The organism is Kitasatospora sp. NPDC002227 (assembly GCF_040296285.1).
Lineage (GTDB): Bacteria > Actinomycetota > Actinomycetes > Streptomycetales > Streptomycetaceae > Kitasatospora.
Genome location: NZ_JBEOWY010000023.1, coordinates 56,887 through 112,587, shown reverse-complemented (window position 1 = coordinate 112,587; position 55,701 = coordinate 56,887). Strand labels below are relative to the sequence as shown.

Here is a 55,701-nt window from a genome sequence, read left to right as displayed (position 1 = left end):
GTCGTCGTAGTCCACCACGACGGGCAGCATGTCGGGGTACGTGCTGCGCTTCATCGCGTACGGGTCGAGGCGGGAGAGCTTGGCTCCCGGGGGCAGCTGGTCGTGCAGGATCTTCAGCATGGCCTGCCAGGTGATGTCCCGGTCCGGCTCGGCCGTGGCCGAAGGCGCGACCGAAGCGGTGGCCGAGGGCGTGGCCGAGGGCGTGACCGACGCCGAGGGCCGGACCGATGCGGTGCCCGTCGTGGCCGGCCCGGCGCTCTGCGCGGTGCCGTGTCCCGTGTTCACCAGCGAAGCGGCCGCCACCACGGCGGCCACCGCGAGGGTGGCCCCCACCACCTGCCGGCCCCGGCGCAGGCGCCGCTTGCGGACGCCCGCCCGGCCGCCCTCGGCGACCAGGCCCTCGACCGAGGGGTGGAGCTCCTCGGCGCTCGCCTCGAGCATCCGACTCAGCTTGTTCTCGAAATCGTCCATTCTGGCCACCTCGTCAGTCCCGGAGCAGGAGCTCGCTGTCGGCCCCCAGCAGTTCGCGCAGCCTGGTCAGCGAGCGAAGGCTGAGGCTTCTGACGGCGTTCGGAGTGGCACCCAGCGCCTCGGCCGTGGCCTCGACGCTCCAGTCCTCCAGGTACCGCATGACCACCACCGCCCGGCCCCGCGCCGGCAGTTGCCGCAGCGCCGCCACCAGGGTCAGCCGTAGGTCGCTGGCCCCGGGGCCGGTGGCCTGCTCTGGCAGCTGTCCCATCGCCACCTCGCCGGAGCGGCGCAGGCGGCGGTGGGACAGGTAGGTACGCAGCAGTGCCTTGCGGGCGTAGGCGTCCAGGTCGCCGATCTGGCCCTGGCGGGAGAGCCGGGGCCAGACGGCGTACAGGTTGCCGAAGGTGGTCTGCACGAGGTCGTGGGCCTGGTGCCAGTCCCCGCAGGTCAGGTACGCGACCTGGAAGAGCTTTCTGGCCCGCGAGGAGGCGAACTCCTCGAAGGTCGGCGCCTCTGACATTTGGCCCCCTGGTGTCCGGTCAGCTGTTCCGATCAGCCGTCAAACATCAGGACGCGCCGTGGCCCGACGATGTGTCACACCGAGTCGGCGAGAGCCTTCCGGCGCCGGTCGACCACCCAGGAGGCGGCCAGCGCCACCGCGGCGGCGGCCAGCGAGAGGATCATCTGCTCCCGGCCGTCGTGGTCGGTGCACATGTAGACCATCACGAAGGCGATCATCCCGATGGTGGCCCAGGTCAGGTACGGGTAGAGCCACATCCGTACGGTCAGCCGCTCGGGGCTCTCCCGCTCCAGGATCTTGCGCAGGCGCAGCTGCGAGCAGCAGATGACCAGCCAGACGAAGAGCGCGATCGCGCCGGAGGAGTTCAGCAGGAACTGGAAGACGGTGTCCGGCCACTCGTAGTTGAAGAAGACCGCGACGAAGCCGAAGGCGACGGAGGAGAGGATCGCGACCCGCGGCACGCCGCGCTCGGTGACGGTGGCGAAGGCCTTGGGCGCGTCGCCGCGGCGGCCGAGCGAGAAGGCCATCCGGGAGGCGGTGTACATCCCGGAGTTGAGGCAGGAGAGCACGGCCGTGAGCACGATGACGTCCATCACCGGGGCGGCGCCGGGGATGCCGATGTGCTTGAGCACGGCCACGTACGGGCTGGCCTTGACGTCGGCGGAGTCCCACGGGAGGAGGGTGACGACCAGCAGGATCGAGCCGAGGTAGAAGACTCCGATCCGCCAGATCACGCTGTTGGTGGCCTTGCTGACGGCCCGCTCCGGGTCCTCGGACTCGCCGGCGGCCAGGGTGACGATCTCGCTGCCCATGAAGGCGAAGACGACGGTCAGCATGCCGGTGAAGACGGCGCCGACGCCGTGCGGGAGGAAGCCGCCGTGGCCGGTGAGGTTGCTGGTGCCCACCGCGTGGGTGCCGGGCAGCAGGCCGAAGACGGCGAGCGCGCCGATCACCAGGAAGGCGGCGATGGCCACCACCTTGATGCCGGCGAACCAGAACTCGAACTCGCCGTAGGAGGCGACCGAGAACAGGTTGGTCGCGGTGAGCAGCGCCATCACCAGCAGGGCGAAGGCCCACTGCGGCACGCCGGGCAGCCAGCCGTGCAGGATCTTGGCCCCGGCGGTGGCCTCGACCGCGAGCACCACGACCCAGAAGAACCAGTACAGCCACCCGATGGTGAATCCGGCCCAGCGGCCGAACGCCCGGTCGGCGTAGGCCGAGAAGGAGCCGGACTGCGGGTCGGCGGCGGCCATCTCGCCGAGCATCCGCATCACCATCACGACCAGCACCCCGGCCAGCGCGTAGGAGAGCAGGATGCCCGGGCCGGTGGAGGCGATTCCGGCGCCGGAGCCGACGAACAGGCCGGCGCCGATCACCCCGCCGATGGCGATCATGGAGAGGTGGCGGTTCTTCAGCCCGGCCTGCAGCTGGGCCTGGCCCGGCGGGGAGGCCGGGATGGTGGTGGGTGCGGTTTTCATGCTCATGCGGAGCAGACAACCCGGATTTCCACCGAAAAGTAACCCTACGGCCGATTTCAAGAGCTTCTTTTGAGGGTTACCGGTGAGTATGTGAAGAGGTGACAGCCCCGGACTCTCGCCGTGAGCCCGGGGCTGCCCTCCGCCCTCGGGAGGAGAGGCGGAGTCCGGGTGGCGCGTCGTCCCTGACGCGGCCCGGAGTCTTCAGGTGCGGGTCAGCCGCGGGCGGCCAGCTCCTTGGCGGCCTTGGCACAGGCCTGGGCGATCCGGTCCTCGTTCACGGTGGTCAGCAGGCCCTTCTCGACCACCGGGTTGCCGTTGACCAGCAGCAGGGCCAGCGGCGGCAGGGCGCCGAGGGTGAGCGCGGCCACCGGGTCGGCGATCGAGGAGTGCATGATGCCGTCGATCTTCCAGAGCGCCAGGTCGGCGAGCTTGCCGACCTCGATCGAGCCGATCTCGTTCTGCCGGCCGAGGACGCGGGCGCCGCCCATGGTGCCCAGGCGGAGCGAGGAGCGGGCGGTCAGCGCGTCCGGGCGGCCGTGCAGACGGTTGATCAGCAGCGCGTTGCGCAGCTCGGTGCCCAGCTCGCCGGACTCGTTGGAGGCGGTGCCGTCCACGCCGAGGCCGACCGGCACGCCCGCCTTGAGCATGTCGGGCACCCGGGCGATGCCGGCCGCCAGGCGCGCGTTGGAGGACGGGCAGTGGGCCACGCCGGTGCCGGTCTCGGCGAACTTGGCGATGTCGGAGTCGTTCATGTGGACGCAGTGCGCCATCCAGACGTCCTCGCCCAGCCAGCCGGTCGACTCGAAGTAGTCGGTCGGGCCCATGCCGAACAGCTCCTTGCAGAACTGCTCCTCCTCGGCCGTCTCCGAGCCGTGGGTGTGCAGGCGCACGCCCTTGCGGCGGGCGAGCAGGGCGGCCTCGCGCATCAGCTCGGTGGAGACCGAGAAGGGGGAGCAGGGCGCGATGGCGATCTGCAGCATCGAGTCGAAGGAGGCGTCGTGGTACTTGTCCACGGCGGCCTCGGAGGCGATCAGGATGTCCTCGGTCTTCTCCACCGCGTGGTCCGGCGGCAGGCCGCCGTCCTTCTTGCTGCGGTCCATCGAGCCGCGCAGCGCGGTGAAGCGCATGCCGAGCTCCTGGACGGCCTCGATCTCGGCACCGAGGATGTCGCCGCCGTCCTTCGGGAAGACGTAGTGGTGGTCGGAGGCCGTCGTACAGCCGGACTTGAGCAGCGCGGCGGTGGAGCCCTGGGCGGCGGCGTGCACGAGCTTGTCGTCGATCCGGGCCCAGGTCGGGTAGAGGGCGACCAGCCAGTCGAAGAGGATGTTGTCCTGGGCCAGGCCCCGGGTGATCCACTGGTAGAAGTGGTGGTGGGTGTTGACCAGGCCGGGGGTGACGAGATGGCCCTCGCCGTTCACCCGGCGCACCACGTTGTCCAGCCACTGCGGAGCCGGGCCGTTGCCGACCGACTCGATCTTGTTGCCGAGGACTACCACGTGGCCGCGGGCGTACTCGGTGTCGTTGGCGTCGACCGTGGCGATGGCGACGTTCTCGATCACGATCCGCTGGTCGGCGGGCGGGGGCTGGACTGCCATGGTGTGTCTCCTATGGGGGGAGGGTCCGGGGGCGCGCCGATTCGGGCGGTGCACCCCCGGACCTGTCAGGACGGTGTCGCCGTTGGCACCGTCGCGCCGGGAGCCTCCCCGGTGGGGGACCGGCGGGCGGCTCCGACGTGGTGGAAGAGCAGGTTGAGCAGGACCGCCATCACGCAGCCCGCCGAGATCCCCGAGTGCATCAGGGTCCGGACGGCCTCCGGGAAGGCGTTGTAGAAGTCGGGCGCGGCGATCGGGACGATGCCGACCCCGAGCGAGACCGAGACCAGGATGGTGTTGCCGCTGGACTCCATCCCCGCCTCCGCGAGGGTGCGGATGCCGCTGGCCGCCACCGTGCCGAAGAGCACGATCCCGGCTCCGCCGAGGACGGGCTGCGGCACCAGCGAGACCATCGACCCGAGGACGGGGAAGAGGCCCAGCAGGATCAGGATGCCGCCACCGGCCGCGACCACGTAGCGACTGCGGATCTTCGTCAGCGCGACCAGCCCGATGTTCTGGGCGAAGGCGCTGCAGGCGAAGCCGTTGAACACCGGGCTGAGCGCGCTGGCCAGCCCGTCGGCCCGCAGACCGGCCGTCAGGATCCGCTCGTCCGCCTCGCGTCCGACGATCTTGCCGAGCGCCAGCATGTCGGCGGTGGACTCGGTCATCGAGACCACCATGACGATGCAGAAGGAGGCGATCGCCGCGGCGTCGAACTGCGGGCCGCCGAAGTGGAACGGGGAGGGGAGCGCGAAGACCTCCGCGTCCCGTACCGCGCCGAAGTCGGCGAGACCCAGCGGGAAGGCGAGCAGGGTGCCGGCCGCCAGCCCGACGAGCAGCGAGAGCTGCTGCCAGAAGCCGCGGAGCAGCTTGTTGCACAGGACCACCGCGACGAGGGTGAACGCGGCGAGTCCGATGGCGCGGACCGAGCCGAACCCGGGTGCGGTGGGTGAACCACCGCGGGCCCAGTTGACCGCGACCGGCAGCAGGGACACCCCGATGAGGGTGATCACGGTGCCCTGCACGACGGGCGGGAAGTACCGGACGAGCTTGGAGAAGTACGGTGCCGCGAGGAGACACAGGATCCCCGCGACGATCACGGCGCCGAAGATCACCGGGAGGGCGTCCTTCGGTCCGTGCTCCTTCGCGATCGCGAGCATCGGGGCGACCCCGGCGAACGACACCCCGTTGACGAAGGGGAGCCGGGCGCCGATCCGCCAGACGCCCAGGGTCTGGAGCAGGGTGGCCAGGCCCGCGGTGAACAGGCTGGCCGAGATCAGCAGGGCGAGCTCGGTGGGGGAGAGCCCCACACCGGCGCCGACGATGAGCGGGGGTGCGACCACGCCCGCGTACATCGCCGCCACGTGCTGCAGGCCGGTGGTGATGAGCTTCACCGGCGGCAGCAGCTCGTCCACAGGATGGGTCTCACAGCCGGAGGCCGGCTGTGAGGGCCCGTCAGGGGTGGAACCGCCGTCGTTTCTACGGGTGGTGCGGAGTGCCATGTCGAGCCCCTCTTGTGCTTCATGGCTCCCGGCGCGCCCGTGGCGCTGGAGATCCCGGAGGCGGGGACGGCGGTGCAGAGGTCCCCCGGGTGGTGTTCTCCAGCTCCCCGGGCCGGCCGCCGCGAGGCGAGCACGATCTCCGGTGGGTGGGGGTGGAGAAACTGGTACTGCTGTGGGTGGATCAGGCGACCGGGATGACCGGTACGACGCCCTCGCGGTGCACGGTGCCCTCGATCAGGCCGTACATGCGGTCCGCGGCGTAGTACACCTCGTTGTCGTTCTCCAGCCCGAAGGGGGAGAGGTCCACGAGGAAGTGGTGCTTGTTCGGCAGCTCCAGGCGGACTTCGTCCACCTCGGCGCGGTTGTTCAGCACCCGGGTGCCCATCGCGTGCAGGGTCTGCTGCAGCGAGTAGGAGTAGGTCTCCGCGAAGGCCTCCAGCATGTGGCGCTTCACGTGCTGGTAGGAGCGGTTCCAGTTCGGCTGGGCCTCGCCCTCCTGACCGCTGTAGCCGTACTTCCAGCGAGCAGTCACCTGGGTCGCCAGGATGCGGTCGTACGCCTCCTGGAGAGTCGTGTACTTGTCCTTGATGTAGCCCCAGAACTCCGAGTTGGTGGAGTTCATGACGACCAGGTCCTTCAGGCCCGAGACGACCTGCACGCTGGTGCCGTCGTAGACGATCTCGCTGGTGCGGGTCTCCTGGCCGGTGCGGACGAAGGAGTGGCCGACCTCCTCGGAACCGATGAAGCGGGCGCTGCTGTCCGGCGTCTTGATCCGGTCCCAGGAGTACTCCTCGATCCGGATCCGGGCGCTGTGCACCACACCGCGCTCGGTGTTGTCCACGAAGTGGCGGGCCAGCAGGATGCCGAAGGCCTCCGCCGACTCGATGCCGTACTCCTTCGCGAAGGCGTACACGGTGTTCTTGGTGGTGTCGGTGGGCAGGCAGTTGGCGTTGGAACCGGTGAGGTGGACGTCCTCGAACTCACCCTGGAGGGAGACCGAGACGTTCAGGTCCTTGATCTCGTGACGGGTGGAGTCACGGTAGACCCGGACGATGCGGTTCTCCGCCTTGCCGTACTGGTTCTGACCGAGCACGTGGGCCATGGCTGGCTCCTAAAGCTTCTCAGCGGTCTAGCTTCCGCGGTAGACCGAGTATCCGAACGGGTTGAGCAGCAACGGCACGTGGTAGTGGTGCTGCGCAGGCGCGACCGTGAAGACGATCGAGACCTCGGGGAAGAACGGCGTCTCCTCGGACTTGGCCGCGTAGTAGGCGGCGGTGTCGAAGAGCAGCCGGACGACCGAGCCCGCCTCCACGGCCGGCAGGTCCTTGGCCCGGCCGTCGGAGTCCGTGGCGGAGGTGCCGAGCACCTGCCAGCCACCCTCGGTGTGCAGTGCGAGCTCGACCGGGACGCCCTCGGCCGGGCGGCCGAGGCTGGTGTCGAGCACGTGCGTGGAGATGCCAGTCATGGGTGAAGTGACCTTACTGATGGCAGAAGTGACGTACCGTCAGAAGCCTAGGCTTCATCGAGCAGACGATTGATGCGGATGTCGTTGATCTTGCGCAGCTCGCCCCGGACGATCTCCGCCTCGGTGGCGGCGTCGTTCGGGTAGCGCTCGCGGAGCGAGGCCAGCATGGTCTCGGCCGTGCGGCCGGTCGCGCAGATCAGGAAGACGTGGCCGAACTTCGCCTCGTAGGCGGCGTTCGCCTCGGCCAGGTCGTCGAGGAGAGCGGAGTCCACTCCCTTGATGCCGGCCTGCTCGCGCTCGGAGGTGGCGTCGCCCGCCTTGGGCTTGCCGATCCGGGCGTGCCCGGCCATCGCGTCCGCCAGGTCGGCGGTGGTGAGCGTGGCCATGGCGGCGGCGTTCGCCGCGAGCAGGGCCGAGCGGTCGGCCCAGGGGCCGGATGCGGCCACGGCCTTCGCCCAGTTGGGGCTGGAGCAGATCTCCAGCAGGGTCTCCGTCAGCTCGGCAGTGGGAGTCGCCGCCAGGGCCTCGAGGCCTGCCTCGGGAGAGAGTTGGGGGTGGTTGGTCACGGGGTGGACCTCCTGAAGAGTGGTGCCACCCGCAAAAGCTAGATCGACCACCCCCGGCCGTCAACACTTTGTTGAACGGTTGGTGGTTACGTTTTGGGCCGACCCCGCTGACCGGCCGTTTTCGTGTGCGATTCGCCAAATGTGCCCGGTGTGTCCGCTGGGACAGACTGGGCACCGCCGGCGGGGCCGCAAGCTCAGCCGGACTTCGAGCCGTCCTGGCGGTTCAGATAGTTGTACACCGTGAACCGGCTGACGCCGAGGGCCGAGGCGACCGTCTCGACCCCGTGTCGGACGGTGAACGCACCGCGCTCCTCCAGGAGGGCGACCACGCGCTGCTTCTCCCAGCGGTCCAGCTCGGTGAGCGGACGGCCGTCGAACTGGCGGGTCATCTCCGCGAGCAGCCGGTCCAGGGCACTGCTGAGGTGCGGCAGGCGCACGGCGAGAGCCGGGGCGCCCTCCCACTCGAGGACGACGTCCTCGGGGCGGGCCTCGTCCACCGTGACGGGGGTCGCGCCCACCGCGTCGAGCAGCGGCTTTATCGCTGCGGCGAGCGGGTGTTCCAGGGCCTCGTTCACTGCGTACCCACTCCTTCCGGGGTGTCGGTCTTGTGGTCGTCGAGGACGCTCACCTGGACGGAGATCCGGGTCGCCCCGGCGGCCAGGGTCTCGTGCAGCAGCTTGGACACCGCCGCCAGGATCTGCTCGGCCTCGCCCTCGGCACCCGTGCCGAAGGGGCCGACGGCGACGGCCAGCCCGGCCTCGTCGACGACCCGCTGCGCGGCCACCGCGTGCTCGGGGAACGTGTCCAGCTCGAACGGTTCTGTCGTGAACTCCACCATCAATCGCACTCGCTCACTGTATCGAGTGCCCTGGTGGCGGGTACCTCCGGCGGGCTCTTCAACAAATTGTTGCGGCGGCCTTGACACTCGATCGGCCAACGGAGCAAGCTTCCACCAGACAGAATCCAACTTCCGGATCGTGGAAGTCGGATCGTCGAAAGAGTGAAAGGTGACGCACGTGAGTGCCGCTTCCCAGCACAGCTACACGGTCAACCTGTCGATCCTGTTCAGTGAGCTCCCGCTCCTGGAGCGGCCCGCCGCCGCGGCGGCCGCCGGGTTCACCGCCGCCGAGCTGTGGTGGCCCTTCGGGGAGAACCACACCCCCTCGCAGGCCGAGCTGGACGAGCTCCGCAAGGCCTTCACCGACGCGGGCGTGCAGCTCACCGGCCTCAACTTCCTGGACGACCTGAGCCGGGGCCAGCGCGGTACGGTCTCCGTGCCCGCCGAGCGCGAGCGCTTCCGGGAGAACATCGCCGTCACGGTCTCGCTCGCCGAGTCCCTCGGTACCAAGGCGCTCAACGCCCTCTACGGCAACCGCGTGGCCGGGGTCGACCCGGCCGAGCAGGACGAGCTGGCGCTCGAGCACCTGACGCTGGCCGCCCAGGCCGCCCACTCGATCGGCGCGATCCTTCTGGTCGAGGCGCTCAACAAGCCCGAGTCGCCGGACTACCCCCTGGTCTCGGCCGCCGCCGCCGTCGAGGTGGTGGACAGGGTCAACGCCGCGACCGGCCTCGGGAACGCCAAGTTCCTCTGCGACCTGTACCACCTGTCGATGAACGGCGAGGACCTGGCCGCCGTGATCGACACCTACGCCGACCGCTTCGGCCACGTGCAGATCGCCGACAACCCGGGCCGCAACGAGCCGGGCACCGGCTCGCTCGACTTCGAGGACCTCTTCGCCCGGCTCACTGCCGCCGGCTACCAGGGCCGCATCGGCCTCGAGTACCGCCCCGCGAACGGCGTCAGCGCCGACAGCTTCGAGTGGCTCCCGCGCGAACTCCGCGCCAACTGATCACCTTTTACAGACCTAAGGACGTAACGCGATGAGCGACTCCCGCAAGATTGCCTTCATCGGCCTCGGCATCATGGGCAGCCCGATGGCCGCCAACCTGGTCAAGGCCGGCCACCACGTGACCGGCTTCAACCTGCAGCAGGACGCGATCGACGCCCTGGTGGCGGCCGGCGGCCACGGCGCCACCTCGATCGCCGACGCGGTCAAGGACGCCGAGGTCGTCATCACGATGGTGCCCGCCGACCCGCAGGTCGAGCAGGTCATCCTCGGCGAGGGCGGTGTGCTGGAGAACGCCAAGCCCGGCACCCTGGTGATCGACATGTCCAGCATCACCCCGCAGACCTCGATCAAGGTCGCCAAGGCCGCCAAGGAGAAGGGCATCCGCACCGTGGACGCCCCCGTCTCCGGCGGCGAGGCGGGCGCCGTCGAGGCCGTCCTCTCGATCATGGTCGGTGCGGACGACGCGGCCGACTTCGCCGAGGCGAAGCCGCTGTTCGACGCGCTCGGCACCACGGTCATCCACGTCGGCCCGGCCGGTGCCGGCCAGACCGTGAAGGCCGCCAACCAGCTGATCGTGGCCGTCAACATCCAGGTGCTGGCCGAGGCCGTGGTCTTCCTGGAGAACGCGGGCGTCGACCTCGGCGCCGCGCTCGACGTGCTCGGCGGCGGTCTGGCCGGTTCGACCGTGCTGAACCGCAAGAAGGCCAACATGATCAACCGCGAGTTCGCCCCGGGCTTCCGGATCGACCTGCACCACAAGGACATGGGCATCGTCACCGACGCCGCCCGCGCCGTGGGTGCCGCGCTGCCGGTCGGCGCCGTGGTGGCCCAGCTGGTCGCCTCCGCCCGCGCCAACGGCGACGGCTCGCTCGACCACTCCGCGCTGCTGCGCGGCGTCGAGCGCCTCTCGGGCCGCACGGTCGCCTGACCGTCCCCCTGAAACTCCTCCTGGTGGCGTGTACCTGTCCGGTCGTGCCCGCGTCACCAGGAGGGACCCTCCGGCAGGCGGGGCGGGCGTGCGGCTCATCCCGCCCACCCCGCCTGCCGCTCCAGACCGGCGACGCGTGGCACTTCGGTCGTGCCGTCGCGTCGCCCGGCCCCCTCCCTCGCCGAGGGGAGCCTCTCGTACGTCGGAAGCGGGACGAGAGGAACGGCGGGGAGGGGGTCGCACCAAACCGGGTACCCCTGTACCCGATGCGCATCAGTTCTCCGATTCCGAAATGAGGCCCACGCCATGCCCACCACCCCCACCCTGGGTCATGTCGTCGTCGCCCCCGACAAGTTCAAGGGCACGCTGGAGGGCGCGGAGGTAGCCGCCCACCTGGCCGCCGGCATCCGCCGGGTCGCCCCGGGCGTCGAGGTCCGTGAGCTGCCGGTCGCCGACGGCGGCGAGGGCACGCTGGCCGCCGCACTGGCGGCGGGCTTCACCCGCGTACCCGCCAAGGTGGCCGGGCCGACCGGCCTGCCGGTCGATGCCGCGATCGCCGTCCGGGACGGGATCGCCGTGGTCGAGCTCGCCCAGGCCTCCGGCCTGGCCCGGCTCCCCGGCGGCCGCACCGCCCCCCTCGGGGCCGGCTCCTACGGCGTGGGCCAGCTGATCGCCCGGGCGGTGCAGCACGGCGCGAAGACGATCGTGCTCGGCCTCGGCGGCAGCGCCTGCACCGACGGCGGCGCCGGCATGGTCCAGGCGCTGGGCGTGGGCCTGTACGACGCCGACGGCGCCGAGCTGCCCCCCGGCGGCGGTGCGCTGCGCAAGCTGGACCGGATCGACCTCGGGTCGCTGGCCGACGGCCTGACCGGGGTCGAGATCGTGGTCGCCTGCGACGTGGACAACCCCCTGCTCGGCCCCCGTGGCGCGGCCGCCGTGTACGGCCCGCAGAAGGGTGCGGACGAGCAGGACCTGATCATCCTGGAGGAGGGCCTGACCCGGTTCGCGGACGTGGTCCGCGATGCGAGCGGTCGGGACGTCCGGGAGGCCCCCGGCGCCGGGGCGGCAGGGGGAGTGGGCTTCGCCGCCCTCGCCCTGCTCGGCGCCACCATGCGACCCGGCATCGAGCTGCTGCTCGAACTGCTGGGTTTCGACGAGGCTGTGCGTGGGGCGCGTCTCGTCGTGACCGGTGAGGGATGCCTGGACGCTCAGACGCTCCATGGCAAGGCCCCCGCCGGAGTTGCCGCGGCGGCCACCCGGGCGGGGGTTCGGGTGGCCGCAGTGGCAGGGCGGCTGGAGCTGGCCGAGAGCCAGTGGCGCGGGGCCGGCTTCACCGCCGCCTACGCCCTGACCGACCTGGCCGAACAGCCCGGCGACAGCCTGACCAGGGCCGCGGAGCTGGCGGAGGTGGCGGGCGAACGCCTGGCCGCCGACCTGCTGCAGCCCTGATCGGTCGTACGTTCCTCCATTGACGTTTTGTTGAAGGCGGGCCTAGGCTCCGAGCAATCGCAGCTCCGGTCAGATCATCAGATCGGCCCAACTGCCGTACCGGCAAAGCCTGCCCGCCTTCGGCCACCCCACTCCTTTTCCGTATCCGGAGGTCCCCAGATGTCCCCCAGCCCGGTGGTCATCCGCTCCCGTCGCGTGGTCCTGCCCGAGGGCGAGCGCCCCGCCGACGTTCTGGTCCAGGACGGCCGGATCGCCGCCGTCGGCGCGCACGGCTCGCTGAGCGCCGAGACGGTCACCGACCTCGGTGACACCGCCCTGCTGCCCGGCCTGGTCGACACCCACGTGCACGTCAACGAGCCCGGCCGCACCGAGTGGGAGGGCTTCGCCACCGCCACCAAGGCGGCCGCCGCCGGTGGTGTCACCACCATCATCGACATGCCGCTCAACTCGGTGCCGCCCACCACGACCGTGGACGGGCTGGCCGCCAAGCGCAAGACCGCCGAGGGCCAGGCCTGGGTCGACCTCGGCTTCTGGGGCGGGGCGATCCCCGGCAACGTGCCGGACCTGGAGCCGCTGCACCAGGCCGGCGTCTTCGGCTTCAAGAGCTTCCTCGCCCCCTCCGGGGTGGACGAGTTCCCGCACGTGGAGCCCTTCGACCTGGAGCTGGCCCTCGCCGAGCAGGCCCGGATCGGCGCCCTGGCGATCATCCACGCCGAGGACCCGGCCGTCCTGGACGCTGCCCCGCAGACGCCCGGCGTGCACTACCGCGACTTCCTCGCCTCCCGCCCGGACGACGCCGAGGCCGCCGCCGTTTCGAGGCTCCTCGACACGGCCCGCCGCACCGGCGCCCGGGTGCACATCCTGCACGTCTCCTCCGCCGCCGTGCTGCCGCTGCTGCGCCAGGCCCGTGCGGACGGCGTCCAGGTGACGGCCGAGACCTGCCCGCACTACCTCACCCTCGCGGCCGAGGAGGTGCCGGACGGCGACACCGCCTTCAAGTGCTGCCCGCCGATCCGCGACGAGGCCAACCGCGACCAGCTCTGGGCGGCGCTCGCGGCCGGGGAGTTCATCGCCGTGGTCTCCGACCACTCGCCCTCCACCCCCGACCTCAAGCTGCTCCAGCGCTACGGCGGCAGCGGCGACTTCGCCGCCGCCTGGGGCGGCATCGCCTCGCTGCAGCTGGGCCTGCCCGCGATCTGGACCGAGGCCCGGCGCCGCGGACACACCCTGACCGATGTCGTCCGCTGGATGTCCTCCGGCCCGGCCTCGCTGGTCGGCCTGACCGGCAGCAAGGGCGCCATCGCCGTCGGGTACGACGCCGACCTGGTCGCCTTCGACCCGGACGCGGACTTCGCCGTGCACGCCGAGCAGCTGCACCACCGCAACCCCGTCACCCCGTACGCGGGCAGGACGCTGAGCGGCGCCGTCCGCACCACCTGGCTGCGCGGCCGGGTCGTGGACGTGGCCGGTGCGCCCTTCGGCCAGCAGATCACCCGTTCCTAGGAGAGAGACGCAGATGAGCACCGCCACGACCCCGAGCGCTCCCTTCACCGAGCTGGTCAACCTCGCCTCCCGGCTGCTGGGCGCCGGTGTGGTCGCCACCAACGAGGACACCTTCGCCGACGCGGAGAACCTGCTGGTGGCCAAGCCCGCCGAGTTCCGCCCGCACACCTTCGGCCACAAGGGCCAGATCATGGACGGCTGGGAGAGCAAGCGCCGCCGCGGCGTGAGCGCCGAGCAGCCGCACCCCACCGACGAGGACCATGACTGGGCGATCGTCCGGCTCGGCGTCCCCGGCGTGATCCGGGGCGTGATCGTGGACACCGCTCACTTCACCGGCAACTACCCCGAGACGGGCTCCGTCCAGGGGGCCTCGATCCCGGGCATCCCCTCGGTGGAGGAGCTGGACGCCGCCGAGTGGGTCGACCTCGTCCCGCGCACCGCGCTGCAGGGCAACACCGCCCACGAGTTCGCCGTCGCCGACGGGACCCGTTACACCCACGTCCGGCTCAACATCTGGCCCGACGGCGGCGTGGCCCGCCTGCGCGTGCACGGCGAGGTGCTCCCCGACCCGCGCGACCTGGACGGCCTCACCTTCGACCTGGCCGCCCAGGAGTACGGCGGCGTGGCCGAGGGCGCCTCGGACCGCTACTTCTCCTCCCCGCACAACCTGAACGCTCCCGGCCGAGCCTCCGTCATGGGCGAGGGCTGGGAGACCCGGCGTCGGCGCGACAAGGCCAACGACTGGGTACAGATCGCCCTGGCCGGGGGCGGCGAGGTCCTGGCCGCCGAGGTGGACACCACCCACTTCGTCGCCAACGCCCCCGGCTGGGCCGACCTGGTCGGTTTCGACGCCTCCGACGGCGCAGACCCGGCCGAGGGGGAGTGGTTCGAACTGCTGCCGCGCACCCGCCTGCAGCCCGACACCCGCCACCGCCTCCGCCTCGCGGGCGGACGCCCCGTCACCCACGTACGGATCAACGTCTACCCCGACGGCGGCCTGGCCCGCCTGCGCCTGACCGGCAAGCTCACCGAGGCCGGTCGCGCCGCGCTCGCCCTGCGCTGGTTCAACGCGCTGCCGGCTCGTGAAGCCGCGACCGCTCTGGTCGAGGCCGGACTCGAAGCCCCGGAGGCCGCCGCGCTGACCGCCGCCCGCCCGCTCGCGGACGCCGCCGCGACCACCACCGCCGTCGCCGCCCTCCAGCCGGCCGACGGCCCGGACGGCGAGCACGCCTCCCGCCGCCGCTCCGCCGTCTGGCGCCTCTTGGGCGCTGCCTGACAATTCCCGTCGGGTCCGGCCCGCCCGGCACGCACTCTCGCCGCACGGCCGAAACGCCCAAGTAGCTCCGCTACGAGGGCGTTCCTGCCGCACGCCGATAGCACGCACCGAACGACCCGGCCTGATCCGACGCGAATTATCAGGCAGCCCCCGGGGCGTCTGACCTCCTACTCCGCACCGCTGCTACTGAAGGACCCCCATGTCGAAGATCCTGACCACCGAAGCCGGCGCCCCGGTCGCCGACAACCAGAACTCGGCCTCGGCCGGCGAGTACGGCCCGCTGCTCATCCAGGACCAGCAGCTCATCGAGAAGCTGGCCCGCTTCAACCGCGAGCGCATCCCGGAGCGTGTCGTGCACGCCCGCGGCTCCGGTGCGTACGGCTACTTCGAGGTCACCGACGAGGTCTCGCAGTACACCAAGGCCGACTTCCTCTCCGCCGTGGGCAAGCGCACCGAGGTCTTCCTGCGCTTCTCCACCGTGGCCGGTGCGCTCGGCTCCTCGGACGCGGTGCGCGACCCGCGCGGCTTCGCGCTGAAGTTCTACACCGCCGAGGGCAACTACGACCTGGTCGGCAACAACACCCCGGTCTTCTTCATCAAGGACCCGCTGAAGTTCCCCGACTTCATCCACTCGCAGAAGCGCGACCCGTACACCGGCGTGCAGGAGGCGGACAACGTCTGGGACTTCTGGGCCCACTCGCCCGCCTCCACCCACCAGATCACCTGGCTGTTCGGCGACCGCGGCATTCCGGCCTCCTACCGCCACATGAACGGCTACGGCTCGCACACCTACCAGTGGGTCAACGAGGCCGGCGAGGCGTTCTGGGTGAAGTACCACTTCAAGACCAACCAGGGCATCCGCTCGCTGGACGGCGGCCAGTCCGCCGAGGTGCTCGGCGCCGACGCCGACAGCCACCAGCGTGACCTGCACCAGGCGATCGACCGGGGCGTCTTCCCGTCCTGGACGCTCTACGTGCAGCTGATGCCGGTGGCCGAGGCGGCCAACTACCGCTTCAACCCGTTCGACCTCACCAAGGTGTGGCCGCACGCCGACTACCCGCTGGTCAAGGTCGGCCGCCTGGTGCTGAACCAGAACCCGGACAACGTGTTCGCCGAGGTCGAGCAGTCGGCCTTCTCGCCGAACAACTTCGTCCCCGGCATCGGCGCCTCCCCGGACAAGATGCTCCAGGGCCGCCTGTTCGCCTACGCCGACGCCCAGCGCTACCGCCTCGGCGTCAACCACACCCAGCTGGCCGTCAACGCCCCCCGGGCGACCAAGGCCGACAACCACGGCCAGGACGGATTCTCCGCCGTCAACAACGGCCGCCGCAAGAACTACGAGCCCAACTCGTACGACGGCCCGACCCAGACGGACAGCCCGCTCGCGGCGCCGACCCGCCTGGACGGCTACACCGGCACCTACACCACCCCGGTGCACAGCAAGGACGACGACTTCTTCCAGGCCGGTGAGCTCTACCGCCTGATGTCGGAGGGCGAGCAGGAGCGCCTGGTCAACAACATCGCCGGCTTCCTCTCGCAGGTCTCGCGCGAGGACGTCATCGAGAAGAACCTCGCCCACTTCCACGCGGCCGACCCGACCTACGGCGCCCGCCTGGCCGCCGCGGTCGCCAAGCTCCGCGCGGGCGACGAGGGCTGAGCCTCCTGACCCACCCTCAGCGGGCCTCTCCCCTCCGGGCAGTGGGGGAGAGGCCCGTCCCTATTGCGTAAGGGCAGTCGGATAACCTCACCGTGTGGATTGGTCCTCCTTCGCAAGCACCGCACTGGGCGCCGTCATCGGCGTCACCTCGACGCTGATAGCCGACCGGGTGCGGTGGCGGCGCGACCACCAGGACAAGCAGCAGGCCGCCAGGCGGCAGCTGTACGCGGACTACCTGGCCGCCCTGTCGCGGACGTACAACGAGATCCGCGAGGCCGCCCGCAACACCGCCGCGCCGGACGGCGACCGGGCGCGGGCAGCGGTGGCGGCCTTCAAGGAGGGCGGGGCCTACGAACTCCGCTACCAGGTCTCGATCACGGCCCCGGAGACCGTCGAGGAGCCCTCGGTCAGTGCCTTCCGGGCCCTGCGGAAGCTGCGTGACCTGGTCGAGTCCGGCACCAAGTACGACGATCCCGAGTACGTCGCGGCGCGCGAGGAGTGGGACGACCTCTTCGACGGCCTGCGGGCCCGGATCCGCGCCGACCTCGACGGGCGCTGAGGAACTGGATTTTGGCGTTCTGGCATATGCCAACTGACAGAGCCTCATAAGCTGGGGGATTTACCCGCGAGAGGGGAGTGCGCGGGCCGTCCGGTGGCTAGGCTGGACGGGCCTGCCGCCGTTCGGTCGGCACGGACGCACCACGGGAGGGTCGCCATGTCGGCACAGAGCCGGGACAGTCGGGCCATGCTGGCACCGGGCGGCCGGGGCCCGTACGCGGTGCTGCAGCGGGCGCTGCGCCTGCTGGAGGCGGTGGACCGGCACCCCTCGGGGGTCTCGCTCGGGGCGCTGGCCCGGGAGCTGTCGCTGCCGCTGGCGGTGGTGCAGGAGCTGGCCGAGGTGCTGGAGACCGAGGGGTATCTCGGCTACCAGGAGGGCGAGTGGGTGCTCGGCGGCACCTTCTCCCTGCTCGGCCGGCAGAACCGCGAGGAGCTGCTGCGGGCCCGGCTCGACCAGCAGCTGGTGGACCTGCGGGACGAGCTCGGCGCCGCCGTCTACTTCAGCCGCTACCACGAGGGCGAGCTCTCGGTGGAGGCCGTCGCCGCCTCCGAGGACGCCCCCGCCGTGCACGAGTGGGTCGACTTCCGGGCCACCGCGCACGCCAGTGCCATCGGCAAGTGCCTGCTGAGCCAGCTCGACCACGACGGCCGCCGCGACCACTTGGCCCGGCACCCGATCGCCCGGCTCACCTCCCGCACCATCACCGACCCCGAACAGCTGATGCACCGCCTCGAACGCCAGCCCGCCACCGTCCCCGTCCTGGACATCCAGGAGTACTCCCTGGGCACCGTCTGCGCGGCCGTCCCCGTCACGGCCGGCTCCACCGTCGGCTGCCTCGCGACCTCGATGCCGGTCGACCAGGTCCACCGCCTGAAGGCCGCCGCCGAGCTGCTGGCCGCCCGGGCCGCGCCGTTGATGGTCGCGATGGCGGTCTGACCGGGCTACTTCGCCGCCGAGGCGTCCGAACACGACATCGCGGTGACCTGCTGCGGTTTCGGCTGGAAGGCCGTCCAGGCGTCCCCGGCGGTCAGATCCGGGAACGACTGCTTGAAGTCCTCCACCCAGTCGCTGCTGCCGACGTACTCCGCGAACTTCTTGGCCAGATCGAGGCAGTCGGCCCGGTGCGCCTTGCCGATGCCGATGCCGTACCGGTTCGGCGCCCCGACGGTGACGTCCGGGACGACCACCAGGCTCGGGTCCAGGTGGGCGAAGCCGTGGAGAATCAGCTGGTCGGTGGAGACCGCGAAGACGCTGCCGGTCCGGAGCGCGCTGATGCAGGACTGCGCGTCGGCCAGCTCCTGCGTGTGGATCTTCGGGTACTGGTTCCGCAGCACGTCGAGGGAGGTGGTCCCGGTCCAGGCGCAGACGGGCTTTCCGGCCAGGTCGTCCACCGATCTGACCGCCGGACTGCCCTTGCGGACCATGAAGCCCTGCCGGGTGACGGCGTACGGGCCGACGAAGTCGATGTCGCGCTGCCGCTCGTCGGTTATCGAGAAGGTCGCGACCACCAGGTCGACGCGGCCGTCCTTGAGCGCGGGCACGCGGTCGTCGGAGGAGAGGTCGTTGAAAGCGATCTTGTTCACCGCGAGGCCCTCGGCCCCGGCGGCCCGGCGGGCGACCAGGATGTCGAAACCGGTGCGCTTGTACTCCGACCACACGCTGGTGCCCGGCTGGTCGTTCTTCACCCCTATGACGAGCCGGTTCTGCTTGAAGATCGAGGCGGCGGAGGCCGAGGGGCTGGGGGCCGGCGAGGGGCCGTGCCCGTCGCCGCTGCAGGAGACCGCCAGGAAGGCCAGGGCGAGGAGGGCCGGCAGGATCCCGGCCCGGTGCGAGCCGGCGGACATGACTCTCTTGGACATGACTCTCTCTCAGTTGGGTCGGAGCGTGGCGTCGCTGACGTCCAGGTCGAGGTAGCAGCCTGAGTCGGTCTTCACCGTGACGGTCAGCTCGAGCGTGCTCTTGGCGCCGGGCCGGATCGTCACCGTCGTGTCGTCCTGCTGCACGACCTGCCCGCCCGTCGCCGAGGCGTTCAGCTTGGTGTCGGGAACGCAGAGCTGGGTCGAGGGGTTGTGCTCGGCGATGTGGAAGGTGACGGTCAGGACGGCCTGCGGGTCGGCGATGTCGACGGTCAGCTTCCGCTGCGTCCCGTCGGTGACGTTCGCACCGTCGAACTGGCGGATCCGGACGGCGACGGAGCGGTCCGCATGGTCACGGACCCAGGCGTACCCCGCCCAGCTCCCCGCGATCAGCAGCACGGAGAGCACCACGCACCAGCGGCGGCCACGCCTCAGCAGCACGGCCAGCAGGCCCGCGCCCAGGGCCAGGCCGGCCGGCGCCAGGTAGTACGCCCACCGGCCGCCGTCGGCCTCGGGGCGCCGCAGCAGCATCCAGCCGAGGTTCGCCATCGCCCCGCACAGGAGGAATCCGGGGCCCTCCCCGACGAGGTGGATGACGACCTGCCAGAAGTTGCGGCCGACCGTCCCCACCGTCGTGTTGTCGTTGCCGTCGACGTCGAGGTCGATCCTGGTGCCGCCCGGCCCTCTTGCCGGGTCAGCCACGTCGGCTCCAGAACTTCCAGCCCCGGACCCTGACGTCGCCGTGGACGACGCCCGTTGCCAGGTTGCCGTCGCCCTTCACCGAGACACTGACCCGGCCGGGTGCCGGGGCGAGCGCCCGGAGCAGTTCGGGCTGCTCGGCGAGCACGGCGCGGACCAGCTCGCGCAGCTGGTCGGGAGTCGGCTGCCCGCCGGTCGCGGCCGCGTCCTGCCCCGCGCCGCCCGCGCCGCCCGCGCCGGCTATCCGGGTGCCGACCGCCCGGGCCAGCGCCTCGGCGGCCGCATGGGCGGCGCTCGTCCCCACGGTGCCCAGCGCGTCGAGCGCGCGCTGCACCATCTCATCCGTCACGGTGCCGATGAAATCGCTCACTTGCCACCCCGGTCGTCTCATGACCCACAGTCAGCTGACGACTACGAGATATCACGGGGGTGATCGGCCCGCCAAGCCCTTTGTAGAACGATTATGCGGATACGGAGCGTCAGTGGTAGCGCTCGGCGTGGGCGGTCGCGTGTCGGTCTCCCGCCGCCCGGAGCGCGCGTGCTCCGATGGTTCGGTGAGTATCCGGTTGCCCGGCTCCGGGCCGTCCCGGCGGTCCGTCCTCGGGGCGGCCGCTGTCCTGCTGAGCCCGTCGGGGCTGCCGCCGGGGGACCGGAGTCTCGTGCTGGCCGCCGACCAGGCCAGCCGGCGGGTGATCCTGGTGGACGTCAACACCCTCCCGTGGCAGGGCTCCGGCACCGCCGACGTCCGGGGGCTCGCCGCCTCGCGGCTCGCGCTGTGGTCCTGGGCCGGGCCCGAGGACGACTCCTGGTGGGCCGTCAGCGAGGCGAAGTACCGGCGTTGGCGGGGCCGGGAGTGGGTGCTCAGCTGTGCCACGGGCGGGCTGGCCGTGCTGGTGTCGTTCCCCGAGGGGCGGGTGCGCTGGGCGGCCCGGCCGGGCGGGAACCCGCACAGCATCGAGCTGCTGCCGGACGGGCGGGTGGTGGTCGCCTCGGCCGCCCCGGGCTTCCTGCGGCTCTACTCCTCGGCCGCGCAGTACGTGCAGTACGACCTGGCCGGGGCGCACGGCGTGCACTGGGACGGGCCCCGCGAGCTGCTCTGGGCGGTCAGCGACTCGGCACTGACCGCGTTCAGGGCGGGGGAGGGCCTCGAGCCCGTCCGGTCCGTGCCCCTGCCGACGCCGGGCGGCCATGACCTCGCCGCGGTCGCGGCCCACCCGGACCGGCTGTGGGTCACCACCAACCGGCACGTCTACCAGTACTCGGTCAGCAGCGGTACGTTCTCCCCGGCCGCCGGTGACGGCCCGGGGATCAAGAGCATCGGCGACGACCGCCGCAGCGGCCAGATCCTGGCCGTGCACCCCGACCGGGAGAACCCCTCGCCCTGGTGCACCTCGACCCTGACCTTCACCCGCCCCGACGGCTCCGGCCGCCTGGCCCGCACCAGCCTCTACAAGGCTCGTTGGCTGGTACGGAGGTAGCGCGTCGGCACGGCTCAGGCCTTGGCGGCCTTGGCCGCGGCCTCCTTCTCGTGCTTCTCCTTGATCCGGGCGTTCTCCTTGCGGACGTCCACCTGGTTGGCGCGCTCGTGCTGCAGCCACAGCGGGTTCTCGTCCCGGAGGGCCTCGATCTGCTCGGTGGTGAGCGCCTCGGTCACCCCGCCGCGGGCCAGGCCCGAGATCGACACGCCGAGCCGGGCGGCGACCACCGGGCGGGGGTGCGGGCCGTTCTTGCGCAGGTCCTGGAGCCACTGCGGCGGCTCGGTCTGCAGCGCGGTGAGCTCCTCGCGGGAGACCAGGCCGTCCCGGAACTCGGCGGGAGCCGCGTCGAGGTAGATCTCCAGCTTCTTGGCCGCGGTGGCCGGCTTCATGGTCTGGCTGGTCTTCTGCTTGAGCGAGGTCATGATGACAAGGGTAAAGGAGTGTGCGGGCGCTCCCGGCCACGGTCGGTAGCCTTGAGCGGTGACAGAGATGCAGGTGGACCCGTCGTTCCGGCTCGTGTACGTCCCGGGTGTGACCCCCGGCAAGTGGGCCAGGGTCTGGGGCGAGCGCCTCCCGGACGTGCGGCTCGAGCTGCTCGCCCTCCCGGTGGGAGAGGGCGAGGCGGCGCTGCGCGCGGGCGGCGCGGACGCCGGGCTGGTCCGGCTGCCGGTCGACCGGGACGTGCTCAGCGCGATCCCGCTCTACACCGAGAGCACCGTGGTGGTCTTCCCGAAGGACCACTGGCTCGCGGCCGCCGAGGAGGTGCCGCTCGCCGACCTCGCCGAGGAGGTCGTCTTCCACCCGCTCGACGACGCCCTGACCTGGCCCGGCGAGCTCCCCGGCCGGCCGGCCTTCGAGCGCCCGGCGACCACGGCGGACGCGATCGAGCTGGTGGCGGCCAACGTCGGCGTCCTCCTCGTCCCGCAGTCGCTGGCCCGGCTGCACCACCGCCGCGACCTCACCTACCGTCCGGTCGAGGAGGCGGCGCCGCAGTCCCAGGTGGCGCTGGCCTGGCCGCAGGAGCGGACCACCGACCTGGTGGAGGAGTTCATCGGCATCGTCCGCGGCCGTACGGTCAACAGCTCCCGCGGCCGGGGCGCCCAGCCCGCCGCGGCTCCTGCCGCCGCGAAGAAGTCCGCCCAGCCCCGGCAGCCTCGTCCGTCGGGGGCCCAGCCCGCCAAGGCGGGCGGCAAGACCCAGGCCGGTGGCAGGACCCAGGGCAAGCCCCGCCCCTCGGCCGGCCGGGGCGGCGCCGCCGCCCAGAAGCGGAGCGGCGGCCGCCCCAAGCGGCGCGGCTGAGAATCCCCCGGCGGGGCCGGCTCACAGGCCGCCCGCGTGCGCGACCTCGACGATGCGGGTGTAGGCCGAGTTGAGGGTGGAGTCCGCGGTGAGGAGCTCGGCGAACGAAGCCGCGAGCAGCTTTCCGTCCTCTCCGTCCACGGAGGCGGTGCAGTCGCGGCCGCTCTGCTCGGCCTGGGTGATGCCCGCCTGCCACTGGTCCTGGGCCGACGGGTCGGGGATGCGGAGGTAGGCGGCGGCCGTGCGGGCGAACTCGGCGATGTCCGCGCAGAACGGGCGGACCTTTTCGGTGTCGACCCGGCCGTTGCCCTCCTGCAGGAGCGTGCCGAAGCCGGTCGTGACGACGATCAGCCGGTGCAGCAGATCGGCGCCGCCGAACATGGTCCAGGCGGTCACCTGCATCGCCCTGGTCTCGGCCGACACCACCGGAAGGTCGGGTGCCACCTCCGGGCGCGGGCTGCCCTCGGCCTGGGCCGAGGGCCCGAGCCAGGTGCTCGCGGCCGCGGCGGCGCAGAGCACCCCGATGCCGACGCGCCGGGCGGGCACCCCGAAGCGGGCCGGGCCGGTCCGTCCGGCCGCCGTCCGGCGGCGAGGGGCGGGCCGGCGAACCCTCCGGATCGCGGCCGCGACCGCCGCGACCGCGAAGGCGGCGCCCGCGCCGGCCACCAGGACGGGCCCCAGGAGGTAGCGGAACTCCGACCAGGTCGGACCAGGCCGCCAGACGCAGGACTGCACGACCACGCTCAGCGGCCGCACGCACCCCTCCGCGGAGGCGAGCACGAACATCCCGGCGGCGGCGACGAAGGCCGCCGACTCCGCCGCGACGATCGCCGCGATCAGGCGGTGGCGGCCCGCCGACGCGGTGGCGATCGCCGCGGCGGCGGCCATGGCGAGCACCAGAGCCGCCGAGGTCCGGAGGAAGTACGTCGCGGTGAGGATGCTCCAGGCGTCCCCGGTCGTCGGCTGCCCGCCGTGGAGGCCGGCCATGACGGCCACGAAGCCGGCCCAGCCCAGCACACCGCCGCCCGCCGCCGCCAGCAACAGCCGCCGCAGCGAGGGCAGGGCGCCACCGGTGGCCTGACCTGGCGCGGGGCGGACCGCCCAGGCCAGCAGCGGCACGCCCCACAGGGCCGCCACAGCGGGCAGGGCCACCGGTCCGTCGGACAGGGTCTGCAGCGCCATCAGCGGCTGGGTGGGGGCGGCGCGGTCCAGGGCATTGCCGAAGTGATAGGTCGCGGCGGGGTTGGTCGGCCACCCCGTCGCCAGCGCGGTGCCCTCGCCCTGCCACCAGAAGAACCAGGCCGACATGGCCAGGCTGGCCGCCGCCAGGCAGAGCAGCATCGCCGCCCGGACGGTCGGCCGCTGCCACACCGCGGTCCAGAGGCGGGCGCAGCTGGTGACCCACCAGCCGAACGCCACCCCCGCGAGCACGAGCAGGAGCATGACCTCGGGCCGCTCGGGCAGCCACCGGTGCCCCGTGAGGTCGTCCAGGACGAGCTCGGCGGCGGCCATCCCGACCCCCAGCCACAGCCCGGCCCGCACGCCGGCCGGTGCCGGGCGCCCGGTGGCCGTGGCGTGGACCACCGCCCGCCAGAGCATGATCCCGGCCACCCCAGTGACCAGCCCGGCCGGGGCGGAGGCCAGCGCCTGTCGCGCCCACCTCCCGGTCGCGACGTAGTTGCCGAGCTGGTCCGCCGACTGCACGTCGATGAGGATGGCGGCGGCCCCGGTCAGCAGCATCGGCAGTGCCCGGACCGCGAACAGCGCGGCGGGATCGGTGAGGGACTCCCGCCGCAGGTCCCAGCGCGGGTGGGTGCGCCACAGCCCGGCGAACGACGCCCAGGCCCGCCCGGCCCGGCCGGTCGGCGGCGCCGGATCCGGGACGGCCCAGGTGTGCGCGGCCGCGCCCCAGCGCACCGCGGCGAGGTCGGCGTAGATCTCCCGGCTGCGCAGCACGTCGGAGCGCGCGAGGTGGACCAGCGCGACCATGACGACGGTGAGCAGCAGCCTCCTGGTGGCGCCCGGCGCCTCGCTGGCCCAGGCCGTCGTGTCCCGGCCGGTGAACTCACGGAGGGTCACCACCAGCTCCGGCAGCAGCGCGAGGGCGACGAAGACCCGCCAGAGGGCGACGGTGAAGTAGGTCAGGCTGACGTCACGGTTGTGGACGTGGGCCAGCTCGTGCAGGACCACCGCGCGGAACCCGTCCGGGTCCGTGGTCCGATGGGCGAGCAGGCCCCCGTGCAGGCAGACGGTGGCCCGGCCAGTGCGGCCGAAGACCACGGCGCCGACCGTGGCCGCCGTCGGGTCGACCACGAACCGCGGCGGCCGGCTCAGTCCGGCGGTCGCCGAGAGCTCCGTCAGGCTGTGCAGGATGCCGCCGTCCCGGTCGACGGCCGCCAGCGGGACGACCCGGCCGCGCCGCGCCTTGCGCAGCGGCAGGAGGGCGAAGACCAGGCCGGCCGCCGTCAGCAGCAGGAGCGGCGCAGCCGCGGCCAGCCACCAGGGCGGCAGCGCACCGTACCGGTCGACGCAGGACTGGTACGCGGCCTTCTGGGCGGCCGCGACGGCGACGGTGGCCAGGTCGCCGGCATGCAGCGGGTCCGCTCCGGCGGCGAGCTCGCAGCCGAAGCCGTCCAGATCCCGGGAGGGCTGGAGCCGGGTGGCCACGCTGATGATCATCGAGCTGCCGCTGACCAGCAGCAGCACCAGCAGCAGCGCGAAGCGCACGGTGGTCCCGGCCGAGACGGCCCGCTCGTCGAGGCGTAACCGGGGTGGCGAGGCGGTCATCACACTCCCTCCTGCGCGGCTGGGCCGACGGTCTCGGTCAGGGCCAGCCGGGCCACCACCGCGTCGGCGATCGCCAGCGCGCGGGTCTCGCCCAGTCCGCGCTGTGCGGCGCTCGCCAGGATCTGCCCGTGCACCTCGGCGAGCTGCGCCTGGGTCAGGGCCGGGACGACCACCGGTGCCGCCCGCCGGCGCAGGATCCTGCGCAGGGCGGCCTTGGCTCCCTTGGCGGCACCGTCCGCGGCCGTCTCCCCGAACCTCTGCGCCGCCTGGTTGACGGCCAGCCAGATCACCGGCGTCGCCAGGGAGGCCAGCTCGCCCATGCCGAAGCCCAGCGGCTCCCGCCGCTGCCGCCGCCTGCCGAGCCGCCGCACCACCGTGGCGTCGTCCAGCCGGGTCAGCCCCTCGACCAGCGGCAGCTCCTCGGCCGCGATCTCGGCCACCACGTCGCGCACCACATCGCGCACTCTGGTCCCGGCGGCCGGGACGGTGTACCTGCCGGACGGTTCTGTGCCGAAGCCCATGGCGTTCCCCCACGGATTGTCAGGTCTGCTGCAACTGCCGTGCGGTCGGAGTCTCGCGGGGCGGCGGCGGGCGCGGCAAGGTCCGTACGGAGAATGGTTCCGCTCTGTTGCACTCCGGTGACGAAGCGGAGTCATCCGGTGGAGTCGGTCGCCGGGGCGGTGGTCACCGCAGGGCGGCGGCGGCCAGGCCTTCGAGGGCCTCGCGGGGGACGTCGCCGCCGCTCACCAGGCGGTCGAAGACCAGGCCGTCCAGGCAGGTCAGCAGGGTGTGGGTGCGGTTCTCGACGTCCGGTGCGCCGTGGGTGGCGAGGAACTGCCGGACGGCCGCGCGGCCGGCGTTCTCGCGAGGGGTGAGGATCTCGCGCAGCTCGGGGTCGCGCACGCTCTCGACCGCGCAGGCGTGCCGGGCCAGCGAGCGGCGGCGGCCCTCGCCGGTGAGGCGCCGGCGGGCGAGCCGGGCCATGCCCTCGACCAGTTCCTCGGCCGTGCGCAGGGGCGGCAACTCCTCGGCGGCGCTGCCCAGTTCGGCCTGGTCGAGCTGCACGAGGCGGGTGACGAGTGCGGTGAGCAGGGCGGCGCGGGTGCGGAAGTAGGCCGAGGTGGTGCCGGGCGGCAGGGCCGCGCGGCGGTCCACGGCGCGGAGTTCGGCCACATCGCCTTCCCGGACGGCCGGGCCGAGTGGCACGCCGTCCTCGCCCTCCCGCCCGGCAGCCGCTTCGCCGACCCCCTCGCGTCGCTGCGCCGTCGGTTCGGCGGCTGGCACCACCCGATCCCGGCCCTGCTCGACGCGACCCGGCCGGCCGCCGTCCTGCACCACGACGTCAACGAGTTGCCGGTGCCGCTGCCTTCGTACGTGCTCGGCCGCACCGCCCTGCTCGGCGACGCCGCCCACGCCATGACCCCCAATCTCGGCCAGGGCGCCTGCCAGGCCCTCGAGGACGCCGTCACCCTCGCCGCCGCCCTCGCTCTCGAACCTTCGGTCGAGGCAGCCCTCGCCCACTACGGCCGCGAACGCCGCCCGCGCAGCCAGGCCGTGGCCCGGGCCGCCCGCCGGGCCGGCCGGATGGGCCACCAGCTCTCGAACCCCCTCGCGGTCGGCCTCCGGAACACCGCCATGCGGCTGCCTCCGTCGGGAGCCGCCGTACGCATGATCCTGCGCCACCACACCTGGACCCCACCCCGGCTGCCCTGACCCCTACCACCGCGGATCGGCAGCCGGGCACCCCTCCGGCCCCAGGAGCTGCGCCACGCACGGTTTCCTCCAGCTGTTGCCCGGGCAGTGGTGGGTGCCGGGAGATCTGCCAGGGTAGGGGAACCAGCCCCAGTCGGAGGACCAGCCCGTGACCGTCGAAATCCGCCACCACACCACCCTGACGGCCGAGACCCGGCAGGCGCTGCTGGACGTGTACGCCGAGGTGCGGGCACCGCTGCTGCACCTGCCGAACTACTGCGTCGAGGCCTTCGCCGAACGGCTCGAGCGGTATGCCGCCGAGCCCGGCTTCGAGCTCGTGCTCGGGCACGACGGCGGGGCCGTCGTGGGGTACGCGTACGGGAACCGCGTCGGAGCCGGTGACCGGTACTGGGGGCGGATGGCCGAGCCGCTGCCGGAGGGCTTCACCGACACTCCCGTGCTGGCGCTCAGGGAGATCGGCGTCCGTACGCCATGGCGCGGCAGCGGTGTGGCCCGGCGTATCCATGACGGTCTGTTGGCCCGGCGGGCCGAGGAGCGGGTGACGCTGATGGTCAACCCGCTCGCGGGTGGCGGCAAGGTCCGGCGGGTGTACGAGAGTTGGGGTTACCGGGCGTTCAACGCGCAGCCGCCGTCGTCGGTTTCGCCTGAGCTGACGGTGATGGTCCGCCCGATCCGCTGAACGGCGCCAGCAGGGCCACGGCCGGGATGGCCAGGGCGGCGGTGGCGCCGAGGAGGAGGAAGACGGCGGTGGGGCCGAAGTGGGCCTGGACGACGGGGACGGCCAGTGGCGCCAGGAGCAGGGGCAGGCCGGAGATCAGGTTGAACAGGCCCTCGGCCCGGCCGAGGACGTCGGCGGGGAGGTGCCTGACGCTGACGACGGCGGCCACGCCGGTCACGGCCGAGCGCATGGTGAAGAAGGCCGTCATGCAGAGCACGAAGACCGGGACGGGGGCGAAGCCCATCGCGAGGGTCGCCGCCGTCATCACGGCGGCCGCCACCGCCAGGACCACGTGCGGGCGGGCCGTCGCCCGGGCGGCGACGTAGGTGCTGCCGGCCAGGGCGCCGGCGTTGGCGAGGCCCTGGGCCAGGCTGACGGTGCCGGTCGAGGCGCCCTGCTGGCTGCGCAGGTACCAGACCAGGAAGGTGAGCATGCCGACGCCGCTGACGAACTGGAGGGGGAGGGAGGCGAGTTCGGCGTACAGCACCCGCTTCTCGCGCCGGATGACGTGCCAGCCGTCGAGGATCTCCCGCCCCAGCCCGGGGCGGCGGGGCCCGGGTGCGGGCCGGGCCTTGGCCGGCGGGCGGATGCCCAGGAGCCAGACCGCGACGGGCGCGAGGAAGGTCGCGGCGTTGAACCAGAGCAGTCCGAGGTAGCCGACCAGGCCGGCCCCGGCCGCCACCAGGAGCGGGCCGGCGATGTTGGAGGCGGTGAAGAGGCTGCTCAGCACGGCCCGGGAGCGGGCCGGGTTGGCGGGGAACATGGTCCGTACGCCGGTGATCCAACCGGTGCGGTACAGCTCGCCGCCGAGCTGGACGAGTGCGGCCAGCGGGAAGAGGACCGCGGGGGAGACGTGGGCGCCCGCCAGGCAGAGGTTGAGCCCGACCGCTCCCACGAGCTGGACGGCCAGCCCGGGCACCACGAACAGGCGCGGCCCCCACCGGTCGACCATCGCACCGACCCAGGGGCTCACCAGCAGCACGGCCGGGGCCAGCGCCGCCGTCAAGGACATGACGGTCAGCGAGCCGGTCAACTGGTAGAGGTAGAGGGGGAGGCCGACCTTGTAGGCGGACTCGCCCAGGTTGTTGACGAAGTTCCCGGTGGCGAAGACCAGGAACCGCTGGTCCCGCCAGGGCGGAGTCTCCTGCTGCGGAGGCACTGTCTGCATGCGCAGCAAGGTAGGGCGGAGCCGGACGGGAGTGCATCGGGCCAAGGGCCCGGTTCGGCCTCCTGCGGAGGGTGCAGGACCTGCGGCCGGGTGCCGGAGCGGCCGGCGGCGGGAAGGGCGGCCGCGGCGGGCGGGGCGGGCCATAAGTGTTATTAGACTCGGTGTCGATAAGAATGGTCGAAACCCTTGTGGGGTGGTGTACCCGCGAGTAGTTTGCTGGTGGTCCCGCAGTCGTCAGCAGGTCAGGAGGCTCTCGATGCCCCGCGCTACCGAACCCACCCGGGTGCACGACAGTCTCGTGCTGGAGCCCCGGGACGTGCACTTCGACTGGGGGCAGCTGCCGCTGCACTGGATCCCGGACGAGCCGATGGCCACGCACACCATCAACGTGCTCCACCTGCTGCTGCCCGAGGGGGAGCGGTGGTTCGTGCGGCTGTTCAAGCAGGCCCTGCCGATGGTGACCGACGAGCAGCTGCGGGAGGAGGTGCTCGGGTTCATCGGGCAGGAGGCGATCCATGCGGAGGCGCACCAGGAGGTGCTCGACCACCTGCTCGGGCAGGGGATCGACCCGCGGCCGTACGTACGGCAGGTGAGCTGGCTGTTCCACCGGGTGCTCGGGGACCGGCCGGGGATGACGCCCGCGCAGCAGCGGGAGCACGTGATCGAGCGGGTGGCGGCGGTGGCTGCGATCGAGCATTTCACGGCATTTCTTGGCAATTGGATTCTGAACTCGCCGGGTCTGGACCGGGCGAAGGCCGATCCGACCATGCTCGACCTGCTGCGCTGGCACGGCGCGGAGGAGGTGGAGCACCGCAGCGTCGCCTTCGACCTGATGCGGCACCTCGACCCCGGGTACCTGCGGCGGATGCGGGGGATGGCGATCGCGGGGCCGGTGCTGTTCCACCTGTGGGTGCGGGGGGTGCGGTTCCTGATGGCGGCCGACCCGACGCTCGAGGGGCGGGTGAAGCCGACCTGGCGGGAGGCACAGGCGGTGGCGCGGCGCGGGCTGCTGCCGGAGCCGGGGCGGATGGCCAAGTCAGCGCTGCGGTACTTCCGGCCGAGGTACCACCCGACGCAGGAGGGGTCGTCGAGTCAGGCGCTCAGCTATCTGGCGAGCTCGCCGGCGGCGCGGGCCGCTGTGCGCTGAGCCGCAGTTGCACTGTTCGGGGGCGCGGGGAACCGCGCGAAGCGGTAGGCCTCGGGCCGGTACGTGGCCCGTCGCGCAGTTCCCCGCGCCCCCGGACAGTGCAACTGGCTCTCTGCGGCAGCCGACAGGTCGGCTTCTTCCGGCCTCGCGCCGTTCCCCGCGCCCCCAAGCGGATAGTGCAACTTCCCCGCGCCCCTGAATGCTTGGAGCCCCACCCATGGATCTGCCCCCCGACCTGTACGGCCGTCCGCGGCCGGACCGCTTCGTGCAGCGGTTGACGGCGTTCGGTGACTGGTACAACAAGCCGGGCCGCCGGCCGCCCGCGCCGGCCCCCGCGCGGCCGACGCCCGAGCTGCCGTTGGTGGTGACCGGGCACGAGGTGATCGCCGCCGAGGTGGTGGAGCTGCGGCTCGGGTCGCCGTACGGGGCCGAGCTGCCCGCGTGGCAGCCCGGGGCGCGGGTGCAGCTGACGCTGCCGTCCGGGCGGCGGCGGCACTACTCGCTGTGCGGCGACCCGGCGGACCGTTCGACGTACCGGCTGGCGGTGCGGCGGATCGAGGGCGGTGGCGGCGGGTCGGTGGAGATCCACGACGGGCTGTCGGCCGGCAGCCGCCTGACCGCCCGGCGGCCGCGCAACGGCTTCGCGTTCTGCGGCGAGCCGGCCGTGCTGCTGCTCGCGGGCGGGATCGGGATCACCCCGCTGCTGCCGATGGCCCGCGAGGCCCAGCGCCGGGGCCTGGACTGGACCTTGGTGCACACCGGCCGCGACGCCGCCTCGATGCCGTTCGGCGACGAGCTGCGCGGTCTCGACCCGCGCCGGGTCGTGCTGCTCACCGACGACCACAACGGCCCGCCCGGAGCCGCCGAGCTGATCGCCCAGGGGCCGGGGAACGCGGCGGTGTACTGCTGCGGCCCGGCCCCGATGCTGGCCGCCGTCCGGGAGGCGGTGCCGGCCGGCCGGCCGCTGCACTTCGAGCGCTTCGGCGCCGCCCCGATCCCGGACGGCAAGCCGTTCACCGTGCGGCTCGGCGAGGCCGGGCCGACGGCCGGGGTGCCCGCCGACCGCTCGGCCCTGGACGTGCTGCGCGAGCTGCGCCCCGACCTGCCGTACTCCTGCCACCAGGGCTTCTGCGGCACCTGCGAGGTCAGGGTCAGCGCCGGCACGCCCGAGCACCGCGACCGCCGGCTCACCCCCGAGGAGCGGGCGGCCGGCGCCCTGCTGCCCTGTGTCTCCCGCGCCGCCGAGGGCGAGACCCTCGTGCTGGACCTCTGAGAAGGAGAACCCCCGTGAACCAGAGAACCTTCGCCTTCGACGAGCACGACCTCGGCCGCTTCCGGGAGACCCAGCAGCTGGCCTACGCCTGCGCCGAGCAGGTGGCGGCCTGGATCGAGCCCGGGGTGACGGAGCGGCAGGCCACCGCCAAGCTCCGCTCCTGCCTGGTCGCGGCCGGGGTGCAGGACTTCTTCCACGTGCCGTTCGCCTGGTTCGGCGACCGCACCGCCTTCCGGCACTTCCACACCCCGCTGCAGTTCTTCGCCGGCGGCCGGGTGCTCCAGGAGGGCATGCCGTACGTGCTCGACTGCGCGCCCGTGGTGGACGGCTACACCGCCGACATCGGCTACGGCGGCAAGGTCGGCGAGAACCGGATCTGGGACCAGCTGGCCGCCGACCTGCGGGTCTACCGCGAGCTGATCCTGCGCGAGGTGAAGGCCCGCAAGCCGCTGAGCGAGGTGTACGCGGCGGTGGACGCGCAGATCGCCGCGCACGGCTACGACAACCGCCACCAGGTCTACCCGGGCCGGGTGATCGGCCACCAGGTGACGCGGAACACCGCGCGCGGGCCGGCCGGGGTGAACCTGTTCGGCTTCGGGGTGCGTACGCTGCAGACGCTCGGCCGCGAGCTGATCAGCGAGCGGCTGCACGGCCGTTCGCCGCTGTGGGCGGACGGGAAGTCCTCCCGGCACGCCCCGACCCCCGGGCTCTGGGCGGTGGAGCCGCACATCGGCTTCCGGGAGGTGGGCGTCAAGTTCGAGGAGCTGCTGGTGGTCACCGAGGACGACGCCTTCTGGCTCGACGACGACCTGCCGCACGTCCGCCGCTGGACCCAGGAGAAGGAGAGCGCCCGATGACGATCCGCCGCCGTACCGTCCAGGCCACCGACGGGCTGCCGCTGGCCGTCTTCGAGCAGGGCGACCCGGCCCGGCCGACCGTGCTGCTCGTGCACGGCTACCCCGACAGCCACGTGGTCTGGGACGACGTCGCCGAGGACCTCGCGGCCGACCACCACGTGGTGCGCTACGACGTGCGCGGCGCGGGCGAGTCCGGGGTGCCGCGCTCGCGCGAGGGGTACCGGCTGGCGCAGCTCGGGGCCGACCTGATCGCGGTGGCCGAGGCGGTCAGCCCGGACGCGCCGGTGCACGTGGTGGCGCACGACTGGGGCTCGGTGCAGTCCTGGGAGGCCGTCACCGAGCCGGGCGCCGAGCGGTGGATCGCCTCGTACACCACGATGTCCGGCCCCTCGCTCGACCACGTGGGCCACTGGATGCGGCACCGGTTCCGGCGGCCCACGCCGAGGCATCTGAAGCAGCTGCTGCAGCAGGGCGCGCACTCCTGGTACATCACCTACTTCCACCTGCCGGTGCTCGCCCCGGCGACCTGGCGGCTCTGGCTGGCCCGGGCCTGGCCGCGGGTGCTGCGCGACCTGGAGGGCGTCACCCCCCGGCCCGGCCACCCGCAGCCGACCCTCAAGCGGGACGCCGTGCACGGCATCGAGCTGTACCGGGCCAACATGCGCCCGGCCGTGCGGCACCCGCGCGAGCGGCGCACCGGCCTGCCCGTCCAGCTGATCACGCTGGCCAGGGACCACTACGTCTCCGACTTCCTCTCCGAGGGCCTGGAGCGCTGGGCGCCGAAGCTGACCAGGCGCACGGTGAACGCGACGCACTGGTCGGCGCTGCTCGAGAAGGGATCGCTGGTGGCCGGGATGGTGCGGGAGTTCATCACCGAGGAGGCGCCCAAGCCCTCCGGCGAGCTGGTGGTGATCACCGGTGCGGGCAGCGGGATCGGGCGGGCCACCGCGGTGGCCTTCGCCGAGCAGGGCGCCCGGGTGGTGATCGCCGACCTCGACCTCGCGGCGGCCGAGCGCACCGCCGAGCTGTGCGAGCTGGTCGGCGGCCACGGCTACGGCTACCGGCTCGACGTCAGCGACGGGCCCGCCGTGGACGCCTTCGCGGAGCTGGTCGCCGCCGAGCACGGCGTGCCGGACGTACTGGTCAACAACGCCGGCATCGGCCACTCCGGGACCTTCCTGCAGACCACCGAGAAGGAGTGGCAGCGCGTCCTGGACGTCAACCTCTGGGGCGTCATCCACGGCTGCCGGGCCTTCGGCTCGCTGATGGCCGAGCGCGGCCAGGGCGGGCACATCGTCAACCTCGCCTCGGCCGCCGCCTACCTGCCCTCCAAGGTGCTCGCCGCGTACGCGACCAGCAAGGCCGCCGTGCTGATGCTCTCCGACTGCCTGCGCGCCGAGCTGGCCCCCGCGAAGATCGGCGTCTCGGCGATCTGTCCCGGCATCGTCAACACCAACATCACCCGCACCACCACCTTCTCCGGCGTCTCGGCGGACGAACAGGCCGCCAAGCAGGCCCGCACCTCCAAGCTGTACGCCCGCCGGGGCTTCCCGCCCGAGAAGGTCGCCGCCGAGATCGTCCGGGCCGTGCGCACCGGCAGGCCCTTCGTCCCGGTCACCGTCGAGGCCAAGGCCGCCCGCCTGCTCGGCCGCCTCAGCCCCGGCCTGCTGCGCCTGGCCGCCCGCCTCAGCGTCGGCTGAGCACCGGCTGAGCAGCTCCACCCGGCGCCCACGGGCGGTGTGTCGATCGACCGCCGCCCGTGGGCGTTTTGGTACTCCTGGGGTGATTCGTCCCCATTCTCGGAGGAGTGCCCAGATGGCCACCGGAGTCGTGAAGTCCTACAACGTCCACCACAGCTACGGGTTCATCACCCCCGACGGTGGCGGCCCTGAGGTGATGGTCTACGCCGACTCGATCCAGGACGGCGGCGCGCTCGAGGAGGGGCAGGCGGTCGAGTACGACCTCACCTCGCAGGAGGGGCGCCCGGTTGCCGAGCACGTCCGGCGGCGGTGAGCCGGTCGCCGAGGCGGAGTTCAAGTGCCCCCACCTGAAAGGGATTCGGCATACTGATTCCGCGTCAGAAGTGGTTGCGACACCAGTGGTGGAGCTCGTAGGCTGTCGCCAGTTGATGCCATTTCTGTCGAAACGAGGTAGCTCATGCCCGACCGACACGAACTCTTCGGATTCCTCACGGCCGAGAGCAAGGTGAACGGGGTTCCGGCGGCAAACGAACTTTCCACCGCGTATTTCCTGGCGAAGCTCTCGTCCGAGTGCGACCCGTCGGACGTGGAGCACGACCTGTCCCACAAGGTCCCGGGCGTGGTCGTGGTGGACACCCGCAGCGCCGAGTCGTACCGCGAGGCCCACATACCGGGTGCGCTGAACCTGCCGCACCGTGACCTCGGCCCCGAGCACGTGACCGGCCTGGACCGCGAGGCGGTGTACGTGACGTACGGGTTCGGGCCCGACTGCAACGCCGGCACCAAGGGCGCGGCGAAGCTGGCCGTCCTCGGCTTCAAGGTGAAGGAGATGATCGGCGGCTTCGAATACTGGAAGCGTGACGGGTTCCCGGTCGAAACCGGAAACCCGTCCGACGGCTGATCAATGTGTGGGGAGCTGCGTTCACCGCGGAAGTGCGCGCAGCTCCACACCCTCCAGGAAATCGGCGCGGAATTTCCTTGGGAGACTTTCGTCCGCGGTCATGAGATATCCGCGCAATTTCCGGTCGGCATGCGGCCGGGGTGGATATCCCAGAATGAGGCAGGGGTCGTTCAGGGCGGTGAGGCCGAGTACCAGATCCGCCTCGTCACAGCCGGTGGGATCGCCGAAATCCTGGGACGGCACCGCCTCGAACCCGGTCTGCACCTTGAAGGAGAAGAGACCGATCTGCGTGAGGTGCCCGTAGAGGTTCGGCTCGTCCCCGAGGGTGGCCCAGGTGTAGCCCTTGCTCCGTGCGGTGCGCATGGCGGTGAAGTAGAGGGTGCGGGCCAGGCTCGCCGTCGTGCGCCAGTACTCGTCGACGGCGGAGAAGCGGATGCGGATCGCCGACACCTCCGGGCACTCGGCCACCAGGCAGCCGCCCACCAGCTCCTCGCCGTCGAAGGCGAAGACGCCGAAGTACTTCTGGGGGCCGTTCAGCACCGTTTCGCGGTGGCGCTTGGCGTAGGGCACGCCGAACTTCATGGCGGCGACCCGCTCCTCGTACAGCGCGAGGAACCTGTCCAGGGTCTCCGGTTCGACCTGGTCCTGCACCACCTCGCGCAGGACGCCGGCCCGGCGCTGGGCCCGCCGGATGTCCTGCCGCGGGCGCGTCTCCAGCCGGGCGAGGAATTCGTCCTCGTCGGAGCCGAGCCGGGCGAGCCAGGTCAGCATCTCGGGCTTGACGACGAACCCGTGCTCCGCGAGCTCGGGCACCGCGTCGGCCGGGGGCCGCAGCATGCGGACGACGTCGATGTGCTGCCCGGCCGACAGCCAGGGCCGGCCGGGGAGTTCGGCGGGTTCGATCAGGCCGACGGAGAGTCCGTGCTCGTCAATGACCTTCATGCGGCGTCCTCTTCCACCATTCCTGGCCCTTCCGGGGGAGGGTCGGGATCGGGTCGTAGTAGGGGTGGGCCCGCCGGCCGGCCGCCGAGCCCTCGGTCTCCAGCGGGGTGCGGTAGTTCTTCGTCCAGTACGAGATGCCGAGGTCCCGGTCGTAGGAGTCGACCTGGTCGACCCAGCGCTTGCCGACGAACGGCACGTCGCAGACGATGCGCGGGGTCGCGAATCCGGGCAGGTACCCCATGATTCCGCGCTGCAGGGCCTGTGCCTCCCAGACCGCCACCCGCCAGTGCTCGCTGCCCGGGATCATGTCGCAGAGGTAGAAGTAGTAGGGGAGGATCCCGGCGCCGTCGAGGAGCGCGAAGCTCAGGTCGAGCAGCGCGGGGACCGAGTCGTTGACCCCCCGCATGAGGACACCCTGGTTGCGCACGTCGCGCACGCCGGCCTCGAACAGCGCGGTGGTGGCGCGGGCCACCGTGCGGGTGACCGACTGGGCGGCGTTGGCGTGGGTGTGCACGGCGACCTGCACGCCGTTGCGGCGCGCCTTCGCGCACACGGAGGCGAGTCCGTCGAGGACGTCCTTCTGCAGCCAGTGCTGCGGGAGGCCGACCAGCCCCTTGCTGGCGAGCCGGATGTCGCGGACGCTGGGCACTTCGAGGAGGCCGAGGAGGAAGGCCTCCAGCTTCGGCCAGGGCACGTTGGCCAGGTCACCGCCGGAGACCACGACGTCGCGGATGGTCGGGTTGGCCCGCAGGAACTCCAGCATCCGTCCGTGCCGGTCGGCCGGCTTCAGGGTGAAGCGGTGCTTGGTGACCTGCGGTGTGGAGTTCCCGACCAGGTCCATCCGGGTGCAGTGGCCGCAGTACTGGGGGCAGGTGGAGACCAACTCGGCCAGCACCTTGGTCGGGTAACGGTGCGTCAGGCCCTCGACCGCCCACATCTCCGCCTCGTGCAGCGAGTCCCGGGTGGCGAAGGGGTGGGAGGGCCATTCGGTGTCGCGGTCGCCGAAGACGGGGATCATGTAGCGGCGCACCGGGTCGGCGAGGAAGCGGTCGAGGAAGCCGGGGGCGCCGGGGCCGAGGTCCGGCACCATCGTGTTGAGCATCTGGGGCGTGACCAGCATCGACATGGTCGCGCGCTCCCGCTGGTCCCGGACCAGGTCGGCGATGAACGACTCGGCCAGGGTGCCGCCGAAGACCGCCTGGAGCTGCCTCGGGTTCTTGACGCAGTTCGCCCGCTGCCACTGGGCCGACTCCCACTCATCGCCGGTCACCCCCGCCCAGCCGGGGAATCGGCGCCAGTCCGGTTCGACCGGGTGCCGTAATTCGTACGAATAGGGCTGGGCCACGGGCATCAGCCCAGATAACTCCGTCGGCCCGAGTAACGACATATGTGAATCGGAGTGGATGGTCATGCTGCCCCCGCGTTCGGTCGGCCCAGTAGGTGATCCTGTGGCGCCCAACAATCGCCCGGCAAATGAGAGGTCGGCCGCTGCCTGACACACTCAGCGATCTTTCTATCCGATAGGTCGAGCCACATTCAAGCATGTCGGAGCTACTCGTCCGGTATGCGGATAGTTGTCGTGTTCACTCCAGTTGGCCCGTCATGTCCGTTTGCACGGCGCAACGTTGCGCAACGAACTGTTCATCAAGACTTGACAGAGTTCAGCCGAAGCGAGGTAGGTTCGTGATCGTGGCAGGGGGAGCCACTGCACGATTCGACGCCCTGCCACCAATTCCCGCCATAAGCGCAAGGAATGGGTCTACGTTGGTAGTTCAGTGGGCAAATCAGCATGACTTCCAGTCCCTTCTCAAGCGGTCGGAGATCGAGGACAAACCAGTCCTTCTGGATCTCCACTCACCGGAGTGTCCGGGCTGCGGCAACCATGACCGGAGCATCTACTCCGATCCCGAGATCGCCCGGGACATCATGGAGTACACGCTCCCGGTGCGCGTGACGACGACCGACCCCGACCGGGTCAGCACGGACATCATCAACAACCACATCTTCATCTGGTCGCCGAGCGTCCAGCTGGTCGCGCCGGACCAGACCCGGTACCACGAGTGGAACGGCGCGCCGCGGCGCACCCGGCTCTCCGTCGGGTACCAGACCGTCTTCCACGACACTCCGGGGCACCTGACGCCGGACACCTTCAAGGCCCAGTTACTCGTCGGCAGGGCCAAGGCAGCCCTGCGCAAGCAGCGGTACGGGGAGGCGATCCGCCTCTTCGACGAGGCGACCAGCCGGTTCCCGCAGGACAAGGTGACCGTCGAGGAGGCGGCCCGCTGGCGCAAGGTCGCCCAGAACGGCGGCACCATCGAGACTTCGTGGGACCGCCACCGGCAGGTCACCACCTCGCCGCTGGCCGCGGCGGTGGAGCGCTTCGCGCAGACCGTCGCCGTACTGCCGGACAGCGTCCTGATGCAGGACTGGATCGGCAAGCCGGGCCCCGGCGACTGGCAGTGGTACTCCGACTGCCTGCGCGAGGTCGTGCTCCAGGCCTACCAGGAGCTGTGCGACTTCGCCGTGGTCGCCGAGCGCGAACGCGCCAAGCACGGGCCGGAGTTCAACGACACCCACCGACTGCTGGGCCAGCACCGCTTCGCCTACCGCGAGTTCCAGTCGCTCTTCGTCGGTGTCCCCGACTCGCTGCTGGACCGGACTCCGCTGCGCTCCGAGCGTTCGATCCGTGAGAACCTCGCCCACGTGGTCATGGCCGAGTGGTGGGCCTACCGGCCGCAGATCCTGCACGCGCTGGACCGGGGCCGCCAGGGCCTCTCGCCGGAGATCGCCCCGGCCACCGACACCGTGGCCCAGCACGGCGAGCCGCTGGGCAGCCACGAGAGCCTGCACGAGCTGCTGGCGCTCTACGAGCGTCTGCACCTGCGCAACACGCAGGACTACTCGGACATCACCGAGAAGGAGCTGGGTATTCGCTCCGCCTGGTGGGAGCTCGGCCCGGTCGAGCTGCGGTTCCGCCTCAAGCGGTACATCTGGCACCCGCGTGACCACGCCGTCTCGATCGACAAGATCCTCGACGCGGCCGGCCACCGGCACACCGCCAACCACCGTTTCGCCGCCCGCCTGTTCAGCGGCCTGGGCACCGCCGAAGCCGCCTTGATCGGCGCGGACGGCTTCATGGCCGACCGGGTGGCCGCCCTGACGGCCACCATCAACGAGCGGGCCGACGAGGCCGCACGTCTGCTCGGCCAGGTCACGACGGCCTGACGAGAAGTCGGATCGCCCGAAGGAGACCGGTCCCGCGCGCCACCCGACGCGCCGCCGGCCTCCTTCCGGCGTGCTCCCCGCAGCCCGGCCGCCGGGCCCGGAGCCTGCTTCCAGTGCCCACCACCGGCGCCGAGCCCACGGCCGAGGAAGGCAGAACGACCATGACACACCAAGACGTCGAAATCCTGGGGGTCGGGGCCGGCCCGGCGAACCTCGCGCTGGCGGTGGCCCTCGAGGAGCTCGCCCCCGACCTCGCGGCGCGGACCCTGCTCGTCGAGCAGAGCGCCGGCACGGTCTGGCAGCGCGGCCTGCTCATCCCCTGGGCGCAGAGCCAGGTCTCCTTCCTCAAGGACCTCGCCACCCTGCGAAACCCGTGCTCCCGCTTCACCTTCGTCAACTACCTGCACCAGACGGGCCGGTTGGACGCGTTCATGAGCCTGGGCACCTTCACGCCCTACCGCAGCGAGATCTCCGACTACCTCCGGTGGGTCGCCGAAGAGCTGGCGCAGGTGCGGATCCACTACAACCGCCGGGCCGTCGAAGTCCGGCCGGTGCGGGACGCGGCCGGCCGCCTCACGCACTGGGAGGCCGGCTTCGCCGACGGGGCGACCGCGCGGGCGCGCCACCTGGTGCTGGGCACCGGCCGGGATCCGCGGATACCGGAGGTGTTCCGCGGGCTGCCGGCCGACCGGGTCGTGCACAGCAGCGAGTACTCCGAGCAGATCGCCGCCCTGCCCGGCGACGCTCCGCGGCGGATCGCGGTGATCGGCGGCGCCCAGAGCGCGCTGGAGATGGTGCAGGCGGTGCGGGAGGACCTGCCCGGCTGCGAACCGGTGCTGGTGGTCCGCGGGATCGGCCTCACCCCGTACGTGAGCTCCAAGTTCACCAGCCGTTTCTACTCCGTGGACGCCTCCCGGGAGTTCTACGAAATGGACGCCGCGGCACGTGAGTTGGTGCTCGAGGAGATGGCGCGGAGCAACTACGCCGGGGTCACGCCGGAGCTGCTGGACGGGCTCTACCACCAGATGTACCGCGACCGCCTGGCGGGGAAGGACGCGCTGCGCATCCTGACCGCCACCGAGGTCGTGGCGGCGGCGCACACCGACGGCACGGTGGTGCTGACCCTGCGGGACAGGCTCACGGGCGAGCTCTCGGAGCTGGCCTGCGACCGGGTGCTCCTGGGCACGGGCTACGAGCCGCGGATGCCCGCGGCGGTCCGGCGGCTGCAGGCCGCCCTGGGCCTGGCCGAGTTGGAGGTCTCACGCAACTACCGGGTCCGCACGGCCGAGGCCGACATCGGCCGGCTCTACCTGCAAGGAGTCAACGAGGCGACGCACGGGATCGCCGACTCCCTGCTGAGCACGATGGCGAGCCGGGCCGGGGACATCGTCGCGGACCTGCTCCCCCAGGCGGAGCGGCCGCGGCCGGCCGGAGAGGGGGCGAGGGCCACGCCATGGACGTCCCACGACTGCGCGCGGTGACACCGGGCTGCACCGGAACCGCCTACTTCGACAACGCGGGAGCCGCGCTCCCCACCGAGCGGGTCACCCAGACGGTCATCGACCACCTGCTGCTCGAACGCCGGGTCGGCGGCTATGCGGCGGCGGACCAGGCCGAGGCCCGGCTCGAGGAGGTGTACTCCTCGGCGGCCCGGCTCCTGAACGCCCGGCCCGACGAGATCGCCCTGGTGGAGAACGCCACCCGGGCCTGGGACATGGCCTTCTACGCCGTCCAGTTCCGGCCGGGGGAGCGCATCCTCACCTCGCGCAGCGAGTACCCGAGCAACGGCCTGGCCTTCCTGCAGGCCAAGAAGCGCTACGGGGTCGAGGTCGAGCCGATCCCCGACGACGAGCACGGGCAGGTGTGCCTGGACTCGCTGGCCCGGATGCTGGACCGGGGCGGCGTGCGGCTGGTCGCGGTCAACCACGTGCCGACGTACGACGGCGTGGTCCACCCCGCCGCGGCCATCGGGGAGTTGGCGAACCGGGCCGGCGCGCTCTTCCTGCTGGACGCCTGCCAGTCGGTCGGTCAGATCCCGCTGGACGTCCGCCGGATCGGCTGCCATCTGCTGTCGGCCTCGGGGCGCAAGTACCTGCGGGGCCCGCGCGGTACCGGATTCCTCTACGTCTCGCGCGAGGTGGTGGCCGGCCTGGAGCCGCCGCTGCTCGACCTCCGGGCGGCGACCTGGACCGGCCACGACGAGTACCGGATCCGGCCGGACGCCCGGCGGTTCGAGACCTGGGAGCGGAACGTGGCGGGTGTGCTCGGCCTCGGCGCCGCCATCGACGGCGCCCTCGACCTGGGCCTGGAGCCGATCCGGCAGCGGGTCGGCCGGCTCGCCGACCGCCTGCGCGGCGGCCTCGGCGCCATCGACGGAGTGGTGGTCCAGGACCGGGGAGCGGTCCGGAGCGGGATCGTGACCTTCACCCGGAGGGGGCGCAGCGCGCAGCAGCTCGTGGACGGGCTGCGGGCCGCCGGGGTGACGGCCGCGGTGTCCTTCCCGTCCCGGGCCAGGTTCGACACCCGCCCGGCGAAGCCGCCGGAGGTGGTGCGCGCCTCCGTGCACTACTACAACACGGAGGCGGAGCTGGACCGCCTCCTCGACGCCGTAGGTGAGTTGTGAGGCACGGAGCGACGCGTGGCCCCGGTGGGCCGGACCACGGCCGAGCGGCCCGACGGGACCGGGCCATGACGTACACGTATTTCGCCGCGGACGAGCGCACGCCCCGGTCCCTGATCACCAGCACCGCGATCGGCGAGTTCCGGCGCGATCCACGGAACCTGGTGGAGCGTCACTTCGACATCCACCTCGCCGTCTCGCCCTGGGGTTCGCGCGAGGTGGTCGTCCGGCTGCCGAAGGGCGGACTGGAGCCGTCCACGGTCCAGCGTTACGGCGCCGAGGCCTGGGTGGCCGGCGAGTACTGCCTGGTCGCCTTCCGCACCGATTTCGCCGACCCCCGGCCGAGGACCGACTTCCTGCTGCACCGGTTGGAGAGCGTGCGGGCGGGGCTGGCCGCCGGCGACCGCCGCGCGCTGTACCTGGGCTGGCTGGCGCTGCTGGGCAACCCCGACCAGTACAGCGCCGGTGAGCTGGTGGAGCTGGAGGAGGAGCGGGAGCCACCGGTGCCGCCCGGTCTGGCCGCCGCGGACCCCGGCCTCGGCCTGCTGGGGGAGATCCTCTGCGTCGACCAGCGGCTGCTCGCGGTGGCCGCGGCCCCTGGCCGGCCGCAGCTCAGGCGGTCCGTCGCGGCCCTGCTGCGAGCTGCGGCCGGCCCGCACCACCGCAGCCGACAGGCCGTCTGATGCCCGCACACCACACACGAAGGGACTGGCGGATGCCCGTCGACGTTCTCCCCGCACCCCCCGCACCACACCCGAGGCGACCGCGACCGTGAAATCATTCTGGCTCCTCACCGGCGCGTCCGCCGTCTCGACCGCGGGGAACACCTTCCTCTACGTCGCGATCCCGCTCGCCCTGCTGCAGTCCACGGACTCGCCGCTGCTGGCCGTGCTCAGCGTCGCCGCGCAGAACGTGCCGTACCTGCTGGCCTCCCTGCTCGGCCCCTTCATCGACCGGTTCGACCGGCGGGTGCTCTTCGCCGGGGCCGAGCTGGTCCAGGGCGCGGCCGTCGCGGTCATCCCGGTGGCCCTGTGGCACGGCCGGACGGCGGCGGTCTTCCTGGCCCTGTTCGTGATCGGGCTGGCGAACGTGGTCTCGGACGTGGCGGGGGACTACGGCCTGATCCCGATGCTGGTGCCGGCCGAGCGGCTGGACCGGGCCTCCAGCCGGTTCACCTCGCTGCTGCTGGCGGCACGGTTCGTCGGCCCGGCCCTGGCCGGCGTGATCATCGCCGGACTGGGATCGACCTGGGCGCTCGAACTCGACGCGGCCACCTTCGGGCTGACCGCGCTCACCACCCTGGCGATGCCGTACGCACCCCAGGAGCCGGCCGAGTCCTCCTTGGTGAAGATGCTCAAGGAGGGCGTCGCCTTCTTCCGCTCCCGCGCCGACCTGCGACGGCTGACCCTGGTCACCGCGCTGTACAACGTGGGCGCCGGCGCCCTGGAGTCCACCCTGCTGACGGTGGGCCGGAGCGACTGGGAGTGGTCGGCACGCGAGCTCGGCCTCGCCATGTCGGTCGCGGCCGTCGCGGCCGCGGTCGGAGCCTGGCTCGCCCCGCGGGCACTGGTCGGGGACGACCGCAGGCGCCAGCTGTCGGTCTGTCTCGGCATCTGCGGCATCGGCACCCTGGGCCTGCTCACCCCCTGGCCGCTGCTGACCGTCACCGGCTTCGCGGTGCTCTGCCTGGGCGAGGGCGGGATCAACGCCGCGACCATGGGCTACCGGCAGCAGGCCATCCCCGACCACCTGTCCGGGCGGGTCAACGCGGTGATCCGGACCTTCATCACCGGTGCGGTCCCCGTCTCCTCGCTGCTCCTCGGGTTCACCGTCTCCCTCGGGCACCAGGCCCTGGTCTTCGCTCCCGTGACGATCGCGGTGGGCGCGGCCTACCTGCTGTGGACCACGATGCGGCAGCCGGACCAGCCGGAGACCGACGTACGCCCGGTTCTCGACGAGAGGATTGCACAGTGAAAAGGGTTCTGCTCATCAACACGAGCGGCGAGGTGGCCGCCCGGCGGCTGCAGGAGCGGGAGGACATCCGGCTCTCCGTCATCACCAGCCCCAACTACCGGAGCTTCTACCGGGAGGGCACCGATGTCACCTTCGTGGACAACGTCGAGGACCTGACGCAGGTCCGGCTGGCGGCGCTGGAGGTCAGGCGGCGCAACGCCTTCGAGCATGTGGTCTCGCCGTCCGAGTACAGCCTGCAGGCCGCGGGGTACGTGCGCTCGTACTTCGGCGTTCCGGGGGTCGGGTACGAGACGGCCAACGCCTTCTCCAACAAGTACGTGATGAAGCAGCGCCTGCGGGACGCCGGGCTGCCGGTCGCGCGGTTCCGCCCGCTGGCACAGCTGGGTGACGTGGCCGGGGCCGCGCGCGAGCTCGGCTGGCCGGTGGTCGTGAAGCCCGCCATCGGAGGCGGCAGCGAGGACATCTTCGCCGTCCGGAGCGAGGAGGAGCTGGCGGAGCTCCTGGTCTCCGAGCGCACCGCCTCGCTGCGCAACTCCCCCTACCCGATGCTCGCCGAGGAGTTCGTCGACATCGAGACCGAGTTCCACTGTGACGGGGCGGTGGTCGGCGGCGAGGTCCGCTTCGCCTCGGTCTCCAAGTACTTCACCCCGCTGCTGCAGGCGGTGGGCAAGCTGGTGGGCTCCTACACCGTGCCCCTGGACGACCCGTCGGCCAAGGAGATCCACGATCTCCACGCCCAGGTGGTGGCGGCGCTGGGGCTCCGGGACGGCGTCACCCACCTGGAGGTCTTCAAGGTCGCCGGCGGGCTCCTGGTGGGCGAGATCTCCTGCCGTCCGGGCGGCGGGGGCATCGCGGACCTGGTCGCCGCGCACCACGGTGTCGACCCGTGGCACGTCCTGATCGAGACCTCGCTCGGGGAGTCTCCGGATATCACCGCCCGGACGGTCGACGGCTGCTCCGCGGTCTACTTCCTGCCGAGGCCGCAGGGCACGATCGTGGAGCTGAGCAGCCGGGAGGAACTGCTGGCCCTCCCGGGCGTCGTGCACGTCGAGCTGCGGGCCCGGGCCGGCGAGACCGAGACCGGCGCCATGCACTCGGCGACCCAGGCGGGCTTCGTGCTGCTGCGCGCCGACACCGAGGCGCAGGTCGCGGAGCACGTCGCGGAACTCACCAGGCGGTACCGGATCCGGACCGTCTGAGGTCCGGCCACCGGGCCCGCTCAGCCGGCCAGTTCGGCCATGAGCGGGCCCGGCCACTCGTACTCGACCACCGGTCGGGTGAAGCCGGGGAACTCGGCCTCGAGTGACCGGGTGGCGGTGCCACGGTGGCGTTCGTAGAAGCCGATCGCCCGCTCGTTCTGCTGGAGCACCTCCAGGTACATGGCCCGGCCCGGGTGGTTCACCGCCATCCAGCCGAAGAGGTGGGTCAGGATCCGGTGCCCCACCCCGGAGCCGATGAGGCCCGCCTCGACGTGCAGGTTGTCGAGCAGGACGCGCCCGCCCGGCTCGGGGAGGAGATACGCGAAGCCGAGCAGCTCGGGGCCCTCGCAGCCGAGCACGAGGTACGGTCCGTCCGGGCCGGGGGCATCGGCCAGTCTGGTCCGCCACAGGGCGCGCATCTCGTCCGCCAGCGCCCCGGTGAGGTAGTCGGAGGGCATGATCGCCGCATAGGCGTGCTGCCAACTCGACGCGTGGAGGCGGGCGATGGCCTCGACGTCCTGAGCGTTCCCGGGGCGCAGGTTCATGGCCGGATGATCTCACGGTTGCCACCGGGGCGGGGCGGGGGGCGGTGGAGCGTTCTGGCAGGATCGGCCCATGGGGATGACGACGGCACTCTGGTCCTTCGCGCTGGTGGTGGGGGTACTGACCCTCACCCCGGGGCTCGACACCGCGCTGATCCTGCGGACGGCCGTGCTCGGTGAGCGGCGGCGGGCGCTGGGGGTGGTGCTCGGCATCCAGAGCGGCACGCTGGTCTGGGGCACGCTGAGCTCGCTCGGGGTCAGCGCCGTACTGACGGCCTCGCGGCTCGCGTACGAGACCATGCGCTGGGTCGGCGTGGCCTACCTGATGTGGATGGGCCTGCAACTGATCCGCAGCCGGGGCGCGGTCCAGGCCGAGCCCGAGGCCGGCGCCGGCGGGTTCGTGGCCGGCTGGCGGCGCGGGGTGCTGACCAATCTGCTCAACCCCAAGATGGGGGTCTTCTACATGGCCCTCCTGCCGCAGTTCATCCCGGCCGGGGCGCCGCACCTGGCCACCGGCGTGCTGCTCACCTGCGTGCACGTGGTCGAGGGCCTGCTCTGGTCGGCCGTCCTGGTGGGTTTCGCCCGGGCGCTGAGCGGCTGGCTGCGGCGGCCGGTGGCCCGGCGGGTGCTGGACCGGATCACCGGCGTGGTGGTGGTCGGCTTCGGCCTTCGGCTGGCGCTGACCGACTGACGGCCGGTCAGCGGGAGGCCAGGTAGCGGCCGATACCGGTCTTCAGGTCCTCGGCGTTCATGCACGGCACCACCGTGACGGTGGCGTTGGCCTGGTTCCAGAACGGCTCGACGGCCGTGACGATCGACGCCTCGTCAGCCAGGTCGACCACCAGGAACATGCAGCGCCGCCCGTTGAGCGGGAAGAAGTAGGCGGCCTCGGGCTTGAGCTGGCCCAGCACGTTGTTCATCAGCTCGTCGATCCTGCCCTCGGCCATCAACTGGTTCGAGGTCGTGGTGTCCAGCTCGACCTGCAGCAGAGTGCGCATGGCCGTCACCTTTCGTCAGGTGTCCCGACCGGCCTGCGACGCCCGGCATGGCACCGAGGCCAGCCCTTGTCTCAAGGCTCCGACCTCGGTGGCGCGGCCGCAACACCGGAGCTGCCCGGCTGCGGCTCGGTCGGGCCGTGGGCCTGGAACCCGGCGATCCGGCCGCCCGGGTCGACCGTGACGGTCAGGCTGCGCGGTTCGGGGCGACCGTCGGCCCGCAGGTGCCGGTACTGCACCGTGCGCCGGGCCGGGCCGTCCGGGCGGACCTGGACGGAGGTGCCGGTGAGCTCCTGCGGGAACCAGCGGCGGGCGAAGATGTCGGCCGCCGCCCGGGCCTCGGCGTCCGAACCGCCCGGCGCGCCGGGGGCGGGGACGCCGGTGGTGCCGCTGGAGAGCGCGCCGGAGGGCCACTCGACGCAGAGCTGCTGGTGGCGGGTGGTGACGATCAGCAGCTCCGGGGTCTGGCCGATCGGCGCCTCGTCCTGGACGTTGACCACCTCGGTACCCGGGCCGAACACCGCCTGCGCCTCCCGGGCCGCAAGCTCCCGCTTGGCGGGCGAGACGACGGTGGTCAGACCCCCGTCGGTCCACTGCGGGCGGACGGCGCCGAGCTGGACGGCGAGCAGGGCGACCGCGCCGACGGTCAGCGGCATGCCGCCCCGGACCAGGTTGCCCGAGGTCGGCCGGGTCTGGTTGCCCCGGCGCAGCTGCCAGGCGGTCGCGGCCGCCACCCCGAGCAGCGCGCCGGTGGCGTTGGTCACGAAGTCCTGGGAGTCGCAGGCCCGTCCGATGCCGGGGAGCAGCGCCTGGGCGGTCTCGGTGGTCGCCGACAGCAGCCAGCAGCCGGCCAGTACCTCGAGCGGCCGCCGGAACAGCAGCGTCGCGGTCAGGGCCGGCGGGACGAACAGGGCGAGGTTCAGCAGGCCCTGCTCGGTGCCGAAGGCGCTCAGCAGGTCCTTGAGCCTCAGGCGGCGTGCGGGGTCTCGGCCTCGGGCTCCTCGGCCGGGCGGTCGAGGTCGTGGTGGATGGGCCCGTCATTGGCGGCCAGGGGCAGGCAGCCGCCGCCGCGGCGGGAGGCGATGATCTCGGCGGCGATGGAGACGGCGGTCTCCTCCGGGGTGCGGGCGCCGAGGTCGAGGCCGATGGGGGAGTGCAGGCGGGCCAGCTCGGGGTCGGTGAGGCCGACCTCGCGCAGGCGGGCCTCGCGGTCGCGGTGGGTGCGGCGGGAGCCCATCGCGCCGACGTACCCGACCGGCAGGCGCAGGGCGCGCTCGAGCAGCGGGATGTCGAACTTGGCGTCGTGGGTCAGGACGCAGAGCACGGTGCGGCCGTCGATCCGGTCGAGCTGGGTGTCGAGGTAGCGGTGCGGCCAGTCGACCACGACCTGGTCGGCCTCGGGGAAGCGCCGGGCGGTGGCGAAGACCGGGCGGGCGTCGCAGACGGTGACGTGGTAGCCGAGGAACTTGCCGATCTTCACCACGGCGGCCGCGAAGTCGATCGCACCGAAGACGATCATCCGGGGCGCGGGCACGTACGACTCGACGAAGACGGTCACCGTGCCCTGGTCCTCGTCGTCGCAGGGGCGGCCGTCCAGGCCGAGCACCAGGCGGCCGGTGCGGCCGGCGTCCAGCATGGCCCGGGCCTCGGCGACCAGCCCGCGTTCCAGGGCGGCCACCGTCGAGGGCGCGGGGCTCAAGGACCCGTGGTGGGTGTCGGCGGTGACGGCGACGGTGGCGCCGAGCAGGCCGGGCGGCCCGTCGATGACGCGGGCGAGGGCGACCGGCGTACCGGAGGCGATGTAGGTGATGCCCGCGTCCAGGCCGGGGTCGGCGCCGGGGACGATCGGGTGGACGAAGACGTCGAGCAGGCCGCCGCAGGTCAGGCCGACCGCGAAGGCGTCCTCGTCGCTGTAGCCGAAGTGTTCGAGCACCGGCCGGCCGGAGACCATGGCCTCCTCGCAGAGCGAGTAGACCGCGCCCTCCACGCAGCCGCCGGAGACGGAGCCGATCGCCTCGCCGAGCGAGTCGACGGCCAGGGCCGCGCCCGGGTCGCGCGGGGCGCTGCCGGAGACCCCGACCACGGTGGCCACCGCGAAGGCGCGCCCGGAGGAGTGCCAGGCGAGCAGCTGCTCGGCGATGTCCTGCATGTCGGGTGCTCCTGTCGTCTGCGAACCGAACGGGGTGTGCCGCCGGCACGGAGGGGACCGTACCGGCGGCGGGTGCTGCTAGTGCACGCCCAGCCAGGACTTGATCGGCGTGAGGGCGAAATAGACCACGAAGACCGCGGTCAGGATCCACATCAGCGGGCCGGGCTCGCGCCACTTGCCGGTACCGGCCTTGATGACGGTGTAGGAGATGACACCGGCCGCCACGCCCGCCGTGATGCTGTAGGTGAAGGGCATCAGGACGCAGGTGAGGAAGGCCGGGATGGCCACCTCGCGGTCGGACCAGTCGATGTGCCGGGCCTGGCTCATCATCATCGAGCCGATGACGACCAGGGCGGCGGAGGCGACCTGCACGGGGACGACCGCCGCGACCGGCGAGAAGAAGAGCATCAGGGCGAACACGCCACCGGTGACGGTGGAGGCGAGACCGGTGCGGGCGCCGTCACCGACGCCGGTGGCGGACTCTACGAAGACGGTCTGCCCGGAGGCACCCGACAGGCCGCCGATGGCGCCACCGGCACCGTCGATGAACAGCGCCTTGGACAGGCCGGGCATCCGGCCCTGCTTGTCCGCCAGGCCCGCCTCGGTGCCGACGCCGATGATGGTGGCCATCGCGTCGAAGAAGCCGGCCAGCACCAGGGTGAAGACGGCCACCGAGGCGCTGATCGCGCCCAAGCCCTTGCCGCCGAAGGCGCCGAAGAGGTCGACGTGGCCGAAGAGGCCGAAGTCGGGGGCCGAGACCGGGCTGCCGGGCCAGTTCGGCGCGGAGCCGCCCCAGTCCTTGGCGGTCAGGCCGGCCGCCTTGTTGACGATCAGCGCGACGACGGTGCCGGCCGCGATGCCGATCAGGATCGCGCCGCGGACGTTCCGGGCGAGCAGCACGAAGATCGTCAGCAGGGTGAGCGCGAAGATCAGGACGGGCCAGCCGGCCAGCTCCCCGAAGGGGCCGAGCGAGAGCGGGGTCGGGCCGCCGGTGTGCACGAAGCCGGCCTTGTAGAAGCCGATGATCGCGACGAACAGGCCGATGCCGATGGTGATCGCGTGCTTGAGCGGCAGCGGGATGCCGTTCATGATCTTCTCGCGCAGACCGGAGACGACCAGCAGCACGATCAGCAGACCGTAGATCACGCACAGACCCATGGCCTGGGACCAGGTGGTGTGCGGGACGACCAGCGCCGATATCGCGCCGGAGACGGAGAGCCCGGCGGCGACGGCCAGCGGTACGTTGCCGACCACGCCCATCAGGATCGTGGTCACGGCGGCGGCCAGGGCGGTCGCGGTGGTCAGCTCGGCGTGGCCGAGCTTGTGGCCGGTGACGTCCGCCCCGCTCAGGATGATCGGGTTGAGCAGGACGATGTAGGCCATCGCCATGAAGGTGGTCAGGCCGCCTCGGATCTCGTTGCCGAAGGTCGAGCCCCGGGCTGAGATCTTGAAGTAGGCGTCCAGAGCGTTCTTCGGCGCGGCGGCCTGAGCCGACGTGGGGGCGTCGGTCTCGGCCGGTGGCTCTTCGGTGGTGCCGGGCTCCGTGGAGGTCCGGGTCATGTCCACTCCCAAGGTTCAAAGGGGGTTGGGGTGGGCGAGTCGACCTGATCTGCCGTCAGGGGAGCAGGCACAGGGGGACTGAATCGACTCACTTGTGCACTCGATGCGTGCGGGCGGTGCGGGTGGTGCGCACCGCTGCGTGGCCCCGGCGTGGGAGAGGCAGCGGGTGTGTGGTGCACATGATGATCTTCTTCGGTGCTGCCCCGGGGCGGCGGGGGAAGACGTGGACCGCCGCCCCGGGGAAGTTCGTTACAGCGTCCCGGTCAGGTGCTCAGGACGGACCGGGATGCGGTTGAGCGCGATCCCGGTCGCCTGGCGGATGGCCGCGACGATGGAGGGGGTGGCGGAGACGGTGGGCGCCTCGCCGACGCCGCGCAGTCCGTACGGGGCGTTGGGGTCGGGCAGCTCCAGGACGTCCACCGGGATCGGCGGGGTGTCCAGGATGGTGGGGATCAGGTAGTCGGTGAAGGAGGCGTTGCGCACCTTCCCGTCCTTGACGATGATCTCCTCCATCACCGCGAGGCCCAGCGCCTGGGTGCAGCCACCCTGGATCTGGCCCACCACGGAGAGCGGGTTCAGCGCCTTGCCGACATCCTGGGCGGCGGTCAGCTCGACCACCTTCACCAGGCCGAGCTCCACGTCCACGTCGACCACCGCGCGGTTGGCGCAGAAGGTGTACTGGACGTGGCCGAAGCCCTGCCCGGTCTCCTTGTCGAAGGGGACGGTCGGGCGGTGGTGGTGCTCGCGGGTCAGGTCGATGGCCTCGTCACCGAGCAGGTCGACCAGCGGGATGAGGACGCCGGCCGATTCGGAGACGACCTTGCCGCCGACCAGCGAGAGGTCGTGCTGGGTCCAGCCGTAGCGCTTGCGGCCCTTGTCGATCACGGCCTGCTTGACCGCCTCGGCCGCGAGCTTGACGGCGCCGCCGGTCATGTAGGTCTGGCGCGAGGCGGAGGTGGAGCCCGCCGAGCCGACCTCGGTGTTGGCCGGGTGGATGGTGACCTGCTCGACGCCGAGCTCGGTGCGGGCGATCTGGGCGTGCACGGTGACGCCGCCCTGGCCGACCTCGGCCATCGCGGTGTGCACCATGGCGACCGGCTCGCCGCCGATGACCTCGAGGCGGACCCGGGCGGTGGAGTAGTCGTCGAAGCCCTCGGAGAAGCCGACGTTCTTGATGCCGACCGAGTACCCGATGCCGCGGACGATGCCCTCGCCGTGCGAGGTGTTCGACAGCGCGCCGGGCAGGGCGCGGACGTCGAGGTTGGTCAGGTCCAGCGGCGGGGGCAGCGGCATGTCCTTGACCCGCTGGAGCAGCTCGGCCACCGGAGCCGGGGAGTCGATCTGCTGGCCGGTGGGCATGAAGTCGCCCTCCGACATCGCGTTCAGCTGACGCAGCTCGACCGGGTCCATGCCGAGCTTCTCGGCCAGCTTGTCCATCTGCGACTCGTAGCCGAAGGCCGCCTGCACCGCGCCGAAGCCGCGCATCGCGCCGCAGCTCGGGTTGTTGGAGTAGAGCGCGATGGCGTGCATCCTGACGTTCGGGATGACGTACGGGCCGTGGCCCAGCGAGGCCGCGTTGCCGACCACGGCCGGGGAGGCCGAGGCGTACGCGCCGCCGTCCAGCACGATCCGGCAGTCCGCGAAGACCAGCTTGCCGTCGGCGGTGGCGCCGTGCTCGTAGTGCATCTTGGCCGGGTGGCGGTGCACGTGGCCGAAGAAGGACTCGTCGCGGGAGTAGACGATCTTGACCGGCTTGCCGGTGTGCAGGGCGAGGAGCGAGGCGTGGATCTGCATCGACAGGTCCTCGCGGCCGCCGAAGGCGCCGCCGACACCCGCGAGGGTCAGGCGGACCTTCTCCTCGGGCAGGCCGAGCACGGGGGCCATCTGCTGGCGGTCCACGTGCAGCCACTGGGTGGCGATGTAGAGGTCGATGCCGCCGTCCTCGGCGGGTACGGCCAGGCCGGACTCGGGGCCGAGGAAGGCCTGGTCCTGCATGCCGACCTCGTACTCGCCGGAGACGATGACGTCCGCGAGCGCGCGGACCTCGTCGGTGACGCCCAGGCCCGAGACGAGCCGCTGCTCGTGGCAGATGTTGTCGTAGCCGTGCGACTTGAACTCGTGGGGCTCGTGCACGTACCCGTGGGTCTTCGGGTCCAGGCACTGCTCCTCGGTGACGATCGGGGTGAGCACCTTGTACTCGACCTTGATCTTCTTCACCGCGCGGCGGGCCGTCTCCGGGTGGTCGGCCGCGACGAGCGCGATGGCCTCACCGTGGTAGCGCACCTTGTCGATGGCCAGGGCCGGCTGGTCCTGGATCTCCAGGCCGTAGAACTTCGAGCCCGGGATGTCGTTGTGGGTGAGCACCGCGTAGACGCCGGGCACCTTGAGGGCGTCCGAGATGTCCACGCTGACGATGTTGGCCCGGGGGTGCGGCGAGCGCAGCGCCATGCCCCAGAGCATGTCCTCGTGCCACATGTCCGAGGAGTAGGCGAACTCGCCCTTGACCTTGAGGTTGCCGTCCGGGCGCAGCGGGGAGCCGCCGATGCCGTCCGGGGAGGACTGCTTGATGTCCTGCAGGTTCTTCTGACCCTGGATGGTGCGGGTGCTCATGCCTGGGGCCCCATTTCGCACTTGCGGGCGGAGGCGAGCCGCACCGCGTCCATGATCTTCTCGTAGCCGGTGCAGCGGCAGAGGTTGCCGCTGAGCGCCTCACGGATGTCGTTGTCGCTCGGCTGGGCGTCCTTCTCCAGGAGCGCGTCGGTCTGCACCAGCAGGCCGGGGGTGCAGAAACCGCACTGCACGGCGCCCGCGTCGATGAAGGCCTGCTGGACGAGGCCGAGCTCGCCGTTCTCGTCGGAGAGGCCCTCGACGGTGCGCACCTCGCGGTCCTGCACCTGGCCGGCCGCGACCAGGCAGGAACAGACCGGGGTGCCGTCCAGGTAGACGGTGCAGGAGCCGCACTCGCCCTGCTCGCAGGCGTTCTTGGAGCCCGGCAGGCCGACCCGCTCGCGCAGCACGTAAAGGAGGCTCTCGCCCTCCCAGACGTCGTCCGCCTCGACGGGCTTGCCGTTGGCGGTGAAAGTGACCCTCATGCCGCGCTCCTGATCTGCTTGCTGTAGTCGTTCCAACACCAGGTGAGGGTGCGCCGGGCCATCACGGCCAGCGAGTGCCGGCGGTAGTCGGCGGTGCCCCGGACGTCGTCGATCGGGGAGGCGGCGGCCTTCACCAGCTCGCCGAACTTCTGGATCACCTCGGCGCCGAGCAGGTCGCCGGACTCCCACAGGCCGCGCTCGGCGAGCACGCCCTGCAGGTACTCCTCGGCCTCCACGGCGCGGCGCGGGGTGGGCGCGGCCGAGCCGATGCCGGTGCCGACGGTGCCGTTCTTGGGGTGCAGCGCGAAGCCGAAGGCGCAGACCGCGATGACCATCGCGTTCCGAGTGCCGATCTTGGAGAACTGCTGCGGGCCGTCCGCGACCGGGATGTGCACCGCGCGGATCAGTTCGTCCTGCTCCAGCGAGTTGCGCTTCACACCGACGTAGAACTCGTCGATCGGGATCATCCGGGTGCCCCGGACGGAGGCGGCCTCGACGAAGACGTCCCGGCCGGCCGCGAGCAGCGCGGGGTGGGCGTCACCGGCGGGCGAGGCGCCACCGAGGTTGCCGCCGACGCCGCCGCGGTTGCGGATCTGCGGCGAGCCGACGGTGTGCGAGGCCAGCGCCAGGCCCGGCAGCGGCTCGGACAGCTCGTTGATGATCCGGGTGTACGGCACGGATGCGCCGAGGCGGACCACCGCACCGTTGTTGGACCATTCGGTGAGCTCGGTGATGCGGTTCAGGTCGAGAATCGCGGATGGCCTGTGCACGTCGAAGTTCATCTCGACCATGACGTCCGTACCGCCCGAGATGGGCAGCGCGGTCGGGTACTCAGCCTTCGCCGCGAGTGCCTCGTCCCACGTAGCGGGCCGAAGGAACTCCATGCGGGTGTCTCCTCAAGTCGTCGCCAATGCCGGACAGAGTTGGGCACTGCGCCCGGGTACTCGGTGTATCGGACTTGTGTGTCGCGTCGTTGCCTCCGCGTCGCGTCCTGGTCACCGGGTTGTGTCCGGCGGCGTGTGGCCAGTGAACCGCTGTGACCGGGCCCACTGGCAGTCACCGATGGCATGAGCCCCGACTCCACCCTCGCCCGGCATCCTGTACGTTCCTCTAAGCGGGACAATTGCCCTGTACAGGCATGTCCGCACCGCCACTTACGACCGTAATCCGGCCGTGATTCCAAGGCTATGGGCCCGTGACCCGGGAGCCGGTTGATACGTAACACCCACCGCGCGTTCTCGTGCACACTGTGAGCCCCCCACCCATTTCGAAGGAGTCCCGGATGCGTGTCCGTGACCTGCTCGCCCCCGGCGCGCCGCGGCTGCGGCTGCTGGCGGCCGAGGACGAGCTCGACCGGCAGGTCAGCGGCGTGATGACCACGGACCTGCACGACCCCGGCCGGTACCTGCACGGGGGAGAGCTGGTGCTCACCGGGATGCTCTGGCGCACCGCGCCGGAGGACTCGGAGCGGTTCGTGCGTACCATCGTGGCCGGTGGCGCGGTGGCGCTGGCGGCGGGCGAGGCCGAGGTCGGCCCGGTGCCGGAGGACTTGGTGGAGGCCTGCCGCCGCCACCGGATGCCGCTGCTCGCGGTGCCCGACGACATCGCCTTCGGCTCGGTGGTCGAGTACATCGGCCGCCAGGTCTCGGCCGACCGGGCGGCGGACCTCGCCGCGCTGGTCGACCGGCACCGGGTGCTGGTCTCCGCCGCGGGGGGCGGCGGGCTCGACGCGGTGCTCGACCTGCTCGGCGGCGACCTCGACCTGGACTGCTGGGTGCTCGCGCCCACCGGCCGGGTGGTGGCCGGGCCCGCCGACCACCTGAGCCGCGAGGACCGCGACCAGCTGGTCCGGGCCCACCTGGCCGCCCAGCGCCAGCGCCGCCGCCCGCCGCACCGGGCCCGGCTGGCCTCCGGCGCGTACTCGCTGCTGCCCGCCTCCGGCACGCCCGAGGCGGACTCACCGCTCGCGGACTGGGTGCTCGCGGTGGCCGGCGACGTCACCGAGTGGACGCCCAAGCGCCAGCAGCTGGCCGAGAACCTGGCCCGGCTGGTCGCCGCCGAGCGTACCCGCCGGGACGAAGGCCGCCGGCTGCGCCGCCGGATCGCCGACGAGGTGCTCGCCCTGCTGCAGCGCGACGCCGACCCGGCCGAGCTGACCAGGGCGCTCAACGCCTCCACCGCGATGGCCGCCCGCTACGAGCACATCGAGCCCCCGGAGGCCGAGGCCGAGCGCAGCTGGCTGGTGGCCAGCTGCGAGGGCACCGGACTGCCCGAGGGCGTGGTGCGGGCCGTCCTGGAGGAGGCGCTCACCGACGCCACCGACCGCGCCCTGGTGGCCGGGACGGGCACCGGGGCCGTGGTGGTCTGCCCGGCACCGGGCGGCGCGGTGCCGGCCGACGCGCTGCGCGAGCTGCTCGCGCCGCTGGAGGCCGGGCTCGGCTCCGAGGGCCGGATCACCGTCGGTGTGTCGGCCCCCGCCCAGGAGGCGGGCGGCCTGCGCGGCGCCCTGGAGGAGGCCCGGCACGCCCGCCGGATCGCCGCCGCCCGGGTCGGCCGGGTCTGCGTGGCGGGCCCGGAGGAGCTGGCCAGCCACGTGCTGCTGCTGGCCGCCGTGCCGGACGAGGTGCGGCGGGCCTTCCGCAGCCGGCTCCTGGACAAGGTGATCGGCTACGACATCGAGCACCAGGCGGACCTGGTCCGCACCCTGGAGGCCTTCCTGCGCTCCGACGGGTCCTGGACCCGCTGCGCCGCCCAGCTGCACGTGCACGTCAACACACTCCGTTACCGGATCGGCCGGATCGAGGAGCTGACCGGCCGTGACCTCTCGCGGCTGGAGGACCGGGTGGACTTCTACCTGGCCCTCGAGCTGGCCTGAGGCCCGTCGGCCCCGGGGCGCCGCCCCGGGGCCGAGGGTCACTGCTTCGGCACGGTGTTCACGTAGTCGGTGCCGGTGGCGTAGAAGCCGTCCACCGTCTTCTGGACGTCCGCCGG

The 55,701-nt window shown here is 72.1% G+C and carries 54 protein-coding genes and 1 pseudogene (2 of these 55 cut by a window edge); 26 read left to right on the top strand and 29 right to left on the bottom strand.

Annotation, left to right across the window (positions count from 1 at the left end; all coding sequences use genetic code 11):
• From ABT095_RS21465 to ABT095_RS21420, 10 genes are all read right to left on the bottom strand, one after another.
• Positions 1–471, bottom strand: partial view of a hypothetical protein gene (locus ABT095_RS21465; protein ID WP_350531050.1) — the start only. It extends 504 nt beyond the left edge of the window; 471 of the gene's 975 nt are visible here — the first part of the coding sequence; it begins with the start codon at positions 469–471; its stop codon lies off the left edge, out of view.
• Positions 472–484: 13 nt separating this feature from the next.
• Complete coding sequence (locus tag ABT095_RS21460; RefSeq protein ID WP_350531049.1) at positions 485–991, bottom strand: SigE family RNA polymerase sigma factor; 507 nt, start codon at positions 989–991, stop codon at positions 485–487.
• Positions 992–1,065: 74 nt separating this feature from the next.
• A complete protein-coding gene (locus ABT095_RS21455) occupies positions 1,066–2,469 on the bottom strand; it encodes an amino acid permease (RefSeq protein WP_350531048.1) in 1,404 nt (467 codons plus the stop codon).
• Between the two features lie 212 nt (positions 2,470–2,681).
• Entirely contained in the window at positions 2,682–4,064 is a 1,383-nt protein-coding gene (locus ABT095_RS21450) for an 8-oxoguanine deaminase (RefSeq protein ID WP_350531047.1), read from the bottom strand.
• Positions 4,065–4,129: 65 nt separating this feature from the next.
• Positions 4,130–5,563 (bottom strand): nucleobase:cation symporter-2 family protein, encoded by a 1,434-nt coding sequence (locus tag ABT095_RS21445; RefSeq protein WP_350531046.1) that lies wholly within the window; start codon positions 5,561–5,563, stop codon positions 4,130–4,132.
• Between the two features lie 181 nt (positions 5,564–5,744).
• A complete protein-coding gene (gene pucL, locus ABT095_RS21440; RefSeq protein ID WP_350531045.1) occupies positions 5,745–6,665 on the bottom strand; it encodes a factor-independent urate hydroxylase in 921 nt (306 codons plus the stop codon).
• Positions 6,666–6,692: 27 nt separating this feature from the next.
• Positions 6,693–7,028: a hydroxyisourate hydrolase gene (uraH, locus tag ABT095_RS21435; RefSeq protein WP_350531044.1), complete on the bottom strand. Its 336-nt coding sequence runs from the start codon at positions 7,026–7,028 to the stop codon at positions 6,693–6,695.
• 47 nt (positions 7,029–7,075) lie between these two features.
• Positions 7,076–7,594, bottom strand: coding sequence for a 2-oxo-4-hydroxy-4-carboxy-5-ureidoimidazoline decarboxylase (uraD, locus tag ABT095_RS21430; RefSeq protein ID WP_350531043.1), 519 nt, complete (start codon positions 7,592–7,594; stop codon positions 7,076–7,078).
• A 194-nt stretch (positions 7,595–7,788) separates the two neighbouring features.
• Entirely contained in the window at positions 7,789–8,169 is a 381-nt protein-coding gene (locus tag ABT095_RS21425; protein WP_350531042.1) for a helix-turn-helix domain-containing protein, read from the bottom strand.
• The gene (locus tag ABT095_RS21420; RefSeq protein ID WP_350531067.1) at positions 8,166–8,432 is read right to left on the bottom strand and encodes a thiamine-binding protein; all 267 of its coding nucleotides are present in this window, start codon (positions 8,430–8,432) and stop codon (positions 8,166–8,168) included. Before ABT095_RS21420 ends, ABT095_RS21425 begins: the two co-directional genes overlap by 4 nt.
• Positions 8,433–8,601: 169 nt before the next feature.
• Here ABT095_RS21420 and ABT095_RS21415 point away from each other — a divergent pair, with 169 nt between their 5' ends.
• From ABT095_RS21415 to ABT095_RS21380, 8 genes are all read left to right on the top strand, one after another.
• Positions 8,602–9,444 (top strand): TIM barrel protein, encoded by an 843-nt coding sequence (locus ABT095_RS21415; RefSeq protein ID WP_350531041.1) that lies wholly within the window; start codon positions 8,602–8,604, stop codon positions 9,442–9,444.
• 31 nt (positions 9,445–9,475) lie between these two features.
• The gene (locus ABT095_RS21410; protein WP_350531040.1) at positions 9,476–10,372 is read left to right on the top strand and encodes a 2-hydroxy-3-oxopropionate reductase; all 897 of its coding nucleotides are present in this window, start codon (positions 9,476–9,478) and stop codon (positions 10,370–10,372) included.
• A 306-nt stretch (positions 10,373–10,678) separates the two neighbouring features.
• Positions 10,679–11,821: a glycerate kinase gene (locus ABT095_RS21405; protein WP_350531039.1), complete on the top strand. Its 1,143-nt coding sequence runs from the start codon at positions 10,679–10,681 to the stop codon at positions 11,819–11,821.
• Between the two features lie 159 nt (positions 11,822–11,980).
• Positions 11,981–13,324: an allantoinase AllB gene (gene allB, locus ABT095_RS21400; RefSeq protein ID WP_350531038.1), complete on the top strand. Its 1,344-nt coding sequence runs from the start codon at positions 11,981–11,983 to the stop codon at positions 13,322–13,324.
• 13 nt (positions 13,325–13,337) lie between these two features.
• Positions 13,338–14,600, top strand: coding sequence for an allantoicase (gene alc / locus ABT095_RS21395; RefSeq protein ID WP_350531037.1), 1,263 nt, complete (start codon positions 13,338–13,340; stop codon positions 14,598–14,600).
• Between the two features lie 199 nt (positions 14,601–14,799).
• On the top strand, positions 14,800–16,257 hold the full coding sequence (locus tag ABT095_RS21390; protein ID WP_350531036.1) for a catalase: 1,458 nt from the start codon (positions 14,800–14,802) through the stop codon (positions 16,255–16,257).
• Between the two features lie 94 nt (positions 16,258–16,351).
• The gene (locus tag ABT095_RS21385) at positions 16,352–16,816 is read left to right on the top strand and encodes a hypothetical protein (RefSeq protein ID WP_350531035.1); all 465 of its coding nucleotides are present in this window, start codon (positions 16,352–16,354) and stop codon (positions 16,814–16,816) included.
• 156 nt (positions 16,817–16,972) lie between these two features.
• Positions 16,973–17,752, top strand: coding sequence for an IclR family transcriptional regulator (locus ABT095_RS21380; RefSeq protein WP_350531034.1), 780 nt, complete (start codon positions 16,973–16,975; stop codon positions 17,750–17,752).
• A gap of 5 nt (positions 17,753–17,757) precedes the next feature.
• Here ABT095_RS21380 and ABT095_RS21375 read toward each other — a convergent pair whose 3' ends face one another.
• The 3 genes from ABT095_RS21375 to ABT095_RS21365 are packed head-to-tail and all read right to left on the bottom strand — an operon-like array spanning position 17,758 to position 19,741.
• Positions 17,758–18,675 carry a transporter substrate-binding domain-containing protein gene (locus ABT095_RS21375; protein ID WP_350531033.1) on the bottom strand — a complete coding sequence of 306 codons (918 nt, stop codon included), beginning with the start codon at positions 18,673–18,675 and terminating at the stop codon, positions 17,758–17,760.
• Positions 18,676–18,684: 9 nt separating this feature from the next.
• Positions 18,685–19,374 (bottom strand): hypothetical protein, encoded by a 690-nt coding sequence (locus tag ABT095_RS21370; RefSeq protein WP_350531032.1) that lies wholly within the window; start codon positions 19,372–19,374, stop codon positions 18,685–18,687.
• The gene (locus tag ABT095_RS21365; protein WP_350531031.1) at positions 19,367–19,741 is read right to left on the bottom strand and encodes a hypothetical protein; all 375 of its coding nucleotides are present in this window, start codon (positions 19,739–19,741) and stop codon (positions 19,367–19,369) included. The genes ABT095_RS21370 and ABT095_RS21365 overlap by 8 nt, the downstream gene beginning before the upstream one ends.
• Before the next feature lie 184 nt (positions 19,742–19,925).
• On the opposite strand from ABT095_RS21365, the gene ABT095_RS21360 reads away from it, so the two are divergent.
• Positions 19,926–20,849 (top strand): DUF6528 family protein, encoded by a 924-nt coding sequence (locus tag ABT095_RS21360; RefSeq protein ID WP_350531030.1) that lies wholly within the window; start codon positions 19,926–19,928, stop codon positions 20,847–20,849.
• A gap of 14 nt (positions 20,850–20,863) precedes the next feature.
• On the opposite strand, the gene ABT095_RS21355 is transcribed toward ABT095_RS21360, so the two are convergent.
• Positions 20,864–21,271, bottom strand: a complete 408-nt coding sequence (locus ABT095_RS21355; protein WP_350531029.1) for a DUF5997 family protein — start codon at positions 21,269–21,271, stop codon at positions 20,864–20,866.
• Positions 21,272–21,329: 58 nt separating this feature from the next.
• On the opposite strand from ABT095_RS21355, the gene ABT095_RS21350 reads away from it, so the two are divergent.
• Positions 21,330–22,148, top strand: coding sequence for a LysR family substrate-binding domain-containing protein (locus tag ABT095_RS21350; RefSeq protein ID WP_502884948.1), 819 nt, complete (start codon positions 21,330–21,332; stop codon positions 22,146–22,148).
• 21 nt (positions 22,149–22,169) lie between these two features.
• Here the strand turns inward: ABT095_RS21350 and ABT095_RS21345 are convergent, their stop codons facing one another.
• From ABT095_RS21345 to ABT095_RS21335, 3 genes are all read right to left on the bottom strand, one after another.
• Positions 22,170–24,935 carry a M56 family metallopeptidase gene (locus tag ABT095_RS21345; protein ID WP_350531028.1) on the bottom strand — a complete coding sequence of 922 codons (2,766 nt, stop codon included), beginning with the start codon at positions 24,933–24,935 and terminating at the stop codon, positions 22,170–22,172.
• The gene (locus tag ABT095_RS21340) at positions 24,935–25,456 is read right to left on the bottom strand and encodes a hypothetical protein (protein WP_350531027.1); all 522 of its coding nucleotides are present in this window, start codon (positions 25,454–25,456) and stop codon (positions 24,935–24,937) included. Before ABT095_RS21340 ends, ABT095_RS21345 begins: the two co-directional genes overlap by 1 nt.
• A 163-nt stretch (positions 25,457–25,619) precedes the next feature.
• On the bottom strand, positions 25,620–26,141 hold the full coding sequence (locus tag ABT095_RS21335; protein ID WP_350531065.1) for a TetR/AcrR family transcriptional regulator: 522 nt from the start codon (positions 26,139–26,141) through the stop codon (positions 25,620–25,622).
• Between ABT095_RS21335 and ABT095_RS21330 the strand changes: the two are divergent.
• Positions 26,091–26,648, top strand: a pseudogene (locus ABT095_RS21330) (FAD-dependent monooxygenase); the annotation flags it as partial. The gene ABT095_RS21335 and the pseudogene ABT095_RS21330 overlap by 51 nt on opposite strands.
• A 148-nt stretch (positions 26,649–26,796) precedes the next feature.
• Complete coding sequence (locus ABT095_RS21325) at positions 26,797–27,327, top strand: GNAT family N-acetyltransferase (protein ID WP_350531026.1); 531 nt, start codon at positions 26,797–26,799, stop codon at positions 27,325–27,327.
• Here ABT095_RS21325 and ABT095_RS21320 read toward each other — a convergent pair.
• The gene (locus tag ABT095_RS21320) at positions 27,263–28,534 is read right to left on the bottom strand and encodes an MFS transporter (RefSeq protein WP_350531025.1); all 1,272 of its coding nucleotides are present in this window, start codon (positions 28,532–28,534) and stop codon (positions 27,263–27,265) included. The genes ABT095_RS21325 and ABT095_RS21320 overlap by 65 nt on opposite strands.
• A gap of 256 nt (positions 28,535–28,790) precedes the next feature.
• On the opposite strand from ABT095_RS21320, the gene ABT095_RS21315 reads away from it, so the two are divergent.
• From ABT095_RS21315 to ABT095_RS21290, 6 genes are all read left to right on the top strand, one after another.
• Positions 28,791–29,681 carry a metal-dependent hydrolase gene (locus tag ABT095_RS21315; RefSeq protein WP_350531024.1) on the top strand — a complete coding sequence of 297 codons (891 nt, stop codon included), beginning with the start codon at positions 28,791–28,793 and terminating at the stop codon, positions 29,679–29,681.
• A 217-nt stretch (positions 29,682–29,898) separates the two neighbouring features.
• Complete coding sequence (locus tag ABT095_RS21310; protein ID WP_350531023.1) at positions 29,899–30,954, top strand: PDR/VanB family oxidoreductase; 1,056 nt, start codon at positions 29,899–29,901, stop codon at positions 30,952–30,954.
• Positions 30,955–30,968: 14 nt separating this feature from the next.
• Positions 30,969–31,811, top strand: coding sequence for a M24 family metallopeptidase (locus tag ABT095_RS21305; protein ID WP_350531022.1), 843 nt, complete (start codon positions 30,969–30,971; stop codon positions 31,809–31,811).
• Positions 31,808–33,511, top strand: a complete 1,704-nt coding sequence (locus ABT095_RS21300; RefSeq protein ID WP_350531021.1) for an SDR family oxidoreductase — start codon at positions 31,808–31,810, stop codon at positions 33,509–33,511. Before ABT095_RS21305 ends, ABT095_RS21300 begins: the two co-directional genes overlap by 4 nt.
• Positions 33,512–33,626: 115 nt before the next feature.
• Entirely contained in the window at positions 33,627–33,824 is a 198-nt protein-coding gene (locus ABT095_RS21295) for a cold shock domain-containing protein (protein WP_350531020.1), read from the top strand.
• A gap of 144 nt (positions 33,825–33,968) precedes the next feature.
• Positions 33,969–34,412: a rhodanese-like domain-containing protein gene (locus ABT095_RS21290; protein ID WP_350531019.1), complete on the top strand. Its 444-nt coding sequence runs from the start codon at positions 33,969–33,971 to the stop codon at positions 34,410–34,412.
• A 21-nt stretch (positions 34,413–34,433) separates the two neighbouring features.
• Here the strand turns inward: ABT095_RS21290 and ABT095_RS21285 are convergent, their stop codons facing one another.
• Complete coding sequence (locus tag ABT095_RS21285) at positions 34,434–35,354, bottom strand: GNAT family N-acetyltransferase (protein ID WP_350531018.1); 921 nt, start codon at positions 35,352–35,354, stop codon at positions 34,434–34,436.
• Entirely contained in the window at positions 35,341–36,699 is a 1,359-nt protein-coding gene (locus tag ABT095_RS21280; RefSeq protein WP_502884947.1) for a KamA family radical SAM protein, read from the bottom strand. The genes ABT095_RS21285 and ABT095_RS21280 overlap by 14 nt, the downstream gene beginning before the upstream one ends.
• A gap of 605 nt (positions 36,700–37,304) precedes the next feature.
• Here ABT095_RS21280 and ABT095_RS21275 point away from each other — a divergent pair.
• The 6 genes from ABT095_RS21275 to ABT095_RS21250 all read left to right on the top strand — a co-directional run bounded on the left by ABT095_RS21275 (position 37,305) and on the right by ABT095_RS21250 (position 44,372).
• Positions 37,305–38,579 (top strand): DinB family protein, encoded by a 1,275-nt coding sequence (locus ABT095_RS21275; RefSeq protein ID WP_350531016.1) that lies wholly within the window; start codon positions 37,305–37,307, stop codon positions 38,577–38,579.
• Between the two features lie 161 nt (positions 38,580–38,740).
• Positions 38,741–40,060, top strand: coding sequence for a lysine N(6)-hydroxylase/L-ornithine N(5)-oxygenase family protein (locus tag ABT095_RS21270; protein ID WP_350531015.1), 1,320 nt, complete (start codon positions 38,741–38,743; stop codon positions 40,058–40,060).
• Complete coding sequence (locus ABT095_RS21265; RefSeq protein ID WP_350531014.1) at positions 40,033–41,202, top strand: aminotransferase class V-fold PLP-dependent enzyme; 1,170 nt, start codon at positions 40,033–40,035, stop codon at positions 41,200–41,202. The genes ABT095_RS21270 and ABT095_RS21265 overlap by 28 nt, the downstream gene beginning before the upstream one ends.
• Before the next feature lie 65 nt (positions 41,203–41,267).
• Positions 41,268–41,882: a hypothetical protein gene (locus ABT095_RS21260; RefSeq protein ID WP_350531013.1), complete on the top strand. Its 615-nt coding sequence runs from the start codon at positions 41,268–41,270 to the stop codon at positions 41,880–41,882.
• Positions 41,883–41,970: 88 nt separating this feature from the next.
• On the top strand, positions 41,971–43,173 hold the full coding sequence (locus ABT095_RS21255; protein ID WP_350531012.1) for an MFS transporter: 1,203 nt from the start codon (positions 41,971–41,973) through the stop codon (positions 43,171–43,173).
• Positions 43,170–44,372, top strand: coding sequence for an ATP-grasp domain-containing protein (locus ABT095_RS21250; protein ID WP_350531011.1), 1,203 nt, complete (start codon positions 43,170–43,172; stop codon positions 44,370–44,372). The genes ABT095_RS21255 and ABT095_RS21250 overlap by 4 nt, the downstream gene beginning before the upstream one ends.
• A 20-nt stretch (positions 44,373–44,392) precedes the next feature.
• Here ABT095_RS21250 and ABT095_RS21245 read toward each other — a convergent pair whose 3' ends face one another.
• Positions 44,393–44,917 carry a GNAT family N-acetyltransferase gene (locus tag ABT095_RS21245; RefSeq protein ID WP_350531010.1) on the bottom strand — a complete coding sequence of 175 codons (525 nt, stop codon included), beginning with the start codon at positions 44,915–44,917 and terminating at the stop codon, positions 44,393–44,395.
• A 70-nt stretch (positions 44,918–44,987) separates the two neighbouring features.
• On the opposite strand from ABT095_RS21245, the gene ABT095_RS21240 reads away from it, so the two are divergent.
• Positions 44,988–45,605 carry a LysE family translocator gene (locus ABT095_RS21240; protein ID WP_350531009.1) on the top strand — a complete coding sequence of 206 codons (618 nt, stop codon included), beginning with the start codon at positions 44,988–44,990 and terminating at the stop codon, positions 45,603–45,605.
• A gap of 7 nt (positions 45,606–45,612) precedes the next feature.
• On the opposite strand, the gene ABT095_RS21235 is transcribed toward ABT095_RS21240, so the two are convergent.
• The 7 genes from ABT095_RS21235 to ABT095_RS21205 all read right to left on the bottom strand — a co-directional run bounded on the left by ABT095_RS21235 (position 45,613) and on the right by ABT095_RS21205 (position 53,594).
• Entirely contained in the window at positions 45,613–45,912 is a 300-nt protein-coding gene (locus ABT095_RS21235; protein WP_350531008.1) for a hypothetical protein, read from the bottom strand.
• 71 nt (positions 45,913–45,983) lie between these two features.
• A complete protein-coding gene (locus tag ABT095_RS21230) occupies positions 45,984–46,832 on the bottom strand; it encodes a VanZ family protein (RefSeq protein WP_350531064.1) in 849 nt (282 codons plus the stop codon).
• Between the two features lie 44 nt (positions 46,833–46,876).
• Positions 46,877–48,058 (bottom strand): XdhC family protein, encoded by a 1,182-nt coding sequence (locus ABT095_RS21225; RefSeq protein WP_350531007.1) that lies wholly within the window; start codon positions 48,056–48,058, stop codon positions 46,877–46,879.
• Positions 48,059–48,136: 78 nt separating this feature from the next.
• Positions 48,137–49,618, bottom strand: a complete 1,482-nt coding sequence (locus ABT095_RS21220; RefSeq protein WP_350531006.1) for an NCS2 family permease — start codon at positions 49,616–49,618, stop codon at positions 48,137–48,139.
• Positions 49,619–49,867: 249 nt separating this feature from the next.
• Positions 49,868–52,228, bottom strand: a complete 2,361-nt coding sequence (gene pucD / locus ABT095_RS21215) for a xanthine dehydrogenase subunit D (RefSeq protein ID WP_350531005.1) — start codon at positions 52,226–52,228, stop codon at positions 49,868–49,870.
• Positions 52,225–52,710 carry a (2Fe-2S)-binding protein gene (locus tag ABT095_RS21210; protein WP_350531004.1) on the bottom strand — a complete coding sequence of 162 codons (486 nt, stop codon included), beginning with the start codon at positions 52,708–52,710 and terminating at the stop codon, positions 52,225–52,227. Before ABT095_RS21210 ends, pucD begins: the two co-directional genes overlap by 4 nt.
• A complete protein-coding gene (locus ABT095_RS21205; protein ID WP_350531003.1) occupies positions 52,707–53,594 on the bottom strand; it encodes an FAD binding domain-containing protein in 888 nt (295 codons plus the stop codon). Before ABT095_RS21205 ends, ABT095_RS21210 begins: the two co-directional genes overlap by 4 nt.
• 398 nt (positions 53,595–53,992) lie before the next feature.
• Here ABT095_RS21205 and ABT095_RS21200 point away from each other — a divergent pair, with 398 nt between their 5' ends.
• Complete coding sequence (locus tag ABT095_RS21200; RefSeq protein WP_350531002.1) at positions 53,993–55,585, top strand: PucR family transcriptional regulator; 1,593 nt, start codon at positions 53,993–53,995, stop codon at positions 55,583–55,585.
• A 38-nt stretch (positions 55,586–55,623) separates the two neighbouring features.
• Here ABT095_RS21200 and ABT095_RS21195 read toward each other — a convergent pair whose 3' ends face one another.
• On the bottom strand, positions 55,624–55,701 hold the 3' end of the coding sequence (locus tag ABT095_RS21195; RefSeq protein ID WP_350531001.1) for a LamG domain-containing protein. 888 nt of this gene lie beyond the right edge of the window; 78 of the gene's 966 nt are visible here — the last part of the coding sequence; the start codon falls outside the window, past its right edge — the gene reads right to left on this strand; its stop codon occupies positions 55,624–55,626.

Bases quoted from the DNA above. Each gene is read 5' to 3' on its own strand.
- ABT095_RS21320 (WP_350531025.1), bottom strand. From the start codon at position 28,534: ATGCAGACAGTGCCTCCGCAGCAGGAGACTCCGCCCTGGCGGGACCAG.
- ABT095_RS21220 (WP_350531006.1), bottom strand. From the start codon at position 49,618: ATGACCCGGACCTCCACGGAGCCCGGCACCACCGAAGAGCCACCGGCC.
- ABT095_RS21455 (WP_350531048.1), bottom strand. From the start codon at position 2,469: ATGAAAACCGCACCCACCACCATCCCGGCCTCCCCGCCGGGCCAGGCC.
- ABT095_RS21375 (WP_350531033.1), bottom strand. From the start codon at position 18,675: ATGTCCAAGAGAGTCATGTCCGCCGGCTCGCACCGGGCCGGGATCCTG.
- ABT095_RS21355 (WP_350531029.1), bottom strand. From the start codon at position 21,271: ATGACCTCGCTCAAGCAGAAGACCAGCCAGACCATGAAGCCGGCCACC.
- allB (WP_350531038.1), top strand. From the start codon at position 11,981: ATGTCCCCCAGCCCGGTGGTCATCCGCTCCCGTCGCGTGGTCCTGCCC.
- ABT095_RS21235 (WP_350531008.1), bottom strand. From the start codon at position 45,912: ATGCGCACTCTGCTGCAGGTCGAGCTGGACACCACGACCTCGAACCAG.
- ABT095_RS21380 (WP_350531034.1), top strand. From the start codon at position 16,973: ATGTCGGCACAGAGCCGGGACAGTCGGGCCATGCTGGCACCGGGCGGC.
- ABT095_RS21405 (WP_350531039.1), top strand. From the start codon at position 10,679: ATGCCCACCACCCCCACCCTGGGTCATGTCGTCGTCGCCCCCGACAAG.
- ABT095_RS21295 (WP_350531020.1), top strand. From the start codon at position 33,627: ATGGCCACCGGAGTCGTGAAGTCCTACAACGTCCACCACAGCTACGGG.
- ABT095_RS21460 (WP_350531049.1), bottom strand. From the start codon at position 991: ATGTCAGAGGCGCCGACCTTCGAGGAGTTCGCCTCCTCGCGGGCCAGA.
- ABT095_RS21205 (WP_350531003.1), bottom strand. From the start codon at position 53,594: ATGGAGTTCCTTCGGCCCGCTACGTGGGACGAGGCACTCGCGGCGAAG.
- ABT095_RS21345 (WP_350531028.1), bottom strand. From the start codon at position 24,935: ATGACCGCCTCGCCACCCCGGTTACGCCTCGACGAGCGGGCCGTCTCG.
- uraH (WP_350531044.1), bottom strand. From the start codon at position 7,028: ATGACTGGCATCTCCACGCACGTGCTCGACACCAGCCTCGGCCGCCCG.
- ABT095_RS21420 (WP_350531067.1), bottom strand. From the start codon at position 8,432: ATGGTGGAGTTCACGACAGAACCGTTCGAGCTGGACACGTTCCCCGAG.
- pucD (WP_350531005.1), bottom strand. From the start codon at position 52,228: ATGAGCACCCGCACCATCCAGGGTCAGAAGAACCTGCAGGACATCAAG.
- ABT095_RS21270 (WP_350531015.1), top strand. From the start codon at position 38,741: ATGACACACCAAGACGTCGAAATCCTGGGGGTCGGGGCCGGCCCGGCG.
- ABT095_RS21285 (WP_350531018.1), bottom strand. From the start codon at position 35,354: ATGAAGGTCATTGACGAGCACGGACTCTCCGTCGGCCTGATCGAACCC.
- ABT095_RS21410 (WP_350531040.1), top strand. From the start codon at position 9,476: ATGAGCGACTCCCGCAAGATTGCCTTCATCGGCCTCGGCATCATGGGC.
- ABT095_RS21240 (WP_350531009.1), top strand. From the start codon at position 44,988: ATGGGGATGACGACGGCACTCTGGTCCTTCGCGCTGGTGGTGGGGGTA.
- alc (WP_350531037.1), top strand. From the start codon at position 13,338: ATGAGCACCGCCACGACCCCGAGCGCTCCCTTCACCGAGCTGGTCAAC.
- ABT095_RS21315 (WP_350531024.1), top strand. From the start codon at position 28,791: ATGCCCCGCGCTACCGAACCCACCCGGGTGCACGACAGTCTCGTGCTG.
- ABT095_RS21225 (WP_350531007.1), bottom strand. From the start codon at position 48,058: ATGCAGGACATCGCCGAGCAGCTGCTCGCCTGGCACTCCTCCGGGCGC.
- ABT095_RS21210 (WP_350531004.1), bottom strand. From the start codon at position 52,710: ATGAGGGTCACTTTCACCGCCAACGGCAAGCCCGTCGAGGCGGACGAC.
- ABT095_RS21310 (WP_350531023.1), top strand. From the start codon at position 29,899: ATGGATCTGCCCCCCGACCTGTACGGCCGTCCGCGGCCGGACCGCTTC.
- ABT095_RS21245 (WP_350531010.1), bottom strand. From the start codon at position 44,917: ATGAACCTGCGCCCCGGGAACGCTCAGGACGTCGAGGCCATCGCCCGC.
- ABT095_RS21200 (WP_350531002.1), top strand. From the start codon at position 53,993: ATGCGTGTCCGTGACCTGCTCGCCCCCGGCGCGCCGCGGCTGCGGCTG.
- ABT095_RS21445 (WP_350531046.1), bottom strand. From the start codon at position 5,563: ATGGCACTCCGCACCACCCGTAGAAACGACGGCGGTTCCACCCCTGAC.
- ABT095_RS21265 (WP_350531014.1), top strand. From the start codon at position 40,033: ATGGACGTCCCACGACTGCGCGCGGTGACACCGGGCTGCACCGGAACC.
- ABT095_RS21390 (WP_350531036.1), top strand. From the start codon at position 14,800: ATGTCGAAGATCCTGACCACCGAAGCCGGCGCCCCGGTCGCCGACAAC.
- ABT095_RS21290 (WP_350531019.1), top strand. From the start codon at position 33,969: ATGCCCGACCGACACGAACTCTTCGGATTCCTCACGGCCGAGAGCAAG.
- pucL (WP_350531045.1), bottom strand. From the start codon at position 6,665: ATGGCCCACGTGCTCGGTCAGAACCAGTACGGCAAGGCGGAGAACCGC.
- ABT095_RS21260 (WP_350531013.1), top strand. From the start codon at position 41,268: ATGACGTACACGTATTTCGCCGCGGACGAGCGCACGCCCCGGTCCCTG.
- ABT095_RS21340 (WP_350531027.1), bottom strand. From the start codon at position 25,456: ATGGGCTTCGGCACAGAACCGTCCGGCAGGTACACCGTCCCGGCCGCC.
- ABT095_RS21300 (WP_350531021.1), top strand. From the start codon at position 31,808: ATGACGATCCGCCGCCGTACCGTCCAGGCCACCGACGGGCTGCCGCTG.
- ABT095_RS21450 (WP_350531047.1), bottom strand. From the start codon at position 4,064: ATGGCAGTCCAGCCCCCGCCCGCCGACCAGCGGATCGTGATCGAGAAC.